The sequence below is a fragment of the Stenotrophomonas sp. YJH_SMC_122 genome, assembly GCF_059369535.1.
The window spans coordinates 394,668-451,980 of sequence record NZ_JCAFST010000001.1 but is presented as its reverse complement, the minus strand read 5'-3'; the positions used below and the strand labels follow the sequence as shown (position 1 = coordinate 451,980).

Here is a 57,313-nt window from a genome sequence, read left to right as displayed (position 1 = left end):
GCGCTGGCGCTGCGACAGTTCCAGCGCATGGCGGCGCAGGGCCGGGAGATCGTCACCGGCCTGCAGGCCGAAGATTCCGAAGATCGAACACATGGGGGAGCTCCTGTTGGGGGAATTTCACGGGTGGGAGGGTGTTCGACCGGCCATCCAGGCCCGGGCAGGCTGCGCCCGGGCACAAAAAAACCCGCATCGACCGATGCGGGTTTTCTGGTGTCCGGGCGTGTGGTGCTGTCTATCTACCCAGGGCGCAGTCCCGCATCGGCCGCGCACGATTATTCGCGCGCAGATTATTGCGGTTGTTGTTATTGACGGCGGTGGCCAGGCGGATCGACATGGCATCGACCCTACCCCGGTTTCCAGCGCGGCGCAACAGTTGCGTCGGCAACCGAGGCACCGGGGCACTGGTTGCCCTGCCCTGCCCTGCCCTGCCTGGGCCTGGCGGCCTACCAGACCCTCACCCGCCTGCCCTGCCAGCGGCGGCCGGCTTGTTCGCCAGGCCCCCAGGCGCAGCGCTTCTACATGGCCGCGCCAAGCTACTGGGAAAAGGCGATCATGCCGCCGTTACTCATTTTTCGGACCAGGGCCCGGCTGCAGTCCTGCGGAAGGTTGCCGACCGACGATCGGCATCCACCATCCTCACACCAGCAGCCGCTCCACCAGTCGCTGGTACAGCCCGGGCAGCGCTTCCAGTTCGTCCACGCGCACGTTCTCGTCCACCTGGTGGATGCTGGCGTTGACCGGCCCCACTTCGATGCACTGCGCGCCCAATGGCGCGATGAAGCGGGCATCGGACGTGCCGCCGCCGGTGCTTTCCTCCGGTGCACGGCCGATGTGCTCGGCCAGCACCGCACGCGCGGTGGCGCGCAGCGTGCCTTCCGGGGTGTAGAACGGTTCGCCGCTGCGATGCCACTTCAGCGTGTACTGCAGGGCATGCCGATCCAGCAGCGCGGTGATCTCCGCTTCCAGTTTCGGCGCATCCCAGTGCGGGTTGTAGCGGATGTTGAAATCCACTTCGAGCTCGCCGGGAATCACATTGTTGGCGCCAGTACCGGCATGGATGTTGGAGACCTGCAGGCTGGTCGGCGGGAAACTCTCGTAGCCGTCATCCCAGCGCCGTGCGCTCAGCTCGGCCAGGGCGGGCGCCGCCTGGTGGATCGGGTTGCGTGCCTTCTCCGGGTACGCCACATGGCCCTGTACGCCCTGCACCCGCAACTTGGCCGACAGGCTGCCACGACGACCCACGCGCAGCAGGTCACCGAGCGTCGCGGTCGACGACGGCTCGCCGGTGATGCACCAGTCGATGCGTTGGCCGCGCTCGGCGAACAGCCGTGCGACGTGGCGCACGCCATCGATGGCATCGCCCTCCTCGTCGCTGGTCAGCAGCACCGCCAGCGTGCCGGGGTGATCGGGATGCGCGGCAACGAACTGCTCGGCCGCCACCACGAACGCCGCCACGCTGCCCTTCATGTCGGCGGTGCCGCGACCATACAGCACGCCATCACGGATCGTCGGCGTGAACGGATCGCTGGTCCAGGCCTCGCGCGGCCCCGTCGGCACCACGTCGGTATGGCCCAGCAGCACCAGTACCGGCGCGCCTTGGCCGTGAGTCGCCCACAGGTTGTCGACCTCGCCCAGCCGCAGGTGGTCACACTGGAACCCGGCCTGGTTCAGGCGTGCCGCCAGCAGTGCCTGGCAGCCGACATCGTCCGGCGTCACCGAGGGCCGTGCGATCAGCTCGCAGGTCAGGTCGAGGACCGCGCTCACGCGTCACCCATCCCGAAGCGGGCCTTGAAGCTGTTGTCACTGAAACCCTGGCTGACCGTGCCGTCGGCGGTGACCACCAGCGGGCGCTTGATCAGCTGCGGGTACTCGCGCAGCAGCAGCTTCCATTCGGCCTCGGAATCTGCGGCCTTGCGGTTGTCCGGCAGCTGCCGCCAGGTAGTGGAGGACCTGTTGACCATCGCGGCCAGGCCACCCAGCTGCTCAGCCCACGCCAGCAGTGTTTCCGGGCTCGGCTTGTTGTCGCGGTAGTCGACGAAGGTGTACGGCACGCCGAAGCGGTCCAGCCACCTGGTCGCCTTCTTGCAGGTATCGCAGTTCTTCAAACCGTAGACAGTGGTGCTCATGGCCATCTGTGATGCTGGAAAACAGAGGCCCAGAATCTCACAACAGGCGCTCGGACACGACCCGGAACGGCACCCTTGGCAGCCGGAAGGCCAGCCCCTCGTGCAGCGCCACGTCCATCGCCTGCAGGCGCTGGCACTGCAGCTCGCCTTCCAGCTGCAGCGGCTGCAGGCTGTCGACATCCACCGGCAGCGCGATGCGGGTGCTGGCCCAGCGCCGGTCACAGGTGCGCGCAATGGCCTCATCCTGGCAGGTCAGGAAGCGCAGCAGGGCCTGACGGCCACCGATGCCCTCCCGCCACGCCTCATCCTCCCAGCCCGCAGCGGCCCGCCACTGCAGGTGCAGGGCAGGTGCACTCCCCTGCCCGCCTTCGATCAGGGTGTACCCATCGCCATCGGCGCGCACCACATGCTCGAAGCGCACGGACAGGTGGGGCTGCATGGCATCGCTGAAAGCGCGCGCGCCGGCGACGAAGGCCAGCTGGTCCATCACGTTGCGATCGAACAGCACCACCGGGGTTCCGCCCGGATCATCGTCACGGCGCAGGTACCAGCGCCAGTTGCTTTGCTGCGGCGACGGCATCAGTGCGCGCAGCGGCCCGGCCAGCGCCGGCCCAAAATGGCCGTGGCGATAGCTGAGGAGGGTGTACGGCGTGCGCCCGGCGTGCACCACGAAGTGATGGCCTGGTGGCGGCAGCGGGGCATGGCGCACATCGACCCACCAGCTCGCGTAGACCACGTCGCGCACGTCGCTGACCAGCACCGGCATCGGCCAGCGCCGCGACAGTGCCCGGCGCAACCGGGTCCAGCGCGGAGCGTGCAGCAGGCGCGGCAGCATCCGTCCGAACGCGTTGTCGGACGGATGCCGGTAGATCGCGGACTGCGCCAGGTCCTCCGGCGCACTCACCTTCAGTCGGCCAGGCCGCGCAGCAGGTCGTTGACGCTGGTCTTGCTGCGGGTCCTGGCATCAACCTGCTTGACGATCACCGCGCAGTACAGCGAGTGGGTGCCGTCCTTGCTCGGCAGCGAACCGGACACCACCACGCTGTACGGCGGGATATAGCCGTAGCTGATCTCGCCGGTGGCGCGGTTGTAGATGCGGGTGCTCTGGCTGAGGAACACGCCCATGCCGATCACGCTGTGGTGGCCGACCACCACGCCTTCCACCACTTCCGAACGCGCGCCGATGAAGCAGTGGTCCTCGATGATGGTCGGGCTGGCCTGCAGCGGCTCCAGCACGCCGCCGATGCCGGCGCCACCGGACAGGTGGCAGTGCTGGCCGATCTGCGCGCAGGAACCGACGGTGGCCCAGGTGTCGACCATGGTGCCTTCGCCGACGTAGGCGCCGATGTTGGTGAAGCTCGGCATCAGCACTACGTCCTTGCCGAAGTACGTGCCGCGGCGGGCGATCGCACCGGGCACCACGCGCACGCCGCCACGGCGGAACTTCGCTTCGTCATAGCCGGCGAAGCGCGATTCGACCTTGTCCCAGAACGGTGCCGGTCGTGCATCGACCACCGCCATGTCGTTGACGCGGAAATACAGCAGCACGGCCTTCTTCAGCCACTCGTTGACCTTCCAGCCGCCCTGGCCGTCCGGCTCGGCGACGCGGAATTCACCGCTCTCGAGACCGTCGATCACGCGGTTGACCAGCGGCCGGGTCGAGCCTTCCAGCTCATGCAGGGTCAACGTGGCGCGGCGCTCGAAGGCGCTCTCGATGCCGAACTTGAGTTCCTCCACGCCGGGTGCCGACGGCTTGCGCAGCGATTTGCGGGCGATGGTTTCGGCGCGGACGGCTTCGGCGCTCCTGGCCGGCGCCGGCTTCTTCACAGCACGCTTGACCGCAGCCGTTTTCTTCGCCGGGGCCTTCACCGCAGCGGCCTTCTTCGGCGCAGTGGCCTTCTTTGCGGCCGGTGCGGCTGCAGCAGGTTTCCGGGCCGCTGCGCTCTTGGGGGTCGCGGCGGTCTTCTTGGCGGGCTTGGTGGCCATCAGGCGGGGTCTCCGGCGTTTCGATCAGGGTCCAGGCAGGCCAGCATTGCGTCATGCAGCTGCTGCCGGGCAGGTTCAGTCAGGGGGAGGTCGTGTTCGTCACTGATCACGAAGGTGTCTTCGGCGCGCTCGCCGAACGTGGCAATGCGCGCATCATGCACGCGCAGGCCCTGGTTGCGCAGCACGAACGCCACATCGGCCAGCAGGCCGGGACGGTCGGGAGCGACCAGGGCAAAACGGGTTGCGCCCGGTTCATCGCGGAACTCGATGCGCGGGGCGAAGCGGAAGTGCCGCAGTTGCCGCGGTACCACACGGCGCGACGGCCGCAGGCGCGACAGGTCACCACTGAGTGCCTCGCGCAGCGCCGCCTCCAGGTTGGCACTGCTGCCATCGGCAAACGTGTCGGCCGGGTTCACTTCGAAGGTATCGAAGATGGTATCGGCCGGACCGTCCAGCACGCGTGCGCGGTGAATGCCATAGCCCTTGCGGTCAAGGGTCATCACGATCGCGGCGAACAGGCCGTCGCGGTCGGGCGAGTGCACGAACACTTCCAGCGCCGGGTCATCGACACTGATCCGGCGCACCTTCACCAGCGCCTGGCCCTGCTTCACCGGTACCAGCGCGGCTGCCTGCCAGGCCAGCTGCTCGGGGCGCAGACGAATGAAGCCCTCATCCGGCATCACCGCGAACTGGCGATCGATGGTGGCGTCGTCGTAACCCTGCTCGCGCACCAGTGCGCGCACGCTGTCACGTGCCTCGGCCACGCGTTCGGCGGCCGGTACCGGATGCTCCAGCCCCTCGCGCAGCGCGCGCCGGGTGGCGAAGTACAGGTCGGCCAGCAGGCGGTCCTTCCAGGCATTCCACAGCTTCGGGCTGGTGCCGGCGATGTCGGCACAGGTCAGCAGGTACAGGTAGTCCAGGCGGTCGCGGCTGCCGACCAGGGTGGCGAAGCGATGGATCACCACCGGATCGGCGATGTCTTGCTTCTGCGCGGTCACCGACATGCGCAGGTGCTGTTCGACCAGCCAGGCGACCAGCTCGGTATCGGTGCCACTGAGCGCATGCGCTTGGCAGAACGCACGCGCGTCCACCGCACCCAGCTCGGAGTGGTCACCGCCGCGGCCCTTGGCGATGTCATGGAACAGGCCGGCCAGCAGCAGCAGTTCCGGCTTGCGCAGGCGTGGCCAGACTTCGTGCGCGATCGAGAAGCGTTCGTCGGCACGGCTGCTGGCGAACTGGCCGATGTTGCGCAGGACCATCAGCGTGTGCTGGTCGACCGTATAGACATGGAACAGGTCGAACTGCATGCGCCCGCTGACCTGGGCAAACGCGGGGATCCACTGGCCAAGCACGCCCAGCCGCGCCATGCGCGAAAGCGTGTCGACCGGGCGCTGGCCACGCAGCAGGGCAAGGAAGTGCTCGCGTGCGTCGGCGTCGGCCTGGTCATAGGCCGGCAGCAGCGGCAGCGACTCGGCCAGTGCACGCGCGGTCAGCGAGTGCAGGCCGCGCACCTGCGGGTTGTTGGCCCAGCTGGAAAACAGCGCGAACACTTGGCCGATGTCGCCCTGCGGCCAGTCGGCCTCGTTGGCGGCCAGGTAGCCACGGCGCAGGGAGAAGCCCACGGTCAGCGGTTCCGGCTGGGCCTCGCCATCGAACTGTTCCTCGAAGCGCTGCAGCAGGCGGTCGCTGATCCGGCGCACCACCAGCGCGGCGCGGTAGAAGCCCTGCATCATTTTTTCGACACCGAGATTCTCGGCATCGTCTTCGAAGCCCAGGCGCGCGGCCAGGGTCTTCTGGTAATCGAAACGCAGGCGCTCTTCCGGGCGGCGCGCGACCAGGTGCAGGCCGAAGCGCAGCCGCGCCAGCACTGCACGCTCGCGCTTCAGCGCGGCCGCTTCGTCGGCACCAAGGTGGCCCAGGCCGACCAGCGCTTCCAGGTCGCGTACGCCGAAGGCGCGCAGCGCCATCCAACCCAGCGTGTTGAGATCGCGCAGGCCGCCGGGACCATCCTTGATATCCGGCTCAAGGTTGTCGGCAGTGTCGCCGAAGCGCTGGTGGCGGTTGCGCAGCTCTTCCAGCTTGGCCAGGAAGAAGGCACGCGCCGGCCACAGCTCACGGTCGTCGATGGCCTCGCGCAGCGCACGGCGCGCTGCATCATAAGCCAGGATCGGACGCGCCTCGATCAGCGCGGTCAGCACGGTCTGGTCAGCCGCCGCCTCGCGGCACTGCAATGCAGAACGCACCGCATGGCTGACCGCCAATCCGCAGTCCCACAGCAGCGCGAACAGGCGTGCCAATGCCGCTTCATGCGCCCGTTGTGCGGGCGGGTCGCCGAACACCAGCAGGTCGATGTCCGAACGCGGAAACAGTTCACCCCGGCCATAGCCACCGACCGCGAACAGCGACAGGTCGCTGTCGGCCGGCAGGCAACGTTGCCAGGCCAGGCGGATCAGATGGTCGGCCGCGCGCGCCCGCAGCGCCAGCAGGCGCTCGATGTTGTCGCCCTGGTCGAAGCGGCGATACAGGCGCGCGTCGGCCTGCTGCAGCGCCTGGCGCGCGGCAGCAGCCCAGTCCGGGTCGTTGAGCGACGCGGCCGGCGTGTCCAGCAGCGAACTCGCCGGCAGCATCGTCAGGAAACCTGCGACTCGCCCGGCGACAGGGTCAGCACGTCGACGCCGGTCTCGGTGACCGCGACCATGTGCTCCCACTGCGCCGACAGCTTGCGGTCCTTGGTCACCACGGTCCAGCCATCCGGCAGCACCTTGTTGTAGCGGGTGCCCTCGTTGATCATCGGTTCGATGGTGAAGGTCATGCCCGGCTGCAGCACCAGGCCCTGGCCCGGACGGCCGTAATGCACCACCTGCGGCTCGTCGTGGTAGACCTTGCCGATGCCATGGCCGCAGTACTCGCGCACCACGCTGAACCGCTCGCCTTCGGCATAGCTCTGGATGGCATGGCCGATGTCACCCAGGGTGGCGCCCGGGCGCACCGCGCGGATGCCGCGCCACATGGCTTCGTACGTGGTTTCCACCAGGCGGCGGGCCATCACCGACGGGGTGCCGACGAAGTACATGCGGCTGGTGTCGCCGTGCCAGCCGTCCTTGATGACGGTGACGTCGATGTTGATGATGTCGCCATCCTTGAGCACCTTCCCTTCGCTGGGGATGCCGTGGCAGATGACGTTGTTGACCGAGGTGCACACGGTCTTGGGGAAGCCGCGGTAGCCGACGTTGGCCGGAATGGCGCCCTGCACGTTCACGATGTGGTCGTGGCAGATGCGGTCCAGTTCCTCGGTGGTGACACCGGGCTTGACGTGGGGGGTGACGATGTCGAGCACTTCGCTGGCCAGGCGGCCGGCGATGCGCATCATCTCGATTTCCTGCGGGGTTTTCAGATTCACGCTCATGTCACCCATTATCGCCGATCCGGCCGCAATCTGAACGAACGCCACCCAACTGCCGATCCGGGGCATGCACGGTTCCGGCAAGGAAAGTGAAAGCGTGATGGCCTCCACTCTTGCGCCTGCCTATTTATCACGGATTACAGACACTTACGCCTCCTAAGCTGGACCCACTGTCGTCAAAGCGGCGCCGAACGTGCCGTCTTCGCCTTGTTCAACGGACCTTCGGGTCAGGGAGGTTGTCCATGCGATCCCCAGTTCGATCACCGCTGGCATGGGCCGTGGCCGGGCTCCTGCTGTCCGGCCCGGCGCTGGCCGCCGACACCACCACCTTCAACGTCACTCTGGTGGTCACCAAGGCCTGCACCATCACGGCGGCGGCCGCCACCAACGTGGACTTCGGCACCGCGGCATCAACCACCACCACGCCCACCCTGGGCCAGGGCACGGTGACCGCCCAGTGCTCGGCACTGACCCCGTACACGATCTCGCTGAATGCGGGCGCCAATGCCAGCACCGCCAATGACGTCACCACCCGGCGGATGAAGAACACCAACGCGGCGGTGACCGCCAACAACTATGTCGGCTACCAGCTCTACCAGGATGCCGCACATACCCTGGTCTGGGGCGCCACGACCGGCACCAACACCCAGGCCGGCATCGGCACCGGCCTGGCCGTGCCCTACATCGTCTACGGCCAGATCCTGAACCTGAGCACCAACAACCCGGCCGCCGGTAACTACCTGGATACGGTTACCGCCACGATCACCTATTGATGGAGCACGCCCCCATGGCCGGATCCCGCCCGTGGCGCGCCACCGGCGTGGCGCTGCTCGCCCTGTACCTGCTCGCCATCGCGGCCGCCGGCGCCACCAGCCTGCAGGTGGCCCCGACCACCCTGCAGCTGGAAGCCCGCCAGCGTGCCGGCGAATTGTGGCTGACCAACAGCGGGACCTCGCCGGTGAAGCTGCAGGTACGCGTGTTCCGCTGGGTGCAGCAGGACGGCCAGGAACAGCTGCTGCCCACCGATGCGTTGATGGCCACCCCGCCGATGCAGGAACTGGCCGCCGGACAGCAGCAGCTGGTGCGCGTCATGCGTCCGGACAAGGAACCGCCAGCGGCACAGCAACATTACCGCCTGATCGTTGACGAGGTGCCCGACCTGGCCATCCGCGCGGGTGGCATGCAGTTCGTCCTGCGCTATTCGATCCCGGTGTTCGTGCAGCCCTCGGCCGGCACGCTGGCGCCGCAGTTGCAGGCCCGGCTGGTAAAGCTGGCGGACGGCCGCAACGGCGTCGAAGTAGCCAATTCGGGCAACAGTTACGCTCAGATCGCCGATCTCGCGCTGGGCAGCGCCACGCGCCCACGCATCGTCCATCCCGGGCTGCTGGGCTACGTATTGCCCGGCCAGGTGATGCGCTGGCCGATCGAACGCACGGCGATCGACCGCGACAACGACCAGATCACGGCCAAGCTCAATGGCGAGTCGGAACAGACGCCACTGTCGCCCCCACCGGCTCGCTGAGGCGTTGATGGGCGCGCTGTTGGCTGCCCTGGCTCCCGCGGCGACCGAGGCCGCCGATGTGTCCGGCGTGGCCACGGCTGCTGATGTATCCGGCGTGTCGGCCGATGCGATCCTGCCACCCCCTACCCCACTGACCGCCAGCCAGACGCTGTACCTGGATGTGTCGCTCAACAGCACGCCGCGCGGCCTGCTGCCGTTCACCGAGAACCGGGGCCGGCTGCAGGCCAGCCCCGAAGTGCTGCGCCAGCTCGGCTTCAACGCCAGCGGCGATGCACCGGTCTATCTGGACCAGATCAGCGGTGCGGTGGTGCGCTACGACGCCCACATGCAGACCCTGGCGCTGGACGTGCCGCTGGACCAGCTGGCACTGCCGACCACGGTGCTCAGCCGGCCGCAGGCGCGTGCGCCGACCGGCAGCGCCTCGCCCGGCGTGCTGCTCAACTACGACGTCTACGGCAGCCGGGTGGACACGCTCGGCAACCTCAGCCTGAGCTCGGAGCTGCGCGTATTCGGTATCGGCAATGGCACTTTCGAGAACACCGCCATCAGCCGCCGCTACCAGCAACCCGGCGACCGCCATTGGCGCGGCGAGAGCGTGCGTCTGGACACACGCTGGAGCCTGGATTTCCCCGATAGCGCAACGACCCTGGAGATCGGCGATTTCTACAGCGGGTTCGTCGACTGGACCCGCCCCGTACGCCTGGGTGGCCTGCAGATCGGCCGCAACTATGGCCTGCAGCCCTACCGCGTGCTGACGCCCACGCCGAGCTTCCTCGGCCAGGCCGTGGTGCCCTCCACGGTCGAGCTGTATGTCGATGGCCTGCGCCAGTACAGCGGGCAGGTGCCGGTCGGTCCCTTCCAGCTCGCAGCACAGCCCGGCATCAGCGGCACCGGCAACGCGCAGGTGGTGGTGACCGACGCATTCGGCCGCATGCAGACGCTGGACTTCAGTTTCTACGGCACCCAGCAGCTGCTGGCCAAGGGCCTGTCGGACTGGTCGGTCGGCGTCGGCCACCTGCGCCGGGATTTCGGCGAGCGCTCCTTCGCCTATGACGATCGTACGGTGGCCAGCGCCAGCTGGCGCGGCGGCGTCACCGACGCGTTCACCGGCGAGGCGCATGCCGAAGGCGGCGGCGGCCTGGCCCAGGGCGGCATTGGCGGCTGGTGGCTGCTCGGCGCCGCCGGCGTGTTCAATGCCGCCTATGCGCACAGTGACTACCACGGCCTGCAGGGTGGGCAATGGGCGCTGGGCTACAGCTGGAACAACCGTCGCTTCAACGTCAATCTGCGCAGCGTGCGCAGCCACGGCGACTACCGCGACCTGGGCGCGCTGCAGGGCAACCTGCCACCAAGCATCAGCGAGCAGGCCACGCTCGGCCTGGACCTGCTGCGGCTGGGCACGCTCAGCGCCAGCTATCTGCGCCTGCGCTACCCCGACGGAGACGACAACCGCTATGCCAGCCTGTTCTGGTCGCACACCTGGAGCCAACGCTGGTCGGCCTACCTGTCGGTGAACCAGAACCTGGACCGCAGCGATGACCGCAGCATCTACCTGTCGATGACTGCCAGCCTGGGCAACAATCGCCAGGCCAGCCTCTCCAGCCAGCGCAATGGCGACAGCCAGAGCTGGGTCGCGGACGTGACCCAGCCGGTGCCCGGCGATGGCAGTGCCGGCGGCGTCGGCTGGCGCGCGCAGCTGCGCCACGGCGAGGACGGCAACGGCGGCCTGGCCGAGGTCGGCATCCTCAACGATGTCGGCCGCTATTCATTCGGCGCCTCGCGCCAGGGCGGTCTCAACTATGCCTACGCCAGTGCCAGCGGCAGCCTGGTGTGGATGGGCGGGCACGCCTTCGCCACGCGCGAGGTATCCGATGCGTTCGCGGTGATCAGCACCAATGGCGTCGCCGGCGTCCCGGTGCGGCTGGAGAACCGGCTGATCGGTGTCACCGACGATCGCGGCCTGCTGCTGGTCAGTCCGCTGCTGTCCTGGCAGCGCAACCGGGTCTCGATCGACACTCTGGACCTGCCCGAAGACATGCGTGCCGACCGCATCGAGGACTGGGTCACGCCGCGCCAGCGCGCGGGTACCCGCGTGACCTTCCAGTTGCGTTCGCGGTCGTCACTGAGCCTGACCCTGCTGGCGATGAACGGCCAGCCTCTGGAGGTGGGCAGCGAGGTGCAGCTGCCTGACGGTCGCCAGGCCACGGTCGGCTACGACGGCCTGCTCTATCTGGAAGATGTCGCCGCCGGCAGCGTGCTGTACGTCACCACCAGCCATGGCCCGTGCCGGGTGAAGGTACCGGACCTGCCCAAGGTGGTGGCGTCCGGCGCGCGACCGAAGCCGGCGCCGCAGCAGTGCATCCCGGAGGTGGCGCCATGAGGGTGCTGCTGCTCGTCCTGCTGCTGTGGGCCGGCCTGCTGGCAGCGGCGCCAGCCGGTGCCACAGCGGTCTGCACGGCGGTCGCCAATCCGACCCTGCCGTTCGGCAACATCAACAGCAATGCACCCGGCCCGAGCACGGCCAACCTCAACATCACGGTGACCTGCACCACCGCCGCGCTGAGCCTGCTGGCCACCACCGGCGTGCGCGTCTGCGTGGGCATCGGCGCAGGCAGTGGCGGCGGCAGCAGTTCCACGTTCCGCACGATGGCCACCTCCACCAGCGACACGATGAATTTCCAGCTGTACAACAACGCCAGCTTCGGCCAGGTCACTGGCCTGGTCCCGCGCGGCACGCCGCCAGCGCAGGAGCTGACCATGAGCTACAACGTACCGCTGCTGACCGGCGGCAGTGGTGCGCAGACTGTGCAGCTGTTCGGTCAGATTCCGGCCAACCAGGTCCTCGCCTCCGGCGCGTACAGCAGCACTTTCAGCGGTGCCAGCGTGGTGCTGACCTGGGCCTGGAACGAGGTGCTGGCCGGTAGCGCCACCGTCCCCGCCACCTGCAACGGCGGTGCCACCGGTACCAACAGCGCGAGTGCGGCCTTCAGTTTCACCGCTACCGCCAACGTGCTGCCGCAATGCGGCAGCTACGTCACCACCAACATGAATTTCGGCAACGTCACCGGCGGCATCCCGGCCAACATCGACCAGACCGCCACCCTGACCCTGACCTGCCTGAAGAACACCGCCTTCCAGGTCGGCCTGAACAACGGCCAGAACAATCCTGCCGCCACCACCACCCGGCGCATGGCCACCACCATCGGCAACAGCACCTACTACCTGCCCTACGAGCTGTACCGGGATCCGGCACGAAGCCAGCGCTGGGGCAACACCCTGGCGGTCGACACGGCCAGCAGCACCGGCACCGGCAGCGCGCAGCAGCTGACCATCTATGGCCGGGTGCCGCCGGTCACCGGCCAACCCCCGGCCGGCACCTACAACGACCTGGTGACGGTGACGATCACCTACTGACCAGCGTGCCGACCAACGGTCGGCACCCACCGGACGAAGGCCGTGCCGAGCGCCGGCTCGGCGCTACAGTTGCGGCGCATCCAGCCGATACCGCGCAGCAAGTCTTTCAGCACGGTGGATGGCAGGTGGTTCGCACATTCCTGATCGGGGCGATGCTGGTCGCCAGCGCGCCGGCCCGCGCCGAACCGCGCAGCAGCACGCTGCAGATCCGGCTGACCGTGGTCGAATCCTGCAGCGACGATGCCGGCGCTCCCCCTTGCGCGGCGCCACACCAGCGCAGTGACGCCCCCAAGGTGCCGCCCCAGATCCGCGACCTCGCACCTCCGGCGACAGACGACAGCGCAATGCCCTCCGTGACCCTCATCTACTGATGCGCGCGCTGCTGATCCTGCTTGGACTGCTGCTGGCGCAGCCGTCGGCGGCGCTGGAGCTGTTGCCGACCACCCTGCAGCTACCCGCCGAAGGCGGCCGCGCCGAACTGTGGCTGCGGAATCCGGGGCCCGGCCGCTGGCAGGGCCAGGTGCAGGTGCTGGCGTGGGATCAGCAGCTGGACGCCGAACGACTGCACCCCAGCGACCACATCCGGGTCAGCCCGGCGCGGCTGGACCTGGCCCCCGGCAGCACCCAGCGCGTCTGGCTGCTGCCAGGCGGTCCGGCAGCATCGGCGGGTGAACAGGCCTATCGGATCGTACTGGCGCCGGCCTTGCCGGGATTGCCGCGCTATTCGCTGCCGCTGTTCCGCGGCCCAGCGGCGCCAGCGCCGAATGCCCGGCTGCAGGGCTGCGTCGAGGCACATGGGCCTCGGGCCATGCTGCGACTCAGCAATTCCGGTACGCTGCATGGCCGTCTGCACGATCTGCGATTCATAGCGGCCGACGGCCAATCGTCGCTGCTGGTGGCCGGGCTGGCCGGCTATATCCTCGCAGGCCATGAACGCCGCTGGCCCCTGCCTGCCCGCCCCGATGATTATGTCGGCGGCCACTTCCAGGCCCGCCTGCAGGACGGCCGCGAGGTCGATCTGGCCGCATCTGACCCTGCCATTGCAGCGGACGCCCCCAGCGGGCTATAATCGACCGGATTCCTGCCGCCTGCGTGCGCGGGAGCCCGTTCACACCGGACGTCACCGGTGAATCCACACCTGCTGCCCCCATCCGTGCCGGGGTGCTCCGCAAGGAGTTCGGCCACGGAGGCAACAGGGAAGCCCAACCCCGGAACCGATCGCGCTTCCACGCGTCCCGCATACCTATCCCGCGGGCGGAATCGCTGGTTCCATATCAGGAGTATTGCAATGCCCCAGGTCACCATGCGTCAGATGCTGGAAGCCGGCGTCCACTTCGGCCACCAGACCCGCTACTGGAACCCGAAGATGGCTCCGTACATCTTCGGCGCCCGCGGCAAGATCCACATCATCAACCTGGAAAAGACCGTCCCGCTGTTCAACGATGCGATGAACTTCATCTCGTCGGTTGCCCAGAAGCGCGGCACCGTCCTGTTCCTGGGCACCAAGCGCAGCGCCCGCGAAACCATCAAGGAAGAAGCCGAGCGTTGCGGCATGCCGTTCATGAACCAGCGTTGGCTGGGCGGCACCCTGACCAACTTCCGTACCGTCAAGCAGTCGGTTGCCCGCCTGAAGGAACTGGAAGCCGGTGAAACCGACGGCACCTTCGAGAAGCTGGTCAAGCACGAAGTGCTGGGCCTGCGTCGCGAGCGCGACAAGCTGGAAGCCTCGCTGGGCGGTATCAAGGACATGAACCGTCTGCCGGACGCCATCTTCGTGATCGACATCGGCCACGAAGACATCGCGATCAAGGAAGCCAAGAAGCTGGGCATTCCGGTCATCGCCGTGGTCGACACCAACTACAACCCGGAACTGGTGGACTACGCCATCCCGGGCAACGACGACGCCATCCGCGCTGTGCAGCTGTACGCCCGCGCCGCTGCCGACGCCGTGCTGGAAGGCAAGGCGGCTGCCCCGCACGCCGCTTCGGTGCGCGAGGAAGAGTTCGCGGAAGCCGCTGCTGAAGGCGAAGAGAAGCCGGCCCGCCGCGCTCCGGCCAAGAAGGCTGCCAAGAAGGGCGACGACGCCCAGGCCTGATCCAGGCCCCGGGTGGACGCCCGGCGTCCACCCTCCCTGCACGCAGCCATCGGCGCGTGACAGGACCGTGTCACACGGGCCGGCCACCATGCCGGCCCAACCCCTTTCTTTCGTGAGGTAATCCCGTGGAAATCACTGCTTCCCTGGTCAAGGAACTGCGCGAGCGCACCGGCGCCGGCATGATGGAATGCAAGAAGGCGCTTACCGAAGCCAACGGCGACATCAACGCCGCTGCTGAAGCCATGCGCAAGTCCGGCGCTGCCAAGGCCGACAAGAAGGCTGACCGCGTGGCCGCCGAAGGCCGTCTGGGCCTGGCCCAGGACGGCGGCAAGGCCGTGCTTGTCGAAGTCAACTCGGAAACCGACTTCGTCGCCAACGATGACAACTTCAAGTCCTTCGTCAACGCCGTCGCCGCCGCTGCCCTGGCATCGGGCGCCACCGACGTCGAAGCCGTGAAGGCCGCCACGCTGGCCGACGGCCGCACCGTTGAAGAAGCCCGCGCCACCGCCGTGCAGACCCTGGGTGAGAACATCCAGATCCGCCGCATGGTCAAGGTCGACACCACCGGCAACATCGGTGCGTACGTCCACACCAACGGCAAGGTCGGCGTGCTGGTCGACCTGATCGGCGGCGACGTCGAGCTGGCCCGTGGCCTGGCGATGCACGTGGCCGCGCTGAAGCCGCCGCACAACAAGGCTGCGGACGTTCCGGCCGAGTTCGTCGAAAAGGAAAAGGAAATCGAGCTGGCCAAGATGACCGAGAAGGACAAGGCCAAGCCGGCCGACATCCTGGAAAAGATCATCAGCGGCAAGATCAACAAGATCGTCAGCGACGTGACCCTGTACGGCCAGACCTACGTGCTGGGCGACACCACCGTCGAGCAGGTGGTCAAGGCCGCTGGCGCGGACGTGGCAGGCTTCAAGCTGCTGATCGTCGGCGAAGGCATCGAGAAGGTGGTGGAAGACTACGCCGCCGAAGTTGCCAAGGCGATGCAGGTCTGATTCCAGCCTTCCGGCTGTGAAGCGACCAGAAGGAGCCGCGGGAAACCGCGGCTCTTTTTTTATGCATGGGCCCAGGGATTAACCCATGGCCCATCGGTGGGTGCGCACCGTTGGTGCGCACAACCGGCACCTTTGCGTTGCGCTCGAATCAAGCCGATACTCAGTCGCAGGGAATCCTCAGTCACCTAGCAGGAACGAAAATCGCGGACTGTGATGCATTCCTAGGTATTCTTGCCCCAATGGAATTGAACGACCCGACATGCCTCCCGAGCTGACAGCTGCCCTGGCGCTCTGCCGCAACCTGCCTTCGCCACCCGGTATTGCCCTGCGCATCATCGAACTGGCCCAGGACCCGGAAGCGGACATCGCCACCGCCGCCGACATCATCGCCATCGACATGGCGCTGAGCGCTCGCATGCTGCGCATCGCCAATTCACCGCTGTATGCCAGCCGCCGCCGCATCGAGAACCTCGGCCAGGCGCTGACCATGCTGGGCCTGAACGCCACGATCAGCCTCGCCCTCGGCTTCACCGTCACCCAGGGCCTGACCGGCGGCACCGGCGCCGACCACGACCTGCGCCAGCGCGCGTGGAAGCGCAGCATCCTCAGCGCCCTGGCTGCCAGCCAGCTGGGCCAGGCGCGCGGCCTGCGCCGGCTGGAGGAACTGATGCTGGCCGGCCTGCTGCAGGACCTGGGCGTACTGTGCCTGGCCCAGGCCGAGTCGGAGCGCTACCTGCCGCTGCTGCGCGAGGCACGCGACAACATCGACCTGGTCGCCCGCGAACGCGAGGAACTGGGCTGCAGCCATGCCGAGGTCGGCGCGTGGGTCGCCGAGCAATGGGGCCTGCCACGTTACCTGGTGGAGAGCATCAGCCACAGCGAGGACGAGGACGCAGCCGAATCGCCGTTCCAGGCCTGCGTGCAGCTGTCCGGCGCGGTGGCCGACATCTGGCTGGACAGCGACGCCGATGCCGCGCGCGAGCACGCCCTGCAGCAGGTGCACGACCGCCTGGAGCTGGACAGCGCGCGCTTCGACCAGGTGCTGGCGCGCATCAGCGAGGCCCTGCCCGACATCGCCAGCCTGTTTGATGCCGGCCTCAATTCTCCGGCGCGGGTGCGCGAGCTGATCGATCACGCGCAGGAACTGGCAACGCTGCGCAACCTGCGCGAACTGCAGGATGCCGACCAGGCGCGCCGCCGTGCCGACGAATTCGAGGCGCGCGCCAAGCGCCTGGCCGACCAGGCCCATCGTGATGCATTGACCGGCGTGCTCAACCGCCGCCAGCTGGAAGCGGTGCTGGAGCAGGAATTCCTGCGTGCCGGCCGCCAGGGCTGGCCACTGTCGGTGGCCTTCATCGACCTGGACGACTTCAAGAAGATCAACGACGCCCACGGTCACCTGACCGGCGACGAGGTGCTGCGCGCCTTCGCCGGCAAGCTGCAGGGCCAGCTGCGCAGCAGCGACACCGTGGCCCGCTTCGGCGGCGAGGAGTTTGTCGCACTGCTGCCCAACACCAGCGAAAGCGTGGCCCTGGACGTGATCCGCCGGGTGCTGGCCAACATCGTCGCCACGCCGATGGCCGAGCTGGAGGGTGGTCCGCTGTTCGTCACCTTCTCCGCCGGCGTGGCCACCCAGGGCGGCTACGAGCGCTTCGCCGATGTCCAGGACCTGCTGCGCGCCGCCGACGACGTGCTGTACCGCTCCAAGAACCTGGGCCGCAACCGGGTGATCGCCCGCTCGCCGGGGGCACTGGGCCATGACGAGCTGTCGGCCACGGCCAGCGCCGAACTGGGCTGAACGGGACACCCCGGCCGACCGGGCGAACCACCGGATTCTGCGCCGCAGTGCACAAAACACTTTGGCACAACGCCGCATGCGCGTAGAATCGCCCGCGATTTCCACGCACCCGAGGTCCTCATGTCCAAGCTCGCCTATCGCCGCATCCTTCTGAAACTGTCCGGGGAGGCGCTGATGGGAGACGAGGACTACGGCATCGACCCGAAGATCATCAATCGCCTCGCCCGTGAGGTCATCGAAGCCCAGCAGGCCGGTGCCGAAGTGGCGCTGGTGATCGGCGGTGGCAACATCTTCCGCGGCGCCGGCCTGGCCGCCGGCGGCATGGACCGCGTCACCGGCGACCAGATGGGCATGCTGGCCACGGTCATCAACGCCCTGGCCATGCAGGACGCCCTCGAGAAGCTGGGTGCCAAGGCCCGGGTGATGAGCGCGATCAAGATCAACGACGTGTGCGAGGACTACATCCGCCGCCGCGCCATCCGCCACCTGGAAAAGGGCCGTCTGGTGATCTTCGCTGCCGGCGTCGGCAGCCCGTTCTTCACCACCGACTCCGGCGCCGCCCTGCGCGCGATCGAGATCGGCGCCGACCTGCTGCTGAAGGCCACCAAGGTCGATGGCGTGTACGACAAGGACCCGAACAAGCACAGCGATGCGGTCCGCTTCGACAGCCTGAGCTACGACGAAGTGATCCGCCGCGGCCTGGAAGTGATGGACACGGCGGCCTTCGCTCTGGCCCGCGACAGCGACCTGCCGATGCGCGTGTTCGACATGGGCCAGCCGGGCGAACTGCTGAAGATCCTCAACGGCGCGAACATCGGCACCCTGGTCCAGGGCCGCGACCCGGCCTGAGCCTGAGCGCAAAGCGACAACCGGGCCGATTCAGGCCCGGCAGCGTCCCGTATTCGCCTATAATCGCCCGATTCCAGATACATCCAGGACCGGGCGATGCTCAACGACATCAAGAACAACGCGCAGACGCGCATGGCCAAGAGCATTGACGCTCTGAAGCACACCCTCACCTCCATCCGGACCGGCCGTGCCACCCCGGCCCTGCTGGACCGCGTGACGGTCAGCGCCTATGGCAACGCCAGCACCCCGCTGAACCAGGTCGCGTCGATCTCCAACGCCGACGCGCACTCGCTGCTGGTCACCCCGTTCGACAAAGGCATGATCAAGGAGATCGAAAAGGGGCTCTACAACGCCGAGTTCACTCCGAACACGCTGGGCACCGCGATCCGCATCAACATGCCGCCGCCGACCGAAGAGCGCCGCAAGGAGCTGGTCAAGCAGGTGCAGAAGGAAGGGGAAGGCGCCAAGATCGCGATCCGCAACATCCGTCAGGACGCGAACAAGGAAATCGCCAAGCTGGTCAAGGACAAGGCGATCAGCGAAGACGAGAAGAAGCGCGGCGAAGACGACATCCAGAAGCTGACCGACGCCAACATCAAGGACGTCGACAAGGTCGTTGCCGACAAGGAAAAAGAACTGCTGTCGGTCTGAAGTCGATGCCTTCAGTCCCGCCTCCGTTGCCTGCCTCCCTGCCCCGCCACATTGCCATCATCATGGATGGCAATGGGCGTTGGGCACAGCAGCGCCGTCGCCCCCGCGTGATCGGCCACCGTGCCGGCGCGCGCGCGGTCAACCGCACCATCGAGCGCTGCCTTGAACTGGGCATTCCGGCGCTGACCCTGTTCGCCTTCTCCAGCGAGAACTGGGGCCGGCCGCAGGAGGAAGTGGACGCGCTGATGAAGCTGTTCCTCGGTGCACTCGACCGCGAAGTGGACGAGCTGCACCGGCGTGGCGTGCGCGTGCGCTTCATCGGCGAACGCGAGCGCTTCGGCGCCGGGCTGGTCAGCCGCATGCAGCTGGCCGAGCAGCGCACCGCAGACAACACCACCCTGACCCTGTCGATCGCCGCCAGCTACGGTGGCCGCCAGGACATCGCCCGCGCCGCGCGCGCCCTGGCCGTCGAAGTGGCGGCCGGTCGCCTTCTGCCCGAGCAGATCGATGAATCGCTGCTGGGCAGCCAGGTGGCCCTGGCCGACCTGCCGCCGCCGGACCTGTTCATCCGCACCGGCGGCGACACCCGCATCAGCAACTTCCTGCTGTGGCAGCTCGCCTATACCGAACTGTGGTTCACCGAGGCCCTGTGGCCGGACTTCGACGCCGGGCAGCTGCAGCAGGCGCTCGACGCCTATGCCGGTCGCGAGCGTCGTTTCGGCCTGACCAGCGCCCAGATTGCCGCACTGGCCACCGAGACTTCCAGCCCATGACCAAGACCCGAGTCCTTGCCGCGCTGATCATGGCGCCGCTAGCCATTGCGGCGATCCTGCTGCTGCCCACGCAATGGCTGGCCGCCGCCGCCGCCGCCGTGCTGCTGATCGGCCTGTGGGAATGGCTGAAGCTGGCCGGTATCGAGGACACCCTGGCGCGCACCGTGCTGCTGGTGCTGAACCTGCTGCTGATGGTGCTGCTGGTCTGGGCCGATGGCAGCACCCTGGTCCTGTTCCAGATAACCACGCTGGCCGGCGTTGCCTGGTGGCTGGCCGCGCTGGTCTGGTTGCGTTTCTTCACCTTCGGTGCGCAGCCGTCGGCACCCTCGCGGATCCTGAAGATGCTGGCAGGTACCCTGGCCATCGTGCCGGCGTGGGCCGCGCTGGTGCTGATCCATGCCGGCGGCGATCCGCCGGGCCAGCAGGGACACCTGTGGCTGCTGGCTGCGCTGGCGCTGGTGTGGGCGGCCGACTCGGGCGCCTATTTCGCTGGCCGCCATTTCGGCAAGCACAAGCTGGCGCCACGGATCAGCCCCAACAAGACCTGGGAAGGCCTGTTCGGCGGCCTGCTGGCCGGTGTCGCCGTGGCCCTCGGCCTGGGCTGGCTGGCTGGCATCGATGCCGCACACCTGCCCGGCCTGTTGATCACCGCAGTGGTGGCGGTGTTCGCCTCGGTCCTGGGCGACCTGTTCGAGAGCCTGATCAAGCGCCATGCCGGCGCCAAGGACTCGGGCCACCTGATCCCGGGCCACGGTGGCGTGCTCGACCGGGTCGACGGCGTCCTCGCCGCCGTGCCGGTGTTCGCGCTGGGCAAGGAAATCTTCGGGTTCTGACCATGAATGCTGCTGCAGACCTGCGCCGGGTCGCCGTGTTCGGCGCTACCGGCTCGATCGGCGCCTCCACACTGGACGTGATCGCCCGCCACCCGCACCGCTACCAGGCCACGGTGCTCGCTGCCGGTCGCCAGGTGCAGGCGCTGCTGGCGCTGTGCCGCCAGCACAAACCCGCGCACGCGGTGATCGCCGACGCATCGCTGTTCGCCGAGCTGCGTGACGGCCTGCGCGAGGCCGGACTGGCCACCGAGGCCCATGCCGGCCAGGCCGCGCTGGACCAGCTGGCCGCCAGCGATGCCTGCGATACCGTGGTCGCGGCCATCGTCGGCGCGGCCGGCCTGTCCTCGACCCTGGCTGCCGCCGCCGCCGGCAAGCGCATCCTGCTGGCCAACAAGGAATCGCTGGTGCTGGCCGGCGAACTGCTGACCCGGACGGCCGAACGTGCCGGTGCCGAAATCATCCCGATCGACAGCGAGCACAGCGCGATCTTCCAGTGCCTGCGCTCGCGCGATGCCAGTGTCGACGGCGCCGGCGTGCGCCGGATCCTGCTGACCGCCTCCGGCGGCCCGTTCCGTGGCCGCAGCCGCGCCGAGCTGGCCCAGGTCACCCCGGCCCAGGCCGTTGCCCACCCCAAGTGGTCGATGGGGCCGAAGATCTCGGTCGATTCGGCGACGTTGATGAACAAGGGCCTGGAGGTCATCGAGGCCCACCACCTGTTCGGCGTGCCCGGCGAGCGCATCGAGGTGCTGGTGCACCCGCAGAGCCTGGTCCATTCGCTGGTCGAGTTCGTCGACGGCTCGACCCTGGCCCAGATGGGCCTGCCGGACATGCGCACCACCCTGGCCGTCGGCCTCGGCTGGCCGCAGCGCATCGAATCGGGCGTGGCCGGGCTGGACCTGCTGGCCCAGGGCCGCCTGGATTTCGAGGCCCCGGATACCGACGCCTTCCCCTGCCTGGCCTTGGCCTGGCAGGCCATGCAGGCCGGCGGCACCGCGCCGGCGGTGCTGAACGCCGCCAACGAAGAGGCGGTTTCAGCGTTTCTTCAGGGCCGGATCGGTTTCCTGACGATCCCGGCGCTGGTTGCTAACGCTCTTTCAACACTGCCGTCCCAGCCAGCCGATACACTGGAGGTCCTGTTGTCCGCCGACCAGCGGGCACGCCAGCTCACCCTGAACGCCATCGACGCCGCCTGAACGACCGCCTCGCCCAGCATGACGCCGCCGCCCCTGCCCGCCACTGTGTGCCTGCATGACTGACTTCATCGGATCGGTCTGGTGGATGATCGTCAGCCTCGGGCTGCTGGTCACCTTCCACGAATTCGGGCATTACTGGGTCGGGCGCCTGTGCGGGGTCAAGATCCTGCGTTTCTCGGTCGGCTTCGGCCGGCCGCTGTGGTCGCGCCGCGACAGGCACGGCACCGAGTTCGCCATCGCCGCCATCCCGCTGGGCGGTTACGTGAAGTTCCTCGACGAACGCGAGGTCGAAGTGCACCCGCACGAGCGCGGCCAGGCTTTCAACCACAAGACGGTCTGGCAGCGCATCGCGATCGTTGCCGCCGGCCCGATCGCCAATCTGCTGCTGTGCATCCTGCTGCTGTGGGCGATGTTCGTGATCGGCAAGCAGGATTACTCGCCCACCATCGGCCGTGTCAGCGGCATCGCTGCCAGTGCCGGGCTGGCCAGCGGCGACCGCGTGCTGCGCGTGGACGACCGCCAGGTGGTCACCCTCGGCGAGGCCAGCATGGCGCTGACCGCAGCCGCGATGGACCGCCGCGACGTGAAGCTGGAAGTGCTGGATACGGCCGACCAGGTACGCACGCGCACCCTGCCGCTGTCGCAGCTGCCGGTGGGTTTCGATGAGCGGCGGGTGCCGATCCTGGCTGGCCTGCACTGGCAATCGTGGCTGCAGCCGGCGCAAGTCGAGTCGCTGACTGCGGACTCCGTGGTGGCAGGGCAACTGCAGCCAGGCGACCTGATCGTGGCCATCGATGGCCAGCGCATCGACAGCGTCGACCAGGTGATCGGCGAGATCCAGGCCCTGGGCCGTGCCGGCGGGCCGGGAATGATCGAGGTCCTGCGTGGCGGCGAGCGCCTGGCGCTGGAAGTCACCCCGCGCCAGGGCAAGGACGGCAAGGGCAATCCGGTCTGGCAGATCGGCGTCGGCTTCCCCACCAGCTACAGCCCCGCCTATGACACCCTGCTGCGCTATGGCCCGCTGGATGCGGTGACCGTGGCGGTGCGCGAGACCGGCCGCCTGGCCGCCGACTCGCTGGGCATGATGGGCCGCATCGTGACCGGCAAGGCCTCGCTGCAGAACGTTTCCGGGCCGGTCACCATCGCCCGCGTGGCCAATGTCTCGGCCAAGCGCGGCCTCGACTGGTTCCTGCAGTTCCTTGCCCTGCTGTCGCTCAGCCTGTGCATCATCAACCTGCTGCCGATCCCGATCTTGGACGGCGGCCACCTGCTGTATTACCTTATCGAGTTGGTCAAGGGCAGCCCGCTGAGCGAGCGTGCCATCGCCGCCGGCCAATACATCGGCCTGGCGTTGCTGGCCGGGCTGATGGGGTTGGCGTTCTACAACGACATCCTCGGCCTGGTCCCGCGATGAACTTTTCCACGTTGTTGCCGTCTACAGCGTCGGCATCCCGCACCAATGAAATCGACCTTCCTACCGGACGTGACATGACGCGACTCCCCAATCGCCGCCTGCTGGCCCTCGCCCTCGCCGCCGTCACCGGCGCTCCCGCCCTGGCCCAGGCAGCCGAGCCCTTCACTGTCAGCGACATCCGCGTCGATGGCCTGCAGCGCATCAGCTCGGGCACGGTGTTCACCTACCTGCCGGTGGAACGCGGCGAGACGATCACCGACAACAAGGTCGGCGAGACGATCCGCGCCCTGTACAAGACCGGCTTCTTCGAAGACGTGCAGCTGGACCGCCAGGGCACGATCCTGGTGGTGACCGTCAAGGAACGCCCGGCGATCAACAAGCTGACCGTGACCGGCAACAAGGACATCAAGTCCGACCAGCTGCTCAAGGGCCTGTCCGACATCGGCCTGACCGAGGGCGGCACCTTCGATCGCCTGAGCCTGGACCGCGTGACCCAGGAACTGCGCCGCCAGTACAACGACCGTGGCAAGTACAACGTCGACATCACCCCGACGGTGAGCCCGCTGGACCGCAACCGCGTGGACATCGCCATCGCCATCAAGGAAGGCAAGGCCGCCAAGATCCGCCACGTCAACCTGGTCGGCACCGAAAAGTTCGAGAGCAAGGACATCCTGGAGACCTGGGAGTCCAAGGAGCACAACTGGGCGTCGTGGTACCGCCGTGACGACCAGTACTCCAAGGAAAAGCTGTCCGGCGACCTGGAAAAGCTCAATTCCTGGTACCTGGATCGCGGCTACGTCGATTTCAGCATCGATTCCACCCAGGTCTCGATCAGCCCCGACAAGCGCGACATGTTCCTGACCGCGGGCGTGACCGAGGGCGCGCAGTACAAGATCTCCGAGATCAAGGTCAGCGGCGACACCATCCTCCCGCAGGAGGACGTCGAGCGCATGGTGATCCAGAAGTCCGGCGACACGTTCTCGCGTGCCCTGCTGGAATTCAGCTCGGACACCATCACCAATTCGCTGTCCAATATCGGTTACGCGTTCGCCAAGGTGAACCCGATCCCGACCACCAACCGCGCTGAACAGACCGTCGCCATCAACATGCAGGTCGTGCCCGGCCCGCGCGTGTCGGTGCGCCGCATCCTGTTCCGTGGCAATACCCGTACCTCCGATGAGGTGATGCGCCGCGAAATGCGCCAGTTCGAGAACAGCTGGTACTCGCAGGCCGCGATCGACCGCTCCAAGATCCGCCTGCAGCGCCTCGGCTACTTCGAATCGGTGGAAGTGGAAACCCCGGCCGTCAGCGGCAGCAACGACCAGGTCGACGTCGTCTACAACGTCAAGGAAACCACCTCGGGCAGCTTCGTGTTCGGCCTGGGCTACTCGCAGTCCTACGGCATGACCACGTCGGTGCAGCTGTCGCAGAACAACTTCCTCGGCGGCGGCAACCGCGTGTCGGTCGAAGCCTCGCGCAGCAGCTACCTGCAGCGTTACGGCTTCAGCTACACCAACCCGTACTTCACCGATGACGGCGTCTCGCTGGGCTACAACCTGTCCTGGCGCGAACTGGACTACTCCGACTTCAACACCGCGCAGTACAACAGCACCAACGGTGCCGCGCAGGTGGTGTTCGGCGTGCCGCTGACCGAGACCGATACCGTCTCGCTGATGTTCGGCATCGACAGCAACCAGATCACCACCTATCCGGGCTCCACGCCCGAGTCGATCATCGACTACATCAACGCCATCGGCACCAAGACGTTCCACGCGTGGCGCACCGAACTGGGCTGGGCCCGCGATTCGCGCAACGATTACTTCATGCCGACCCGGGGTACCTACCAGCGCATCGGCCTGGAAACCACCCTGCCTGGCTCGACCGTCGAGTACTTCAAGCTGAACTACCAGATCAGCAAGTATTGGCCGATCATGCCCTCGCTGGTGATCAACACCCGTGCGGAAATTGGCTACGGCGACAGCTACGGCAAGGATTACACCCGCGACCTCTGCTACACCGCGCCGACCGAGGCCAATCCGAACCCGACGCAGACTGTCGACTGCAACCCGAGCTCCTCGGATTACGTGAAGACGGTGACCGCCTCGGGCCTGCCGTTCTACGAGAACTTCTACGCCGGCGGCACCAACTCGGTGCGCGGCTTCGAAGACAACACCCTGGGCCCACGCGAGGCAACCCGCGGCTATCCGGATGGCCAGCCGCTGGGTGGCTCGCTGAAAACCGTCGGTTCGGTCGAAGCCTACTTCCCGCGCCTGTTCGACAGCCCGTCGGCGCGTGTCTCGGCCTTCGTCGACTTCGGCAACGTCTACACCGGCGTGGACAATTTCAAGGCCAACGAGCTGCGCGTGTCGACCGGTGTGGCCCTGCTGTGGCGCGCCCCGGTCGGCCCGATCTCGATCAGCTATGCCTTCCCGCTGAAGAAGGAAGACGGCGACAAGATCGAGCGGCTGCAATTCACGTTCGGTGGTCAGTTCTGAGGAACTCTGTTCCTCAGAACTGACCCACCTCCGGTGAATTGCCCGCGCATTTCACCTATCCCCCGCGCCGCTGGCGCGCCCCCCTTAACAACGGGGGGCTCTCCACCAGACGGGGCGCGAAGCGCCGGGCATTGCCCGGCGTTTTCGTTTGGCCTGGATGCCGGAAGCGCCCGCTCTGCTTTTGATCTTTTCTGTTTTTCCGTGGCTGGCACTCGCGCCAAGCCGTCGGAGGTCGGATGGGGCGGGGCTGCGGGGGTGTGAGCCGCATGGATGCGGCGACCAAGGCTACATGGACGTACTTGCGCCGCCCCCCGCAGTCCCGCCCCGTCCGACCCAGCCCATGACACTGGCTCTGCCGGCCGCGAGGGGCCCTGCCGTTGGCTGCATATGCCCCCCGCATGACCGCAATGGCGTCACACGTTAAACTCCCGCCGTGAATACTCCCACCTACACCGCCCAGCAACTCGCCGAGCAGTTCGGCCTGCAGGTCCATGGCGACCCCGCCACCGCCATCCATGGCGTGGCCACCCTCGCCCATGCCGGTCCTGGCCAGCTGACCTTCCTTGCCAACCCGCGCTACCGCGCCCAGCTGGCCGACAGCCAGGCCTCGCTGGTGGTCCTGCGTGCCGATGACGTCGAGGCCGCCCCGGGCGCCGCGCTCGTCGCCAAGGACCCGTACACCACCTTTGCCAAGATCGCCGCGCTGTTCGACATCGCGCCGACCCGCCCGCCGGGCATTCACCCCAGCGCGGTGATCGACCCCAGCGCCCAGGTGGCCGCCAGCGCCCATATCGGCCCGTTCGTCTCTGTCGGTGCGCGCAGCGTCATCGGCGAGAACTGCATCATCGGCGCCGGCAGCGTGATCGGCGAGGACTGCAGCCTGGATTCCGGCTGTGAGCTGATCGCACGGGTCACCCTGGTCACCCGGGTCAGGCTGGGCAAGCGCGTGCGCGTGCATCCCGGTGCCGTGCTCGGCGCCGACGGCTTCGGCCTGGCGATGGACGCCGGCAAGTGGATCAAGGTGCCGCAGCTCGGCGGCGTCCGCATCGGCGATGACTGCGAGATCGGCGCCAACACCTGCGTCGACCGTGGTGCGCTGGAAGACACCGTGCTGGACGAAGACGTTCGCCTGGACAACCTGGTACAGATCGCGCACAACGTGCAGATCGGCGCGCACTCGGCCATTGCCGGCTGCACCGGCATCGCCGGCAGCGCCAAGATCGGCCGCTACTGCCTGCTCGGCGGCCACGTTGGCGTGGTCGGCCACCTCGAGATCTGCGACAAGGTCGTGATCACCGGCAAGTCGGTGGTCCGCAACTCCATCCATGAGCCGGGCGAGTATTCGTCCGGCACCCCATTGACCGACAACCGCACGTGGCGCAAGAACGCCGCGCGCTTCAAGCAGCTGGACGCATTGGCTCGCCGCGTTCTGGCTGCTGGCAAGGAGAAAGAATGAACGATTCGCTGCAGCTTCCGATCGACGTCTGCCAGATCCAGGAACTGCTTCCACATCGCTACCCGTTCCTGCTGGTGGATCGGGTGCTTGAACTCGACGTCGAGGCCAAGCGGATCCTGGCGCAGAAGAACGTCAGCATCAACGAGCCGTTCTTCCAGGGCCACTTCCCGGGCCGCCCGATCATGCCCGGCGTGCTGATCATCGAAGCGCTGGCGCAGGCCGGCGGCGTCATGACGCAGCTGACGCTCGGCCGCGACGCGCAGTCCAAGCTGTTCTACATGGTCAAGGTGGAAAACGCCCGCTTCAACAAGCAGGTCGTCCCCGGCGACGTGCTGATGCTGGACGTGCAGATGAAGCGCCTGATCCGCAACATGGGCTGGTACTACGGCGAAGCCAAGGTCAACGGCGAAGTCGTCGCGTCGGCCGAGGTCATGTGTGCCGGCGCCAAGGGCTGATCCACTGGAGGCAGCAATGACTGACAACTCACCGCGGATCCACCCCACCGCCGTCATCGACCCGGCTGCTCGCCTGGCCGACGATGTCCAGGTGGGCGCCTTCACCCTGATTGGCCCCGATGTTGAAATCGGTGCCGGCACGGTGGTGGGCCCCCATTGCAGCATCCACGGCCCGACCCGGATCGGCCGCGACAACCGCTTCGTCGGCCATGCCGCGATCGGTGGCGAGCCGCAGGACAAGAAGTTCGCCGGCGAGCGTACCGAACTGGTGATCGGCGACCGCAACGTGTTCCGCGAGTTCGTCACGCTCAACCGTGGCACCGGCGGCGGCGGCGGCATCACCACCATCGGCAACGACAACTGGATGCTGGCCTACACGCACGTGGCACACGACTGCCATGTCGGCAACTTCTGCGTGTTCTCCAACAACACCACCCTGGCTGGCCACGTGACCGTGGGCGACTACGTGATCATCAGCGGCTTCGCCGGTGCCCACCAGTTCTGCCGCATCGGCGCGCATGCCTTCCTCGGCATGGGCGCGCTGACCAATGGTGATGTACCGCCGTTCACCATGGTCGGTACCGATTCGCTGGGACGCCCGCGTGGCATCAACAGCGAAGGCCTGAAGCGACGCGGCTTCGACGCCGAGCGCATTTCGGCCATCAAGCGTGCCTACCGCACGCTGTACGTCGCGGGCCTGCCGCTGGCAGAGGCCAAGGTGCAGCTGACCGAACAGGCGCGTGACAGCGACGACGTGAAGGCGATGCTGGACTTCATCGAGCACGCCGAGAGGCCCCTGCTGCGATGAGCAGCTCGACCGGCCAGGCGCCGGCCGGCGCCGCGGTGATCCCGCTGGCCTCGATGGCCGGCAGTGTTCCCGCGCAGCGGGTGCTCAGCGAGCGCCCGTTGCGGATCGCGCTGGTGGCCGGCGAAGCCTCCGGCGACCTGCTCGGTGCGGGCCTGGTGCGTGAACTGAAGGCGCGCTTCCCGAATGCCGAGTTCGCCGGTATCGGTGGCGACGCCATGCGCAGCGCCGGCTGCCAGACCTGGCACGATGCCAGCGAGCTGGCGGTGATGGGCCTGACCGAAGTGCTGCGCCACCTGCCACGCCTGCTCAAGCTGCGCTCGGCGTTCCGCCAGCGTGCGCTGGAATGGCAGCCGGACGTATTCATCGGCATCGACGCCCCCGACTTCAACCTGGGCATCGAGCGCTGGCTGAAACAGCGTGGCGTGCGCACCGTGCATTACGTCAGCCCGTCGGTCTGGGCCTGGCGCGAAAAGCGCGCGGAGAAGATCGGCAGCAGCGCCGACCTGGTGCTGTGCCTGTTCCCGATGGAGCCGCCGATCTATGCCAGGCACGGCATCGACGCGCGCTTCGTCGGCCACCCGATGGCCGATGACATTCCGCTGCAGGGCAACCGCGAGGAAGCACGCGCCGCGCTCGGCCTGCCGGCCTCGGCCAAGGTGCTGGCGGTGTTGCCGGGCAGCCGCCTCGGCGAGATCTCGCGCCTGGGCGAACCGTTCTTCGAAGCCGCTTGGCAGGTCTCTGAACGCATTCCGGGCCTGCATGTGGTGGTGCCTGCCGCCAACCCGGCCTGCAGGCAGCTGATCGAGGAACAGCTGTCGCGCTCGGCGCTGCCGGTGGCCTACTCGCATGTGCTGGACGGCCAGGCGCGCAACGCGATGATCGCCGCCGACGTGGTGGTGCTGGCCTCCGGTACCGCGACCCTGGAAGCCATGCTGGTGAAGCGGCCGATGGTGGTCGGTTACCGTGTCAACGAACTGACCTATCGACTGGTGAAGGCGCTTGGCCTGATCAAGGTCGACCGCTTCGCCCTGCCCAACATCCTGGCCGGGCAGGACCTGGCACCGGAACTGATGCAGCACGACTGCACGCCGGACAGGCTGGCCGCGGCCATCCAGCAGTGGTTCGACCACCCGCAGCGGGCGAGCGACCTGCAGGACACTTACGTGCGCCTGCACGAACGCCTGCGACGCAACGCCTCGGCGCGTGCCGCCGATGCCGTCGGCGAGCTGCTGATGCGCGACCAGGCCCAGGCATGAGCCGCCGTCACGCCGCCGCAGCCAGCCTGACCCTGTTCGACGGCGTGGCCGTGGTCGAGCCGGAGCGTCTTGTGGCCGGCGTCGACGAGGCCGGCCGCGGCCCGCTGGCCGGGCCGGTGGCGGTGGCGGCGGTGGTGTTCGACCCGGCGCGGCCACGGATCAACGGCCTGGACGACTCCAAGCAGCTCACCGCGGCCCGCCGCGAGCAGCTGCATGACCGCATCATCGAGCGCGCCTTGGCCTGGCGCGTGGTGCTGGTGGACGTGGACACCATCGACCGCCTGAACATCTACCAGGCCACCCTGCAGGGCATGCGTGACGTCGTTGCAGCGGTCGCCCATGTGGCCGGCTTCGCCCGCATCGACGGCAATGTGGTGCCCAAGGGCCTGGTGCTGCCGGCGCAGGCGCTGGTCGGCGGCGATGGCATCGACCGCGCAATCATGGCCGCATCGATCCTGGCCAAGGTCTCGCGCGACCGCTACATGCAGGATGTGCATGCCCGCCACCCGCAATACGGCTTCGAGCAGCACAAGGGCTACGGCACTCCGGCCCACCTGGCCGCCCTGCGCGAGCACGGCCCCTGCGTGGAGCATCGGCGCAGCTTCGCACCGGTGCGTGAGTGCCTGGACCTGGCGCAGGCGGCGGCCATCGCCTGAGCCAGCTGGAGTTGTAGGGCCGAGCCCATGCTCGGCTGCTGTGGACAGCCGGGCATGGGCTCGGCTCTACAGAAGGCGGCCTCCCGCACGCCTGAATCCGGCGCCACGCCGTGCCCCTGTCAAGCCTTGTGGCAACCCCCTGCCCTCGCTACCCTGACCGGGCATTCCAGCGCTTCCCGACCCCGGCGACGAACCTCCGTCAGCACCCGGGGCCCGCGCGCTCCAACCTGGTCCGGCATGTCCAACTCCCGCTTCGTACATCTCCACGTCCACACCGAGTTCTCGCTGGCGGACTCCACCATCCGTGTGCCGGCCAAGCCGGACCAGGCGGACCCGAAGAAGGCCAAGCAGGCCAACCTGCTGTCGCGCTCGGTGGAGCTCGGCCTGCCCGCGCTGGCGGTGACCGACCTCAACAACCTGTTCGCCCTGGTCAAGTTCTACAAGGCCGCCGAAGGCGTCGGCATCAAGCCGATCGCCGGTGCCGACGTGCTGATCGCAGAGGAAGGCCAGGACCCGTGGCGGATGACCCTGCTGTGCCGCGACCGCGAGGGCTACCTGAGCCTGTCGCGGCTGCTGACCCGCGCCTGGATGGAAGGCCATCGCCCGGAAGGCGGCGTGGCCATCCACCCGGACTGGCTGAAGGCCGGCAATGCCAACCTGTTCGCGCTGGCCGGCCGGCAGAGCCTGGCCGGGCGCCTGGCACTGGACGGCAAGCACGAACTGGCCGAGCAGCAGCTGGCCGACTGGCAGCGCGTATTCGGCGATGGCCTGCACCTGGAGCTGACCCGTACCGGCCGCGAGGGCGAGGAAACCTTCAACCAGTTCGCGCTGATGGCCGCTGGCCAGCGCGGCCTGCCGGTGGTCGCCAGCAATGACGTGCGCTTCCTGTCGCCGTCGGATTTCAGCGCGCACGAAGCGCGCGTGTGCATTTCCACCGGCCGCGTGCTGGACGATCCCAAGCGTCCGCGCGAGTACAGCGACCAGCAGTACCTGAAGTCGGCCGAGGAGATGTGCGCGCTGTTCGCCGACATCCCCGATGCGATCGACAACACGCTGGCGCTGGCCGAGCGCTGCAACATCGAGATGCGGCTGGGCACCTACTTCCTGCCCAACTACCCGGTGCCCGACGACGAGACCCTGGACACCTGGATCCAGAAGATGTCGCGCGACGGCCTGGAAGAGCGCCTGGAGAAGAATCCGCTGGCGCCGGGCAAGACCCGTGAGGAGTACTTCGAGCGCCTGGAGTTCGAGCTCGACACCATCATCAAGATGGGCTTCCCCGGCTACTTCCTGATCGTGGCCGACTTCATCCAGTGGGGCAAGAACCAGGGCATCCCGATCGGTCCCGGCCGCGGCTCGGGTGCCGGCTCGCTGGTGGCGTGGGCGCTGAAGATCACCGATCTGGACCCGCTGCCGTACAACCTGCTGTTCGAGCGATTCCTGAACCCGGAACGCGTGTCGATGCCCGACTTCGACATCGACTTCTGCATGGACCGCCGCGACGAGGTGATCGACTACGTTGCGCGCAAGTACGGGCGCGAGCGCGTCAGCCAGATCATCACCTACGGCACCATGGCCGCCAAGGCGGTGGTGCGCGACTCCGGCCGCGTGCTCGGGTTCCCGTATGGCCTGGTCGACGGTGTTTCCAAGCTGATTCCCAACATCCTGGGCATCCACCTGAAGGATGCGCTGGGCAAGGGCAAGGAAGGCCCCAGCTCGGAAATGGCCTCGGCCGAACTGATCCAGCGCTATGAAACCGAGGACGATGTCCGCGACCTGATCGACCTGGCGCTGCAGCTGGAAGACCTGACCCGCAACGCCGGCAAGCACGCCGGTGGCGTGGTGATCGGGCCCGAACCGCTGAGCGAGTTCTGCCCGCTGTACGCCGAACACGACGAGAATGGCCTCGGCAAGAACCCGGTCACCCAGTTCGACAAGAACGACGTGGAAGAAGTCGGCCTGGTCAAGTTCGACTTCCTCGGCCTGCGCACGCTGACCATCATCGACTGGGCAGTGAAGGCGATCAACAAGCGCCACGAACGCGCGGGCATTCCGCCGGTCGACATTGCCGCGATCCCGCTCGACGATGCGCCCACCTACAAGGACATCTTCGCCAACGGCAACACCGGCGCGGTGTTCCAGTTCGAATCCTCGGGCATGCGCCGCCTGCTGAAGGACGCGCGCCCCGACCGTTTCGAAGACCTGATCGCGCTGGTGTCGCTGTACCGCCCCGGCCCGATGGACCTGATTCCCTCGTTCAACGCGCGCAAGCACGGCCAGGAAGAAATCATCTATCCCGATCCGCGCACCGAAGCGATCCTGAAGGACACCTACGGCATCATGGTGTACCAGGAGCAGGTGATGCAGATGGCGCAGATCGTCGGCGGCTACTCGCTGGGCGGCGCCGACCTGCTGCGCCGCGCGATGGGCAAGAAGGTGCCGGCGGAAATGGCCAAGCACCGCGAGATCTTCCGCGAAGGTGCAGCCAAGGGCGGCGTCGATGGCCCGAAGGCCGACGAAATCTTCGACCTGATGGAGAAGTTCGCCGGCTATGGCTTCAACAAGTCGCACGCCGCTGCGTATGCGTTGGTCAGCTACCAGACCGCGTGGCTGAAGCGGCATTACCCGGCCGAATTCATGGCGGCCACGCTGTCCTCGGACCTGGACAATACCGACAAGGTGGTCGGCTTCCTCGACGAGGTGCGCAACCTCGGCCTGACCGTGCTGCCGCCGAAGGTGAACCAGTCGGCCTTCATGTTCGAAGCGGTCACGCCGGACACCATCCAGTACGGCCTGGGCGCGATCAAGGGCGTCGGCCAGGGCGCCTGCGAAGCGGTGGTCGAGGAACGACTGAAGGGCGGGCCATTCAAGGATCTGCTGGACTTCTGCACCCGCGTCGGCTCGGCCAAGCTCAACCGGCGCACGCTGGAAGCGATGATCAACTGTGGCGCGCTCGATGAGCTCGGCCGCAACCGTGCCTCGCTGATGCTGCAGCTGCCGGAAGTGATCAAGGCCACCGACCAGATGGCACGCGAGCGTGCGTCCGGGCAGAATTCGCTGTTTGGCGGGCCCGATCCGAGCACCGTTTCGATCCAGCTGGACCTGCCCGAAGCCGAAGAATGGCCGCTGCTTCAGCGCCTCAACGGCGAGCGCGATACGCTGGGCTTCTATCTCAGCGGCCACCCATTCGATCCCTGGCGCGACGATGTGCGCGATCTGGTAGGCAACGACCTGGGTTCGGTGGAGAAAATCTGGAGCGCAAACAGCGGTGGCGGCGGTGGCGGCGAGAAGCGCTGGCGCCCGGAAGTGCAGACCGTGCTGGCCGGCCAGGTGGTCGGCGTGCGCCGCAAGGGCGAAAGCCAGATCTTCATCCAGCTGGAGGACGGTCGCGGCCGCGTGGAGTGCAGCGCGTTCTCCGATGCGATGGCCGAGTTCGGCCACCTGATGACCAAGGACCGCATCCTGGTGGTCAAGGGCGGCCTGCGCGAGGACGAATTCAACGGCGGCTACGCGCTGCGCATCCGCCAGTGCTGGGACTTCGACGAAGTCTGCGCCAACTACGCCACGCGGCTGTCATTGCGCCTGGACCTGCGCCAGCAGCGCCCGGTCTGGGAGCGCATCAACGCCCTGCTCGACCGCCATCGCCCGGGGCGCACGCCGCTGCGCCTGGACCTGCTGCTGAAGGGCCCGCACGGCGGTGTCGCCGGCATGCTGGATGTATCCGGGCAGAGCGCAGTACGCATCGATTCCAAGCTGATGGAGGCGCTGCGCGCCGACCCGGCCGTACGCACGCTGAAGGTGCGCTACAGCCCGCCGTGGGCCAGCTGAGGCTGGCTGCTTCGTGTTCCTGTTTTCCCGTTCCAGACATCAAGGACGATTGCCGATGAAGACCCTGCTGTTCCCGTTCGTTGCCGCACTGGCACTGGCCGCCTGCTCGCCGTCGAAGATCGAGTTCCAGATCGACAACCCGACCGACACGCCGCTGGCGCTGAGCATCGACGGCCAGGACCTGCCGGTGGCCGCGCACGGCTCGCGCCCGATCTCGCTTGCCGTTGGCGAGCATCGCCTGCATACCGACACGCTCGGTGACGTGCGCTTCATCGTCTACGTCGACGGTCGTGGCGGCCTGATCAACCCGACCCTGAGCGAATACGTGATCGCACGCGAGGTCTACGTCACCGACGAGAGCAAGCTGAAGAACTTCGGCACCGGCAAGGCCGGCATCGAGCTGGGCGGCGTCGACTTCGAGGGTCCCTTCGAGAAGCGCCATGACCTGTTCATCGACAAGACCTGGACCTACGGCGTGCGCGAACCGTTCCCGAAGGAAAAGGTGGTCGCCCACGTCGATTCCAGTGGTGGCCAGATCGTCGCCAAGGTGTTCACGGCACCGGATTTCATCGCCTACGTCGAGGAAGGCATGGGCGAGCCGGGCGCGTTCAAGCGCGAACAGCCGGCCGGCTACGTGGCCCCGGCATACAGGCTTGAACCGGCACCGGCCAGCCTGCCGGCGCTGGCGCCGGCGTTCGAGGCGCATACCGCGCCGCTGCGCGAGGTCTACGCGCAGTGGCTGAAGGCCACCACCGCCGATGAACAGAAGGCCCTGCGCAAGCAGGACTTCGCTGCGCAGATGGCCTTCACCTCGGCCACTGCCACCCTGGGCAGCGGCCTGGGCCGGGACGCCAACGAGGCCTACAACGACTTCGTTTCCCAGCGCAGCCAGTTGATGGGCCGCAGCGCCCTGGTGGTGCCCTGAGCTGACTGGCGCCGCCTGCCCGGCTGCGCTACCGTCGCCTTCCAGACGAAGGCGTACGGGTGGTTTGCACGCATTCGGCTAGAATTGCCCCCTTCTTTACACGACGGCTTCCGATGAATCCGAACTACCTCGACTTCGAGCAACCCATCGCCGACCTGGAAGCCAAGATCCAGGAACTGCGCAACGCCAGTGCCGGGCCGGCGGTCAATGTCGAGGCGGAAGTGCACGCGCTGCAGGACAAGCTGCGCATGCGCACCGCGCAGATCTTCCGCAACCTGACCTCGTGGCAGGTGCTGCAGCTGGCCCGCCACCCGTCGCGCCCGTACACCGCCGACTACATCCGCATCATCTGCGATGAGTTCCAGGAGCTGGCCGGTGACCGTGCCTTCGCCGACGACAAGGCGATCATGGGCGGCCTGGCCCGCATCAACGGCCGCGCGGTGATGGTGATCGGCCACCAGAAGGGCCGAGACACCAAGGAAAAGATCAAGCGCAACTTCGGCATGCCCAAGCCGGAGGGTTACCGCAAGGCGCTGCGGCTGATGAAGATGGCCGAGCGCTTCGGCCTGCCGGTGCTGACCCTGATCGACACCGCTGGTGCTTGGCCGGGTATCGACGCCGAATCGCGCGGCCAGTCCGAAGCGATCGCGCGCAACCTGATCGAGATGGCCGAGCTGAAGGTGCCGATCATCTGCACCGTGATCGGTGAAGGCGGCTCCGGCGGCGCGCTGGCGCTGGGCGTGGGCGACCGCACCGTAATGCTGGAATACGCGGTGTACTCGACCATCACCCCGGAAGGCTGCGCCTCGATCCTGTGGAAGGACGCGGGCAAGGCCAAGGAAGCGGCCGAACAACTGGGCCTGACCGCCCCGCGCCTGAAGAGCCTGGGCCTGGTCGACAAGGTCGTGCGCGAGCCGACCGGTGGCGCCCACCGCAACCCGACGCAGATGGCCAAGCGCCTGAAGGCCGTGCTGCTGAACGAGCTGGACGCGCTGGAGAAGCTCTCCACCGAACAGCTGCTGGAGCAGCGCTACGCGCGCCTGCGCAGTTACGGCACGTACGAAGCGGCGTGATCCGGTAGTGCCGGCCGCTGGCCGGCAACACGCAGGTGGTTGCAGAAATGAAAGAGCCGGGCATTTGCCCGGCTCTTTCGTTTCCGCCCTGGCCGCATCCACGCATGGCGTGGATCTACCGGGTGCAGATGACCCCGCCTCAGAACGGCTTGGCCAGCACCAGCCACACGATCGGGATGAACGCCAGCAGCGGGATCTCGTTGATCCACCGCAGCGCGCGCGACGACGGCAGCGCCCTGCCCTTGGCCACGCCCTTCAACAGACGGCCGATCCAGCTGAAATACACCAGCAGCACCACCACCAGGCCCAGCTTGGCGTGCAGCCAGCCAGCGCCGCCCGGCGCGACCATGGTCGGAAAATCCGGGATGATCTTGTAGCCCAGCCACAGCACCAGGCCCAGCACAAAGGCCAGGCCGAACATCGAGTGGCCGAAACGGTACAGGCGCAGGCCCATCAGCTGCAGGCGCTCGGTCACGGCCGGCTGGCCTGCGGTCTCGGCCAGGTTGACCAGGATGCGCGGCAGGTAGAACACCGTGGCCATCCACGCCACCACGAACACGATGTGGAAGGTCTTGACCCAGTAGTAGCTCTGCATGCGCTCGCTCCGGCGGCTGGCGTGGATGGGCGCCTATTGTCGCAGTAGAGCCACCCCATGGGTGGCTGCCGCGTCCAATCGCCGCATCAGGACAGCCACGCAAGGCGTGGCTCTACTGCGGGTCCGCCACACCCGGGGGCGCAACACCGTACGATAGGCGCCGTTTTCCCCGATCGCGCACCGCCCCATGGACAAGACCTACGACGCCGCCTACTTCCAACGCTGGTACCGCCGCGCCGACATCGGCGGCAGCGCCCGGCTGGCGCGCAAGGTGGCCCTGGCCGTGGCCAGCGCCGAGTACTACCTGGAACGACCGATCCGCAGTGTGCTGGACATCGGCTGCGGCGAAGGCGCCTGGCGCGCGCCGCTGCTGAAGCTGCGTCCGAAGGTCGAATACCTGGGCTTCGACAGCAGCGAGTACGCTGTGCGCCGCTACGGCCGCACCCGCAACCTGCACCTGGCCCGCTTCGGCGACTTCGCCTGGCTGCGGCCCTGCGCCCCGGTCGACCTGCTGGTGTGTTCGGACGTGATGCACTACGTGCCCGACCGCGAGCTGCGCGCCGGCCTGGCCGGCGTGGCCGAGCTGACCGGCGGCGTGGCCTTCCTGGAGACCTTCGCCGCCGAGGACGCGTTCGAGGGCGACCACGACGGCTTCCAGGCCCGCCCGGCACGCTGGTATCGGCGGACGTTGGCCCGGCACGGCCTGCAGCCCGTAGGGTCGCACTGCTGGCTCGGTCCCGCCCTGGCAGGCGATGCCGCCGCGCTGGAACGGATGTGAATCCGGATTCATTATTTTCAGCCAACTTAACCTGCGGGACACCCGGATGGGATATGCTGCGCGGCAACATATGACCATACATATTCGGTCGTCATGCTCTATCAACTGCACGAACTGACCCGCAACCTGCTCGCTCCCTGGGTGCACCAGGCCCAGGCCAACGCCAGATTCTTCGCCAACCCGGGCCACTGGTGGTCGCAGATGCCCGGCGCCGATCGCCTGGCGGCGGTCAATGAGCTGTTCCACCGCATCGGCAAGGATTACGAGAAGCCCGAGTGGGGCATCAACGAAATCGACGTCGACGGCGAGCGCGTGCCGATCGTCGTGCACGAGGAAGTGAACAAGCCGTTCTGCAAGCTGCTGCGCTTCAAGCGCCACAGCAATGAAGCCGACCAGCTGCACACCATGCTCAACCAGCCCTTCGTGCTGGTGGTGGCGCCGCTGTCCGGCCACCACGCCACGCTGCTGCGCGATACCGTGCGCACGCTGCTGCGCGACCACCGCGTGTACGTGACTGACTGGATCGACGCACGCATGGTGCCGGCCAGCGAAGGCGAGTTCGGCCTGGACGATTACATCGCCTACATCCAGGAGTTCATCCGCCATCTGGGCGTCGAACGCCTGCACGTGGTCAGCGTGTGCCAGCCGACGGTACCGGTGCTGGCCGCGGTTTCGCTGATGGCCAGCCGTGGCGAATCGACGCCCCGCACGCTGGTGATGATGGGCGGCCCGATCGATGCGCGCTGCAGCCCGACCGCAGTGAACAACCTGGCCACGCAGAACCCGCTGTCGTGGTTCGAGAACAACGTCATCCACACCGTGCCGGCCAGTTACCCCGGCGCCGGCCGCCGCGTGTATCCCGGCTTCCTGCAACACGCCGGCTTCCTGTCGATGAACCCGAGCCGCCACTTCAGCTCGCACTGGGATTTCTACACCGATCTGGTCAAGGGCGACCTGGAAGACGCCGACGCGCATCGTCGCTTCTACGACGAGTACAACGCGGTGCTGGACATGCCGGCCAAGTACTACCTCGATACCATCCGCGTGGTGTTCCAGGACTTCCTGCTGCCGCGTGGCGAGTGGGTGGTCAACGGCGAGAAGGTCGATCCGTCGGCGATCCGCGATACCGCGCTGCTGAGCATCGAAGGCGAGCTGGACGACATCGCCGGCCTCGGCCAGACCGAGGCGGCGCAGGCGCTGTGCACCGGCATTGCTGCTGACCGCCGCGAGCATTTCATCGTCGAAGGTGCGGGCCACTACGGCATCTTCAGTGGCCGTCGCTGGCGCGAGGTGGTGTATCCGAAGGTGCGCGACTTCTTCGCCGCGCATGCCGAAGCACCGGCGGCGAAGGCCACGAAGAAGAAGAGCAACGTCACCCCGTTGCGGCGCAAGGCGGGGTAACTCCCCGCCGTGGGGTCGGATCCCTTTCCAACGGAAAGGGCTCTGACCCAGCATGATGGGATCCGGGGTCAGAGCCCTGTTCTGCGAACAGGGATCCGACCCCTCGCCTGTTACAACCGCACCAGCAGGTTCTTGGCAATCAGCCCATGCAGCTTGCCGATGCCGCGTGCCAGGTGCATCGTCAGCACCAGCAGCAGTGCGCCCGCCGCAGCAACCGCGATCGCCACCAGCGGCGAGGCGGCCATCGGCAGCACGTTCACGCCATCGACGTAGACACCCGGAATGTCACCGCTGAACAGCGCGGCCACCGGCGCCCAGATCAACCCCAGTGACAGCGACAGCAGCGTCACCGCGATGGTGAAGTAGACCACGCCCAGCGGCAGCATCAGCACGAAGTACAGCAGGGTCAGCCAGGTACGGCCATCGGTGAACATGTCGCCGATGCGCTGCAGCCAGGTGCGGCTACGGTCGGTGTAGCGCGGACGGCGCGGCATGCGCTCGCCCAGCAACGCTTCCACCAGCCGCCCTTCCAGCAGCGCCAGCCCGCGCACCGAGCCGAAGAACAGCACGGTCAGCGGAATGCCGATGATCAGGATCAGCAGGCCCAGCGACAATGACAGGCCGGTCACCACCCAGGTGAAGAAGAAGATGCCGGTGGCCAGCGACAGCAGCATGTAGAACAGCGCACCGTAGGTGTGCGGATCGGCCACCACGCCGAAGAAGCGCGCCAGCAGCGAACGCGGCACCGGCACAGGCGGCGGCGAGGCCGGCTCGACGCCACTGGCTTCGGCCGCCGCACGCAGCACCGGCGCGGTATCCGCACGCGGCGTACGCAGCGCGCGGTTCACCGTTACCTCAGTCTCGCGGTAGATCTCGGCCACCTCGTCCGGCGCACCGTAGCTGCCGGCGACGTCGGCGATCACCTCGGCCTCGCTGCGGCCGGGCTGCGCCGCCAGCTCCGAGCGCAGGTATTCCTCGGCGTCGTACAGCGCGTCCTGCACCATCGCCGGATCGGCACCTTCCAGCGCCGCGCGCAGCTGCGCCAGGTACTGCGGGATGGTGGTGGGCAGGGCGCGGCCTGCCAGGCTCGGGTCGTTCATTGCGGTACCCCCTCCAACACGGAATCGACGGAATCGCGGGTGGCCTGCCAGGCCTGGCGCCACTGCGCCAGCACCTCGCGGCCACGTTCATTGATGCGGTAGTAGCGCCGCGGCGGCCCGCTGCTGGACGGCTCCACATGGCTTTCCAGCAGCCCGGCGCCCTCCAGGTTGCGCAGCACCGGGTACAGCGCGCTCTGCTTGCCGCTCAGCACGCCCTCGCCCACCCGCTCCAGCTCCTTGGCAATGAGGTAGCCGTACAGCGGCTCCCCGGCCCGGGCCAGCACCGCCAGCAGGGCCAGCGACACCGTTCCGGCGCTGAGCTCCTTCTGGAACTTCTTCAGGTGGACATCCTCCTCGGACATGACCGGCCCTCCACTACGTTGAAGTCCACAGTAGTGCGAAGTTCGGTATAGCGAATGTGTCGTTAGTCACTCTGCCGGTTGGCGCGGCTGCGCGGCTCGCGCAGAATCGAAGTCTCGTTCATGTTCCGGGGTTCCCATGCCGCACCGTCGTCGCCCTGCCCTGACCGCCCTCGCCTTCGCCTGCCTGCTGCCCGCACTGGCCAGTGCAGCCACGCCCTACCGCAGCCCGCAGCAGATCCTCGACGCCTCGGCGGCCAGCGACTGGCGCACCCCGGACCCGGCCAACCTGCTGTACATGGACCTGCCAGCCGGGCGCGTGATCATCGAGCTGGCGCCGCAGTTCGCCCCCCGCCATGTCGCCAACATCCAGACCTTCGCCCACGAGCACTTCTGGGACGGCACCAGCATCTACCGCTCGCAGGACAACTTCGTGGTGCAGTTCGGCGATGCCGACGCCGATGACGCGGCCAAGGCCAGGCCGTTCGGCAGCGCCGCGCGCAAGCTGCCGGCCGAGTTCGAACGCGCCAGCGCCGGCCTGAAGGTCAGCGTGCTGCCGGATCGCGATGGCTGGGCCGCGCAGACCGGTTTCGTCGACGGCTTCCCGGTCGGCCAGGACCCGCAAGCCGGCAAGGCCTGGCTGGCGCACTGCTACGGCATGCTCGGTGCCGGCCGCAGCAACGAGGAAGACAGCAGCATCGGCGCCGAACTGTACGTGGTGACCGGTCAGTCGCCGCGCCAGCTGGACCGCAACATCACTCTGGTCGGTCGCGTGTTGAAGGGCATGGAACTGCTCAGCGCGACCCGGCGCGGACCGGCGCCGATGGGCTTCTACACCGACCCGAAGCTGCGTACGCCGATCCTGTCGATCCGCCGTGCCAGCGACGTGCCGGCGGCCGAGCGCACGCCGATCCAGGTACTGCGTACCGACTCGAAGACCTTCGCCGATACGGTGGAGGCGCGGCGCAACCGCGTGGATGATTTCTACAAGCGCCCGGCGGGGCATATCGATCTGTGCAATATTCCGGTGCCGGTGCGCTGATGGTTTCCTGCGCGTGACGCGTGCTGAAGGTGCTTCACTGTTCATGGGCGTTACTTTTCTTTGTACGCAAAGAAAAGTAACCAAAAGAAACGTTCCGCCGGTCACGAGCCGGTGCTGCGCACCGGTACCCTGCGCTTCTCGGCCCGTCGAGGGACGGCGCGGGAACTCGCTGCGCTCAGACACCCGCGCCTCTTCGCCCTCGCCGGACCTGCGGTGCTCGGCTCGCTCAAGGCGGATCCCAGATCAAAGGCAGAAGCGGTCGCTTCGCTCGCAGGGCCCGGCCCGGCCCGGCCCGGCACTACCAAGCATCGTCGTGCAGCTGTGGCTCTTGACCTTGGGTCCGCCTTGAGCGAGCCGAGCATCGCAGGGGAATCGGGGGCGAAGAGGTGCCAATGTCTTGTAGAGCCGACTGTTAGTCGGCTGACCTCTGCACACCGTCCCCTGATTCACCGAGAAGCGCAGGGGACCGACGTGCGAAGCACGGCGGCTCGCGGCTCGGCGGCGTGTTTCTTTGGTTACTTTCTTTGCACGAGCAAAGAAAGTGACATCTCCCCGCAGGCGAGGAAATGGGCCGCCGGGCATGGCTCGGCGCTACCGCTGCGCGGGCGCGCTCAGCCCTTCTGACTCACCGCCACGCTCCCCAGAATCAACACACCCGCAATCAACATCTGCACCGTCACCGCCTCACCCAGGAACAACCACGCAAAGGCCGCACCGAACAACGGAATCAGGTAGGTCACCGTCGACGCACGCGACGGGCCGATGCGGCCGATCAGGCGGTAGAACATCAGGAACGCCAGCCCGGTACAGGCGACGCCCAGTGCGATCGCTGCGCCCCAGGCCTTCAGTGGAATCGCCGCCTGCGGCCAGTGGGTCACCGCCATCGGCAGCATCCACAGCGAGGCACACGACAGCGTTGCAGCAGCGGCCGCGGCCGACGGCAGGCCAGTCATGTGCCGCTTTACCAGGTTCACGCCCAGGCCGTACAGCAGCGAGGCCGCCGCACCGGCCAGCACTGCAGTGCCGATGCTCAGGCCCGACACCTTGGCCGTGGCCAGCACCACCACGCCGGCGAAGCCGACCAGCAGCGCCCCGGCGCGGCGCATGCCGATCTTCTCGCCGAAGAACAGGAACGCGATCAGCGCGGCGAACAGCACCGTCATCGCATTGCAGATCGCACCGATCGCCGCCGGCGCCTGCTCGGCGGCATAGGCAAACAGCACGAACGGCAGCGCCGAATTGATCAGGCCGATCGGCGCCAGCCACAGCCACCGGCGCGGCGGGAACTGCGCGCGGGCGTGCCACAGGAACGGCAGCAGCACCAGCGCGCCCAGCACCAGCCGCACCTCGACCAGCGCGAATGGGCCGAACGACGGCACCGCCACCCGCATGAACAGGAACGAGCAGCCCCAGATGGCGCCCAGCAGGGTCAATTCCAGCGGCGTGCGCCAGTCGCGCTCGACCGCCTGTGGGATCGCATTCATGCCCTGCCTCCGTCCATCGTCTGTTCCTCGCCAAGGCAGACAGGATCAGGCGCAGACGCCCGCCGCACAAGCGCGTAGTATCGCTGCCAGCCACAAATATGGTTTGAGGCTCGACATGCAGCTACGCCCTTCCCTGCTCCCCGCACTGGCGGTGTTCGCGGTCGCCGCACGGCACCAGAATTTCGCCCAGGCCGCGCAGGAGCTGCACCTGACCGCCAGCGCGGTCAGTCACCACGTGCGCCGCCTGGAAGAAGTGCTGGAAACCCGGCTGTTCCTGCGCCACGCCCGCGGCGTGCGCCTGACCGCCGAGGGCCGGCAACTGGCCGACGCCGCCAGCGCCGCCTTCACCGATGTCGCGGCGGTCGCCCATCACCTGCAACCGGATGCCGACAGCGTGCCGTTGCGGATCACCACGCTGCGCTCGCTCTCATACTGCTGGCTGCTGCCGCGACTGCCACGCTTCACCCAGGCCTATCCGCACGTCCGCATCGAGCTGCACACCGGCAGCGGGCTGGATCGCTACGACGACAACGGACCGGAAGTCGGCATCCGCTACGGGCTGGGCCAATGGCCGGGCCTGCGTGCACAGCACCTGATGGATGACTACCTGTTCCCGGTGGCCTCACCGGCGCTGGCCGGGGTCGAAGCACTGGTTGATCCGGCGCGCATCGCCGACCTGCCGCTGCTGACCGACCTGTCGCCGCAGGGCTGGCGTGACTGGTTCCGCCACGCCGGCGTGCGCCCGCCGTCGCCGCTGCCGCCGATGCACACCTTCGCCGACAGCACCGACGCGATGCGTGCAGCGGTGTATGGCATGGGCGCGGTGCTGGCGCGCACCCACATCGCCCAGCCCTACCTGCAGCGCTACGAGGTGGTGCGCCTGCCCGGCCCGGCATTGAAGGCACGCTATGCCTACCACGTGGTGCACGCAGAAGGGCAACCGCCGAGCCCGGCCGCGCGCCTGTTCATCGACTGGTTGCTGGAACAGGCGCAGGACGAACGCACGCCGATCCCGGCATTGCCGGAAAGCCTGCTCGGCCGCCCGGCCACGCTTGCCTGACTTCGCCCTCACCCGTTCTTTGCCCGATGCTGGCTAGGCTGCTTGCACCTCCACAACGTACCTACGCCATGGCCATGCTGCGACTGCGCATCACCGGAACCGAAGACGACGCCCGTGCCATCAGCGACCTGCTGCTCGGCCTGGACGGCATCGAACATGTCGAGGAAACCGACGACCTGATGCCGCACATGGACGACGACGATTCCAGTTCGGCCGGGCTGTCCGACGACATCGGCCCGGGCATCCACGAGCTGGAAGTGGAAGTCGGCAATGAAAGCACTGCGCAGAAGGTGCGCGACGCCGTGCAGGAGCTGGCGCTGGAGCTGGATGTGTTCGTCGAGTACGAGACCGACGAGGGCTGATGCCGGCTGGCTGCCGGCATCAGCCTTGACCTCAGACGTTGGGCGGCAGCGTGCGGCGGCGGCGACGCCACCACGCGCGGGCCCCCCAGGCCACGACCAGAGCCAGCACGCCCACCGGCAGCAGGGCCGCCACCGCGCGGATCAGGAACGCGATGCTGCTGCCGAGGATGCCGCCCGATTCGCTCAGCGCCTCGCCGATCTCGCTCCGGCTGCGCTGGCCAGAGGTGGTCTCGAAGTGCAGCGTCACCAGCTGGGTATCGATGCGACGACGCTGCTGCGCGGCGTCCTTGTTGGCCTGCTCAACGCCGGCCTCGATCTCCGACAGGCGCGTGGTGATCGCCATCAGGTCTTCGATCTTCAGGTCCTTGCGGTCCTGGTAGGACAGCAGGCGGGCGTGCTCCTTCTCCAGCCGCGCCTTGGTCAGCGCCGTGTCTGCCACGGCCTGTGCCAGATCCTCGGCGCGGGTGGTGCGCGACTGCAGCGTTCCGCCCTCACCGGCCATCGCGATCAGCGGCTCGGCGCCCTTCGGCGCGATGCGCACCTTGACCTCACCGCTGGGTTGCTCGCCACTGCGCTGGTCGACCTGCAATACCGCGCAGTCGCCGAACTTCGCGCTCTGGCAGGCTTGGGCGATCTGCTGGATGCGCGGCGCGATCTTTGCCGCCTCCAGCTGCACCTGCACGTCATGTTCATAGGCGAGGAACGCACCTTCTGGCGACGCGACGGCCGCTTCGGCGGCCGGGGCGCCCGCATCGGCGGCCATGTCGCCCTGCTTGGCGCAGCCCGCCAATGCCAGCAGCACCACCGGCATCGCCAGGCTGCGCGTCCAAGCGCGCGCGCCGGTCACAGTGCGGCTCCGTTGTAAGACGTGACCGAAAGACCGGCCAGATCGACCTGCGGCACGCAGCGCACGTTCACCGCCACCATCGGTGTGCCGGTACGCGGGTCGACCGCTTCGCTGTAGGGGGCGACGCCACATTCGCGGCAGTGGTGATGGTCGATGTGGGCCTTGTTGAAGTGGTAGGTGGCCACGTCAGCCGGATCGGTGGTCAGCTGGAACGCCTCGCGCGGGGCGAACCACAGCAGGCTGCCGCGACGGCGGCACATCGAACAGTTGCAGTCGATGACGTCGCTGATCGGCGCCTCGGCCTGTACGGTGAATGCGATCCTGCCGCAATGGCAGCTTCCCTGGTATTCCATGTCCTGCGCTCCTTTGGAGGGTCCTTGAATCCGCCCATGGTAATCCTATGGCACGGGGACAAAGCAGCGACGGGGCCCTATGCTCAGGGTTTGACCCCGTACAGGAATGCCGATGCGCCCGCATCTTCTTGCCCTCGCCCTGGTCGCTGCGCTGGCCGGTTGCCAGCCTGCCGACGCCCCGACCAACGCTTCCACCCCGGCCGCCAGCCAGCAGGCCGGTGATGCGGCGGTCGATGCCGCCTTCGCCGATCTGTCCAAGCGCGCCCTGGACACCTGGATGCAGCTGTCGCCGGTCAGCGCCACCCAGATCGGTGACCACCGCTACGACAGCGAACTGGACGACCTGAGCGCCGCCGGCCAGCAGAAGACCGTGGCCGCCTACAAGGCGCTGCTGGGCGAGCTGGACAAGATCGAGGTGGCCAAGCTGGGCCGCGAGAACCAGGTGGACGCGGCGATCCTGCGCAACCAGCTGCAGTCGGAAATCTGGAACGCCGAAGTGCTTCAGTCCGGCAAGTGGGACCCGCAGCTGTACAACGGCATCGCCGGCAGCGCGATCTATGGCCTGATGGCCCGCGAGTTCGCGCCGCTGCCGGAACGCCTGAAGTCGGCGACCGCGCGCATGGAAAAGCTGCCGGCGATCTTCGCCCAGGCACGCGAGAACCTGGATCCGGCCCGCGTTCCGAAGATCCATGCCGAGACGGTGGCCAAGCAGAACAAGGGCATCCTCAGCATCGTCGATACCTTCATCACCCCGCACATCGGCGAACTGCCGCAGGCCGACCAGCAGCGCCTGCAGGCGGCCATCGACGGCCTGAAGAAGGCGGTGGACGAGCAGCAGACCTGGCTGGACAAGACCCTGGTGCCGAACGCCAAGGGCGACTTCCGCATCGGTGCGGAAAAGTACGACCAGAAGCTGAAGTTCGCGCTCAGCTCCTCGCTGTCGCGCCAGGAGATCGGTGACCGTGCGCGCGCCGAACTCAAGCGTGTGCGCGAGGACATGTACGGCATCGCGCAGACCGTGCTGAAGGACAAGCCGGGTGCGCCGGAGATGCCGGCCCAGCCGACCGACGAGCAGCAGCAGAAGGCGATCGAAGCTGCGCTGGAGCTGGCCTACGCCGACAAGCCGGCACGCGACAAGGTGGTCGACGATGCCAAGGCCGCACTGGAGCAGTCCACCGCGTTCGTGCGCGAGCACGATCTGATGACCCTGCCCGACGCGCCGGTGGACATCATCCTGATGCCGGAATTCCAGCGTGGCGTGGCCGTGGCCTACTGCGATTCGCCGGGTCCGCTGGACAAGAACCTGAAGACCTTCTACGCCGTGTCGCCGATTCCGGACGACTGGAACGACAAGCAGGTCGACTCGTTCCTGCGTGAATACAACTCGCGCATGATCCACCTGCTGAGCATCCACGAAGGCACCCCGGGCCATTACCTGGAAGGCTGGCACTCGGCCAAGTTCCCCTCCACCCTGCGTGCGGTGCTGCGTTCGGGCCTGTTCGCCGAAGGCTGGGCGGTCTACACCGAGCGCATGATGCAGGAGCAGGGTTACCTCAACAACGACCCGCTGTTCCACCTGGTGCAGCTGAAGTTCTACCTGCGCACGATCTCCAACGCGATCCTCGACCAGGGCGTGCACGTGGACAACTGGGATCGCGAGAAGGCGATGCACCTGATGACCCACGACGCGTTCCAGCAGGAAAGCGAAGCGGCCGGCAAGTGGGTGCGCGCGCAGCTGACCTCGGCGCAGCTGCCGACCTACTTCGTCGGTGCGCAGGAACACTTCGACACCCGCAAGGCGGTGCAGGAGAAGCTGGGCGACAAGTTCAACCTGAAGGCGTACCACGACCAGGTACTGTCCTACGGCGCACCGCCGGTGCGTTTCGCACGCCAGCTGATGCTGGACCAGCCGATCGAGTGATCGGGGTGGTGTAAGTTGGAAACGGAACGGCCCGGGCAAACCCGGGCCGTTTCTGCAGGCCGCCCCGAAATGACGGAACGGAGAACTCAGACGACCACTGCTGAGTAGACTCGAGCGGCGAGATCATGCGCGACGCCCATATTGACCAGTGCAAAATCAGACTCGTCTTCCCCACCGGTCTTTTTGACAATCTCCTGCAACTGGTACCTGCGCTCATACGAGGCCAGCACATCGCCAACGTCACCCTTCGAACGGGCAGCACAGACGATCACCTTGCATCCTGCCTGTGCAAGTTGGTCGATCAGACCATCCACGGTTCCGGAAACATCACCGCGGTTGAAAATTCCGATCTTGCATCCATTGATCTGAACCATTGCACTGAAGTCGAGCTTGTGGCCAATAGCCTCAAACGAAATCAATCGCGTGGCAGAGTGCGCAGCCAGCAGTCGGTAAAACATGAGAAGCGTCGAGCTCTTTCCCGAGTTGCTGGCGCCACGAAGCGCGATCAGCTGTTTTTTCATTTTCCAAGTCCATTTTCAGGGTTGAAGTAATGCTGCCGGAACCTGGCAGCGAGCACACACATCATGCCGCCGAGTTGCACCGGATTCAGCGGCATTGAATGGCGGCAATCCAAGTGTCGGCACCCGCCTTGGTTCACGGGACTCTGCGGTCTTCAGACACCATCGACAGCCCTTTTGCCATCTCCGCTGAAAGCCCTCACTTTAGCTCCAAGTAGTTGCCTAAACTGCGCTTCAGTGCACCCAGTCTTCGCACACCCTTGCGGCACCAGCGTCGCCCGTACCGGCGGCTGCATTTCACTCAGTGGCACCGCGTCACGCAACTGCTCCTTGGTGGGATAGACATATACCAGCCGGTAGTGCGCCCTCCCGCTGTGCCCACGCCAGCGTTCGAACTGCAGCAGGCCACCGATCGGTGTCTTCTCGTACTGCCCCGGCAGGCTGTAGTCGCTGATTCCCAACGCCGCCAGCACGGAACCGATGTTGGAATCGTGACCGACCAGCAGGGTCACCTTCGGCGACGCCGGGTCGTCGAACAACGTATTCACTCTTGTCAGTAGCGGAGCGGCCACATCACGCGCCACCTCGGGCGTTCCGAACAGGATGTCCTGGTAGCGGTTGCGGATCTGCGCCAGCGCCTGCCATTGCGCCTCGGTGGTCAACCGGCCCCAGCCTTCGCGGGGGATGCCACTGCCCTGGTAGTGCTCCATCAACAAGGCATCGACCAGCCCGCTGGCCAGCGCCAGTGATCCGGACGCGCGTGGTTCCTTGCCCGGTTCCGTACTGAAGGTGGTATCGGCCAGCGCCAGATGGCAGTTGCCGTGCCCCTTGCATGCCGCCGACTGCGGATAGCGGGTGATCTCCTCCACCACGGACAAAGCCGGTGCCAGGTCCACTGCGGCCAGCGCTCGCCGCATTGACTCCAGCGCGCGCGTGCGGAATGCCGCGTCGTCGCGGCGGATCACCGGGTCGAACAGCGGATCCATCGTCCCCAGCGGCATGCGCTGTTCGACCGAAACATGGCAGCCCGGGAAAGCACCGGCAACGAAGAACTGCGCGGTAGCCTGGGTACGCTGCAGGCTGTTGGCATGGGCGTGGAAGTCAGCCTGCTGCGGGCAACCCGACGCCGGCAACAATTGCGCCTGGCGCAGCCACTGGCCGATGTAGCGCCCCATGTAGGCCTCCAGCACGCCGCCCTTGGTGGTCAGCTCGCCTGCGCCTACGTCCCAGCCTGGCCAGCGCTCCGGAGTGGCATTGGCCAGCGCGCCGGCGCCCACCACCGGCGCGCGCAGGTTGTGACGGCTGAGCAGGACGACCTGCTCGAGCTGGTCGTCCGCAACGGGTGCGGCCATCGCCGTCGCAGTGCTCATGCCCAGCACGAGCGCCAACAGCAGAGAGCGTAGGGGGCGGATCATGCAGGTCTCCAGAAGCACGTCGGGGTCAGAGCCCTTTCCTGCGGAAAGGAATCCGACCCCAAGGGATACTTGGCTGGAGGCGGACCCATCTCGCAGAGAGCGCTCTGCCCCCGAAAGCAATCATTGATCGGCAGCAACAAATCCCCCGGTCTGACGCGCCCACAAGCGCGCGTACAGGCCACCGGCGGCGATCAGTTCGGCATGGCTGCCGGTCTCGACGATGCGGCCCTGGTCCATCACCACCAGCCGGTCCATGCGCGCGATGGTCGACAGCCGGTGCGCGATCGCGATCACCGTCTTGCCGCCCATCAGCTCATCCAGGCTGTCCTGGATCGCCGCTTCCACTTCCGAGTCCAGCGCCGAGGTCGCTTCGTCCAGCACCAGGATCGGGGCGTCCTTCAGCAGCACGCGGGCAATGGCGATGCGCTGGCGCTGGCCGCCGGAGAGTTTCACGCCACGCTCGCCGACATGCGCGTCGTAGCCGCGACGCCCCTGCCCGTCCGCCAGCGTGTCGATGAAGGCTCCGGCACGCGCCTTGGCCACGGCAGCGCGCAACTGCTCCTCGGTTGCGTCTGGACGGCCATACAACAGGTTGTCGCGGATCGAGCGATGCAGCAGCGAGGTGTCCTGGGTGACCACGCCGATCTGCTGGCGCAGGCTTTCCTGGGTAACGTGGGCAATGTCCTGACCATCGATCAGGATGCGGCCGCTTTCCAGGTCGTACAGGCGCAGCAGCACGTTGACCAGGGTCGACTTGCCGGCGCCGGAGGGGCCGACCAGGCCGATCTTCTCGCCCGGCTTCACCACCAGGTCCAGGCCTGCGATCACGCCACCCTTCTTGCCGTAGTGGAAGTGGATGTCCTGGAAATGCACGCCGCCACGGGTCACCTGCAACGGCACTGCATCCTCGCGGTCCTGCACGGTCAGCGGCTGGGCGATGGTGGTGATGCCATCCTGCACCGTGCCGATGTCCTCGAAGATGCCGTTGATGGTCCACATGATCCAGCCGGACATGTTGTGGATGCGGATCACCAGGCCGGTCGCCAGCGTTATCGCACCGACGGTGATGTGCCCGCCATTCCACAGCCACAGCGCCAGCCCACAGGTACCGGCGATCAGGAAACCGTTGACGATGGCGATGGTCAGGTCCATGCCGGTGGTCACCCGGGTCTGCGCGCGGTGCTTGACCGCCAGTTCCTGGATCGACTCGGCCACGTAGGCCTGCTCGCGCCCGCCATGGGCGAACAGCTTCAGCGTGGGAATGTTGGTGTAGCCGTCGACGATGCGACCCATCGCCTTGGAGCGCGCTTCGGACGCAATCCAGGCCCGTTCCTTCGCGCGCGGCACGAAGTAGACCATGATCACCGCATAGGCCAGCAGCCACAGGACCAGTGGCACCATCAACCGCCAGTCCGCCTGCGCGAACAGGTACAGCGCCGTGCCGGTATAGACCACGATGTACCAGAGCGAATCGACCATCTGCACCGCTGACTCGCGCAGCGAGGTACCGGTCTGCATGACCCGGTTGGCGACGCTGCCGGCGAAGTCGTTCTGGAAGAAGCTCAGGCTCTGCCGCACCACGTAGTTGTGCATCAGCCAGCGCGAGCGGTTGCTCAGGCCGGGCACGATGGCCTGGTTGACCAGCAGGTTGTGCAGGCCCACCAGGATCGGCCGCGCGATGACCGTGATGAACAGCATCCAGCCCAGTTCATTGGCATGGCGCTTGAAGAAATCGGCACCGGGCTGCTCGGCGACCATGTCGACGATGCGGCCCAGGTAATCGAACATGGCCACTTCCACCAGCGCCAGCAGCAGGCCGGCGATCAGGGTCGCCAGCAGCACCGGCCAGACCGGGCGCAGGTAGTGCAGGTAGAACGGCAGCACCTTGCGCGGCGGCATGCGCCCGTCCACGGGCGGGAACACCGGGATCAGGGATTCAAACCAACGGAACATCGCATTCCCTCGCCATCAATAGCCGGCGGAGTATCCCACGCCGGATGTGTACGCCGGCCGACGATGCCGCGGCGCCGGTAGTGCCGGGCGCTGGCCGGCAACCTCGCGACGTTTCCAGGGATCATGAGGTTGCCGGCCAGCGGCCGGCACTACCCTCATTCTTTGACCGGGGTGAACAGCAGGTCCTGGAAATCGAAACTGAAATCGGTCAGATCGGAAATCGGCTGCATGCGCACCTCGCGCACCTTGCCATCCGGGTCCAGGCTGAAGTTCACGAACGCATCGGCGTTGAGCGAACGGTCGTCCCAGCGCACGATGAAGGTGTCATGCTGCCAGTGCTCCAGGCGCCCGCTCAGCTGCGCGGTCTTCGCAAAGCGCAGGCGCAGGCCCTTGCCCTCGGCGCTGATCTGCATGTCGCCATACCAGCGGTCACGGAAGCTGCCGGTGTAGCCGGCCAGCGCCAGCGATGGCCGGCTGCCCTTGTCGCGTGCGCTCTGGTGCTTGGCCCAGGCCTCGTCGGCCTTGTCCTGGCCCTTGGCCACGGCCTTGGCATAGGCGTCCACCCAATCGTGCTTTTCTCCGCCCAGGTAAGCGTCAAGCACGCTCAGGGTGATCGCATTGAACGCCGCGCCCACTTCCTGGTTGGTCAGCACCACCACGCCCAGCTTCTCGCCCGGCACCAGTGTCAACCGCGAGACCATGCCCGGCCAGCCACCGGTATGCCAGACCAGTTTCCGGCCACGGTAGTCGCTCAGGCTCCAGCCTTCGCCATAGCCGGCGAAGTTGGCCCGCGCCGGTGCCAGCTCCGGCACGCTCGGTGCCGGGATCGACTGCGGGGTGATCATCCGCCACATCTGCTGCTGGCTCTTCTCGCTGAACAACGGCGTGCCGTCGGCCAGCTTGCCTTCGGCCAGCTGCACCTGCATCCAGCGCGCCATGTCGTGCGCGCTGGAATAGATGCCACCGGCGCCGGCATTGTTCGACCAGGTCAGTGGTGCGACGGTGCGCAGGTCCTTGAAATCGTACTTGGCGTGGCCGACCGCCGCCTTGTCACCTGGCTTCAGGTGGTCGGCGTTGTAGCGCGTGCCGGCCATCCCCACCTTGTCGAAGATGCGCGTCTGCAGGAACTGCTGGTAGCTCATGCCGGACACGCGTTCGATCACCTGTTGGGCGACCGCGTACAGGATGTTGTCGTACGCATAGCTCTCGCGGAAGCCGCCCTTCAGCGGCACCCTGCCCAGTCGCTCCACGACTTCGGCGTTGCTGTAGGAGGTGGCCGGCCAGAACAGCAGGTCACCGGCGCCCAGGCTCAGCCCGCTGCGATGCGACAGCAGGTCGCGGATCGTCATCTGCCCGGTCACAAACGGATCGGACATGCGGAACGACGGCAGGTGGTCGATCACCCTGTCATCCATCTTCAGCTTGCCGTCCTCGGCCAGCAGGTTCAGCGAGGTGGCGGTGAACGCCTTGGTATTGGAAGCGATGGCAAACAGGGTGTCGGCCTGCACCGGCTCCGGCTTGCCCTGCTCGCGCACGCCCCAGCCACGTTCCAGCACCACCTGGCCATCCTTGACCACGGCCACGGCGATGCCGGGCACGTCGAACTGCGTGCGCACGCGCTCGACGGTCGCATCCAGGTCCTGCAGCTGCTGCGGGGTCGCCGCATTGGCCATGGTCGTGCACGCCAGCAGCACGGCTCCTCCGATCCAGGTTTTCATCCAGCACCATCTCCGAACAGGGGTAGCGGCCATGTGCAGGCCGTCACCGGGGTTTCGCAGGATGGTAACGGTCGCCGATGCACCCTGCCCCGTGCCATAGGAGGGGTGTCATGGGCGGGAACGGCCAACCAAGCAACGGCTCCACCATCATTCCGTGCCTGCGCTACCGCGACGCGCTGGCCGCCATCGACTGGCTGCAGCGGGCCTTCGGCTTCCATGCCCAGGCCGTGTATGCCGATGGCGATACGGTCTTCCATGCGCAGCTGACCTTCGGCAACGGCATGATCATGCTCGGTTCGGCCAACAACCAGAGCGCGTGGAGCGAACACGCGGTTCTGCCCGGAGAAGTCGGCGGCCGCCAGACCCAGAGTGCCTGCGTGATCGTCACCGATGTCGATGCGCACCATGCGCGGGCCAAGGCGGCTGGAGCGCGCATCGTCATCGACATTGCCGACCAGGACTACGGTGGCCGCGGCTACGCCTGTGCCGATCCTGAAGGCTACCTGTGGTGGTTCGGCAGCTACGACCCCTGGCGCGAGGACCACAGCCAGTGACCGCTGCCGGCCGGATGGCGATCCGCTGCGGTATCGGCGGCTGGGTGTTTCCCGAGTGGCGCGGCGGCATGTTCTATCCGGTGGGACTGCCGCAGCGCGAGGAACTGGCCCATGCCAGCCGCGCCCTGCGCTGCATCGAGATCAACGGCACCTTCTACCGCACGCCCACTGCGGCCCAGTGCGCGCAGTGGGCCGCGCAGACGCCGGAAGGCTTCCGTTTCTCGATGAAGGCGCCACGCTACCTGGTGCAGCGCCGCGACCTGTCCAGCACCGTGGAAGCGGCCACGCCGTTCCTGCAGGCGGCACTTGCACTCGGTGACCGGCTCGGCCCGCTGCTGTGGCAGTTCGATCCGCACCATCCGGCCGACGCCGATGCATTGGAAGCGCTGATGGCGCAGCTGCCGAAGCAGCTCGAGGGCGTGCCGTTGCAGCACGCTCTGGAAGTGCGCAACGCAAAGGCACATGGACCGGCTCTGGTCGCCGCCGCGCGCCGCCACGGCGTGGCACTGGTGATCGAGGACAGCGACGAGGCGCCATTGCATGGCGATGTCAGTGCTGGCTTCGTCTACGCGCGGATCAAGCGCAGCCAGGCCCGCTTGAACGAGGGCCTGCCTGCGTCCGTCCAGCAGCGCTGGGCTGAACGCGCACGACGCTGGTCACGCGGCGAGCCGGTGGACGACCTGCCCTGCCTGGCCGGGCCCGCCCCGGAGACCCCGCGCGAGGTCTACCTGCTGTGCATCGGTGCCGGCAAGGCCCGCAATCCGGCGGCAGCGATGGCCCTGCAGCGCCTCATCGACGGCGCCAGCGGTCCAGCCCCCACAGCAGGGTCCAGCCCACCACGAACACGCCCGCAACGCGCAGCACGTTGAGCAGGAAGGCCGCCAGGCCCAGGCGTTGCAGTTCGAGGAATGGATACGGCGCCTGTCCGGTCATTGCAGCGACCAGCATCGCCCAGCCGAGGTAGACCAGTGGTACCAGCAGCACGCCGCCCAGCGCGTGCCAGCGCAGCGCCCCATGCGGCAGCAGCCACCACCACCCGAGCAGGTACAGCGCCGGCACAGCGTAGTGCAGGCCGGCATCGACCCACCATTGCAGCCCGGTGGGCTGCCACAGCCCCTGCAACGCCAGCACGTAGATGCACGCGGTCACCCCGATGCACAACCCGATCACCGCGGCGACAGTGGTGTTCAGCACACCCGCACGGATCAGCCTGACGCATCCCAGGCACACCGCCAGGTTGCTGAGAATCGTGAAGTAACCAACGAAGCGCAGCGTCGCCATGCCGACCCCGGCAGCCGCCCCGGGGCCGCGTAGCAACAACAGGTATTGCAGCAGCAGCGAGGTGGCGGCCACCAGTGCAGTCAGGGCTGCCCATGCACGCAGGGCGGAGCGGTTGGCAGCCATTGCAGGGTTCCCTTGGGGGGTTTCCGCGAGCATGCCACAGTCATCGCCGACAGCCGCGCGATTGCCTCACAATAGGCCGATGAGCACACCCGATACCCGCAAAGCGCTGTGGCAGATCCATTTCTGTGTCCTGCTGTGGGGCATCACGGCCATCCTCGGCAAGCTGATCACCCTGCCCGCACTGCCGCTGGTGTGGTGGCGCATGCTGTTGGTGACGGCGATGCTGGCCCTGCTGCCGCGGGTCTGGCGCGGGTTGCGCACCCTGCCCCCGCGGCTGGTCGCCGGCTACGCCGGCATCGGCGCGCTGGTCGCCCTGCACTGGCTGACGTTCTACGGCGCGGTGAAGCTGGCCAATGCCTCGGTGGCTGCCACCTGCATCGCACTGGCACCGGTGTTCACCTCGATCATCGAGCCGTGGGTGGCCAAGCGGCCGTTCCAGCTGCGTGAGCTGGCGTTCGGCCTGGCGGTGCTGCCGGGTGTTGCGCTGGTGGTCGGTGGCGTGCCCGATGGCATGCGCCTGGGTGTGTTGATCGGCGCGATCTCGGCGCTGCTGGTGGCGGTGTTCGGTTCGCTCAACAAGCGCATGGTCAGCCATGCCGATCCGCTCACGGTCACCGCGCTGGAGCTGGGTGCCGGCGCGCTCACCCTGACCCTGCTGGCGCCGCTGATGCCCTACCTGCTGCCGGCGCTGGCCAGCCCGCTGTGGGTGGTCCCGAATCTGCACGACGGGATCCTGCTGCTGGTGCTGGCCGGGTTCTGCACGCTGCTGCCGTTCGCCCTGGCCCTGGTCGCGCTGCGCCACCTGAGTGCCTACACGGTGCAGCTGGTGACCAACCTGGAGCCGGTCTATGCGGTGGTACTGGCGGTGGTGCTGCTGCGCGAGCAGCACGAAGTCACCCCGTGGTTCTACTTGGGCGTGGCGATCATCGTCGGCGCGGTGTTCCTGCATCCGCTGCTGAACCGCCGCAAGCCGGTGCAGCATCCGGAAATCCTTGGCACGGCCGAAGCGCGCAACATCGCCGATTGAGTGCATCCACGCATGGCGTGGATGGCCGCATCAACGCTGCGGCCAATGCCAGGCCGGCGCATCCAGCAGGCCCTGCCCGCTCAACAGCGTGCGGCCCTGTTCCTTGTACAGATGCAGCGAATGGCACCCTGGCGCCTGTTCCAGCGCCGCGATCAGCCGGCTGGCGTGCGACACCACCCATACCTGGCTGCGCGCACTGGCTGCGATGATCAGCCGCGCCAGCGCCGGCAGCAGGTCCGGATGCAGGCTGGTCTCCGGTTCGTTGAGCACCATCAGCGGCGGTGGGCGTGGCGTGTGCAGCGCCGCCGCCAGCAGCAGGAAGCGCAGCGTGCCGTCGGAGAGCTCGGCCATCGACAATGGCCGCAGCAACCCGGGTTGGTGAAAGCGCAGCGCCAGGCGTCCATCCAGCTCCTCGAAACCGACCGTGGCGCCCGGGAACGCGTCTTCGACGCTGCGTGCCAACGCAACCGGGTCACCGATCTCGAGGATGGTCACCCAGGCCGCCGCCAGGTCCCTGCCATCGTGATGCAGCACCGGCGTGCGCGTGGTCATCGCCGGTTGCCGCGCCGGGGCATCGCCATCGCTGCGGAAATGGTCGTAGAAGCGCCAGCATCGGATGTACTCACGCAGCGTGATCGTTTCGGGCATGCGCTGCGGATCGCCGACCTGGGTGAACAGGCTGTCGAACAGCGACAACCGGTCATCCACCAGATCCCAACCGCGCGCATGGCGCTGCCGCACCATCGCCCCGCGACGATCGACCAGCAGGTTGGCGCTGCGCAGGAACGGCCCCGCCCAAATCGCCTCGGCCTTGATCTGCGGATCCAGCGCAAACGCCGAACGGCTCGGCGGCGGGTAGCCGAGATCGACGGCATAGCCCAATTCTTCGGTAGTGAAGCCCAGCTTCAGCCCCACCGACGCCTGCCGGAGCCCGCCCTGCAGCGGAATCCCGCCAGCCGCAACCCTGCGATCGATGGATTCGGGACCTGCCCACAGCGCCGAACCCAGCCCTCCTTCGCGGGCCAGCACCGCCGCGACGCCACCCTGAGCAGTCTCGGCCAGCAGGCGCAGCGCGCGGTAGAGGCTGGACTTGCCACTGCCGTTGTCACCGGTCACCACATTCAACTGCTGCAGCGGCAGTACCAGCCCATGCAGCGAGCGATAGTGGGCGATGGCCAGGGTCTGCAACATGGTCGGCGTCCGGGAAAACAGGGCGTCATGCTGCCCGCTTTTGATCGCAGGAGCTGCGACGCGATGTGAATCGGGAAGAGCATCCACGCACGGCGTGGATCTACCGGGCGGGGCGCTTCAGCCCGCCACTTCCACCCTGTTGCGGCCATTGCCCTTGGCCCGGTACAGCGCCTTGTCGGCACGTGCCAGCGTGTCGTCCACGCTTTCACCGGGCTGGTGCT

At 67.2% G+C, this 57,313-nt stretch carries 53 protein-coding genes (2 of these 53 only partly in view); 33 read left to right on the top strand and 20 right to left on the bottom strand.

The genetic code is table 11. The features are described 5' to 3' along the window. The 7 genes from asnB to map form a co-directional block, all read right to left on the bottom strand. Positions 1-93, bottom strand: partial view of an asparagine synthase B gene (gene asnB / locus AC5P66_RS02100; protein ID WP_312546797.1) — the 5' end (the start) only. The gene continues 1,599 nt to the left of window position 1, outside the view; 93 of the gene's 1,692 nt are visible here — the first part of the coding sequence; it begins with the start codon at positions 91-93; its stop codon lies off the left edge, out of view. Positions 94-636: 543 nt separating this feature from the next. Continuing rightward, positions 637-1,764 carry a succinyl-diaminopimelate desuccinylase gene (dapE, locus tag AC5P66_RS02095; protein WP_049412179.1) on the bottom strand — a complete coding sequence of 376 codons (1,128 nt, stop codon included), beginning with the start codon at positions 1,762-1,764 and terminating at the stop codon, positions 637-639. After that, positions 1,761-2,132: an arsenate reductase gene (locus tag AC5P66_RS02090; RefSeq protein ID WP_181452403.1), complete on the bottom strand. Its 372-nt coding sequence runs from the start codon at positions 2,130-2,132 to the stop codon at positions 1,761-1,763. The genes dapE and AC5P66_RS02090 overlap by 4 nt, the downstream gene beginning before the upstream one ends. A gap of 31 nt (positions 2,133-2,163) precedes the next feature. Next, the gene (locus AC5P66_RS02085) at positions 2,164-3,030 is read right to left on the bottom strand and encodes a hypothetical protein (RefSeq protein ID WP_099495063.1); all 867 of its coding nucleotides are present in this window, start codon (positions 3,028-3,030) and stop codon (positions 2,164-2,166) included. Positions 3,031-3,032: 2 nt separating this feature from the next. Then, complete coding sequence (dapD, locus tag AC5P66_RS02080) at positions 3,033-4,112, bottom strand: 2,3,4,5-tetrahydropyridine-2,6-dicarboxylate N-succinyltransferase (RefSeq protein ID WP_049412173.1); 1,080 nt, start codon at positions 4,110-4,112, stop codon at positions 3,033-3,035. Then, a complete protein-coding gene (locus AC5P66_RS02075) occupies positions 4,112-6,721 on the bottom strand; it encodes a [protein-PII] uridylyltransferase (protein WP_495216085.1) in 2,610 nt (869 codons plus the stop codon). The genes dapD and AC5P66_RS02075 overlap by 1 nt, the downstream gene beginning before the upstream one ends. Positions 6,722-6,741: 20 nt before the next feature. Continuing rightward, the gene (map, locus tag AC5P66_RS02070) at positions 6,742-7,527 is read right to left on the bottom strand and encodes a type I methionyl aminopeptidase (RefSeq protein ID WP_241896247.1); all 786 of its coding nucleotides are present in this window, start codon (positions 7,525-7,527) and stop codon (positions 6,742-6,744) included. A gap of 230 nt (positions 7,528-7,757) precedes the next feature. On the opposite strand from map, the gene AC5P66_RS02065 reads away from it, so the two are divergent. The 24 genes from AC5P66_RS02065 to AC5P66_RS01950 all read left to right on the top strand — a co-directional run bounded on the left by AC5P66_RS02065 (position 7,758) and on the right by AC5P66_RS01950 (position 36,010). Next, positions 7,758-8,288: a Csu type fimbrial protein gene (locus AC5P66_RS02065; RefSeq protein ID WP_049438435.1), complete on the top strand. Its 531-nt coding sequence runs from the start codon at positions 7,758-7,760 to the stop codon at positions 8,286-8,288. Beyond that, positions 8,288-9,037: a fimbrial biogenesis chaperone gene (locus AC5P66_RS02060; RefSeq protein WP_099495066.1), complete on the top strand. Its 750-nt coding sequence runs from the start codon at positions 8,288-8,290 to the stop codon at positions 9,035-9,037. Before AC5P66_RS02065 ends, AC5P66_RS02060 begins: the two co-directional genes overlap by 1 nt. 7 nt (positions 9,038-9,044) lie before the next feature. Beyond that, positions 9,045-11,417 carry a fimbria/pilus outer membrane usher protein gene (locus AC5P66_RS02055; protein WP_099495067.1) on the top strand — a complete coding sequence of 791 codons (2,373 nt, stop codon included), beginning with the start codon at positions 9,045-9,047 and terminating at the stop codon, positions 11,415-11,417. After that, complete coding sequence (locus AC5P66_RS02050; protein WP_099495068.1) at positions 11,414-12,451, top strand: Csu type fimbrial protein; 1,038 nt, start codon at positions 11,414-11,416, stop codon at positions 12,449-12,451. Before AC5P66_RS02055 ends, AC5P66_RS02050 begins: the two co-directional genes overlap by 4 nt. Before the next feature lie 125 nt (positions 12,452-12,576). Then, positions 12,577-12,822 (top strand): hypothetical protein, encoded by a 246-nt coding sequence (locus AC5P66_RS02045; RefSeq protein WP_428993117.1) that lies wholly within the window; start codon positions 12,577-12,579, stop codon positions 12,820-12,822. Beyond that, positions 12,822-13,520 (top strand): fimbrial biogenesis chaperone, encoded by a 699-nt coding sequence (locus AC5P66_RS02040; RefSeq protein WP_099495070.1) that lies wholly within the window; start codon positions 12,822-12,824, stop codon positions 13,518-13,520. The genes AC5P66_RS02045 and AC5P66_RS02040 overlap by 1 nt, the downstream gene beginning before the upstream one ends. Positions 13,521-13,739: 219 nt before the next feature. Beyond that, a complete protein-coding gene (rpsB, locus tag AC5P66_RS02035) occupies positions 13,740-14,546 on the top strand; it encodes a 30S ribosomal protein S2 (protein WP_005408748.1) in 807 nt (268 codons plus the stop codon). Between the two features lie 125 nt (positions 14,547-14,671). Next, complete coding sequence (tsf, locus tag AC5P66_RS02030; RefSeq protein ID WP_005415856.1) at positions 14,672-15,547, top strand: translation elongation factor Ts; 876 nt, start codon at positions 14,672-14,674, stop codon at positions 15,545-15,547. A 259-nt stretch (positions 15,548-15,806) separates the two neighbouring features. Then, positions 15,807-17,345, top strand: coding sequence for a GGDEF domain-containing protein (locus tag AC5P66_RS02025; RefSeq protein WP_049412142.1), 1,539 nt, complete (start codon positions 15,807-15,809; stop codon positions 17,343-17,345). Positions 17,346-17,465: 120 nt separating this feature from the next. Continuing rightward, the gene (pyrH, locus tag AC5P66_RS02020) at positions 17,466-18,194 is read left to right on the top strand and encodes a UMP kinase (protein WP_005415854.1); all 729 of its coding nucleotides are present in this window, start codon (positions 17,466-17,468) and stop codon (positions 18,192-18,194) included. A 96-nt stretch (positions 18,195-18,290) separates the two neighbouring features. Beyond that, on the top strand, positions 18,291-18,845 hold the full coding sequence (gene frr, locus AC5P66_RS02015; protein WP_005415853.1) for a ribosome recycling factor: 555 nt from the start codon (positions 18,291-18,293) through the stop codon (positions 18,843-18,845). Positions 18,846-18,850: 5 nt separating this feature from the next. Beyond that, positions 18,851-19,618: a polyprenyl diphosphate synthase gene (uppS, locus tag AC5P66_RS02010; protein ID WP_049412139.1), complete on the top strand. Its 768-nt coding sequence runs from the start codon at positions 18,851-18,853 to the stop codon at positions 19,616-19,618. Then, positions 19,615-20,451 carry a phosphatidate cytidylyltransferase gene (locus tag AC5P66_RS02005; RefSeq protein WP_049412136.1) on the top strand — a complete coding sequence of 279 codons (837 nt, stop codon included), beginning with the start codon at positions 19,615-19,617 and terminating at the stop codon, positions 20,449-20,451. The genes uppS and AC5P66_RS02005 overlap by 4 nt, the downstream gene beginning before the upstream one ends. A 2-nt stretch (positions 20,452-20,453) precedes the next feature. Beyond that, complete coding sequence (locus tag AC5P66_RS02000) at positions 20,454-21,644, top strand: 1-deoxy-D-xylulose-5-phosphate reductoisomerase (RefSeq protein ID WP_049438429.1); 1,191 nt, start codon at positions 20,454-20,456, stop codon at positions 21,642-21,644. A gap of 55 nt (positions 21,645-21,699) precedes the next feature. Further along, positions 21,700-23,058 carry an RIP metalloprotease RseP gene (gene rseP / locus AC5P66_RS01995; RefSeq protein ID WP_049438428.1) on the top strand — a complete coding sequence of 453 codons (1,359 nt, stop codon included), beginning with the start codon at positions 21,700-21,702 and terminating at the stop codon, positions 23,056-23,058. 74 nt (positions 23,059-23,132) lie between these two features. Continuing rightward, complete coding sequence (gene bamA / locus AC5P66_RS01990; RefSeq protein ID WP_099495073.1) at positions 23,133-25,553, top strand: outer membrane protein assembly factor BamA; 2,421 nt, start codon at positions 23,133-23,135, stop codon at positions 25,551-25,553. 433 nt (positions 25,554-25,986) lie between these two features. Beyond that, positions 25,987-27,009, top strand: a complete 1,023-nt coding sequence (gene lpxD / locus AC5P66_RS01985; RefSeq protein ID WP_495216058.1) for a UDP-3-O-(3-hydroxymyristoyl)glucosamine N-acyltransferase — start codon at positions 25,987-25,989, stop codon at positions 27,007-27,009. Beyond that, positions 27,006-27,464, top strand: a complete 459-nt coding sequence (fabZ, locus tag AC5P66_RS01980) for a 3-hydroxyacyl-ACP dehydratase FabZ (RefSeq protein ID WP_005415845.1) — start codon at positions 27,006-27,008, stop codon at positions 27,462-27,464. The genes lpxD and fabZ overlap by 4 nt, the downstream gene beginning before the upstream one ends. A gap of 16 nt (positions 27,465-27,480) precedes the next feature. Further along, on the top strand, positions 27,481-28,272 hold the full coding sequence (gene lpxA / locus AC5P66_RS01975) for an acyl-ACP--UDP-N-acetylglucosamine O-acyltransferase (protein WP_495216057.1): 792 nt from the start codon (positions 27,481-27,483) through the stop codon (positions 28,270-28,272). A gap of 53 nt (positions 28,273-28,325) precedes the next feature. Next, the gene (lpxB, locus tag AC5P66_RS01970) at positions 28,326-29,528 is read left to right on the top strand and encodes a lipid-A-disaccharide synthase (RefSeq protein WP_240458940.1); all 1,203 of its coding nucleotides are present in this window, start codon (positions 28,326-28,328) and stop codon (positions 29,526-29,528) included. Then, positions 29,525-30,184, top strand: coding sequence for a ribonuclease HII (gene rnhB, locus AC5P66_RS01965; protein ID WP_495216056.1), 660 nt, complete (start codon positions 29,525-29,527; stop codon positions 30,182-30,184). Before lpxB ends, rnhB begins: the two co-directional genes overlap by 4 nt. A gap of 237 nt (positions 30,185-30,421) precedes the next feature. Next, the gene (gene dnaE, locus AC5P66_RS01960) at positions 30,422-34,012 is read left to right on the top strand and encodes a DNA polymerase III subunit alpha (RefSeq protein ID WP_100477804.1); all 3,591 of its coding nucleotides are present in this window, start codon (positions 30,422-30,424) and stop codon (positions 34,010-34,012) included. 55 nt (positions 34,013-34,067) lie between these two features. Beyond that, complete coding sequence (locus AC5P66_RS01955; RefSeq protein WP_099495079.1) at positions 34,068-34,937, top strand: YajG family lipoprotein; 870 nt, start codon at positions 34,068-34,070, stop codon at positions 34,935-34,937. Between the two features lie 113 nt (positions 34,938-35,050). Next, positions 35,051-36,010 carry an acetyl-CoA carboxylase carboxyltransferase subunit alpha gene (locus AC5P66_RS01950; RefSeq protein WP_049416733.1) on the top strand — a complete coding sequence of 320 codons (960 nt, stop codon included), beginning with the start codon at positions 35,051-35,053 and terminating at the stop codon, positions 36,008-36,010. A 139-nt stretch (positions 36,011-36,149) separates the two neighbouring features. Here the strand turns inward: AC5P66_RS01950 and AC5P66_RS01945 are convergent, their stop codons facing one another. After that, entirely contained in the window at positions 36,150-36,605 is a 456-nt protein-coding gene (locus AC5P66_RS01945; protein ID WP_049416734.1) for a CopD family protein, read from the bottom strand. Positions 36,606-36,792: 187 nt separating this feature from the next. Here AC5P66_RS01945 and AC5P66_RS01940 point away from each other — a divergent pair, with 187 nt between their 5' ends. Beyond that, the gene (locus AC5P66_RS01940) at positions 36,793-37,383 is read left to right on the top strand and encodes a class I SAM-dependent DNA methyltransferase (protein WP_049440893.1); all 591 of its coding nucleotides are present in this window, start codon (positions 36,793-36,795) and stop codon (positions 37,381-37,383) included. 93 nt (positions 37,384-37,476) lie between these two features. Then, entirely contained in the window at positions 37,477-38,784 is a 1,308-nt protein-coding gene (locus AC5P66_RS01935; protein WP_049416738.1) for a polyhydroxyalkanoate depolymerase, read from the top strand. 110 nt (positions 38,785-38,894) lie between these two features. Here the strand turns inward: AC5P66_RS01935 and AC5P66_RS01930 are convergent, their stop codons facing one another. Beyond that, positions 38,895-39,884, bottom strand: a complete 990-nt coding sequence (locus AC5P66_RS01930) for a sensor domain-containing protein (RefSeq protein WP_099486699.1) — start codon at positions 39,882-39,884, stop codon at positions 38,895-38,897. Then, positions 39,881-40,246: a PadR family transcriptional regulator gene (locus tag AC5P66_RS01925; RefSeq protein ID WP_111096465.1), complete on the bottom strand. Its 366-nt coding sequence runs from the start codon at positions 40,244-40,246 to the stop codon at positions 39,881-39,883. The genes AC5P66_RS01930 and AC5P66_RS01925 overlap by 4 nt, the downstream gene beginning before the upstream one ends. Positions 40,247-40,382: 136 nt before the next feature. Between AC5P66_RS01925 and AC5P66_RS01920 the strand changes: the two genes are divergently transcribed. Next, complete coding sequence (locus AC5P66_RS01920) at positions 40,383-41,285, top strand: peptidylprolyl isomerase (RefSeq protein WP_111102005.1); 903 nt, start codon at positions 40,383-40,385, stop codon at positions 41,283-41,285. Between the two features lie 611 nt (positions 41,286-41,896). Here the strand turns inward: AC5P66_RS01920 and AC5P66_RS01915 are convergent. Beyond that, complete coding sequence (locus AC5P66_RS01915) at positions 41,897-42,769, bottom strand: DMT family transporter (RefSeq protein ID WP_099495081.1); 873 nt, start codon at positions 42,767-42,769, stop codon at positions 41,897-41,899. A 115-nt stretch (positions 42,770-42,884) separates the two neighbouring features. Here AC5P66_RS01915 and AC5P66_RS01910 point away from each other — a divergent pair, with 115 nt between their 5' ends. Then, the gene (locus AC5P66_RS01910; protein ID WP_099495082.1) at positions 42,885-43,829 is read left to right on the top strand and encodes a LysR substrate-binding domain-containing protein; all 945 of its coding nucleotides are present in this window, start codon (positions 42,885-42,887) and stop codon (positions 43,827-43,829) included. A 68-nt stretch (positions 43,830-43,897) separates the two neighbouring features. Next, complete coding sequence (locus tag AC5P66_RS01905; protein ID WP_005415831.1) at positions 43,898-44,191, top strand: hypothetical protein; 294 nt, start codon at positions 43,898-43,900, stop codon at positions 44,189-44,191. Between the two features lie 31 nt (positions 44,192-44,222). Here AC5P66_RS01905 and AC5P66_RS01900 read toward each other — a convergent pair whose 3' ends face one another. Then, positions 44,223-45,002 (bottom strand): DUF4349 domain-containing protein, encoded by a 780-nt coding sequence (locus AC5P66_RS01900; RefSeq protein WP_049441426.1) that lies wholly within the window; start codon positions 45,000-45,002, stop codon positions 44,223-44,225. Positions 45,003-45,034: 32 nt separating this feature from the next. Further along, positions 45,035-45,391 carry a GFA family protein gene (locus AC5P66_RS01895; RefSeq protein WP_043396511.1) on the bottom strand — a complete coding sequence of 119 codons (357 nt, stop codon included), beginning with the start codon at positions 45,389-45,391 and terminating at the stop codon, positions 45,035-45,037. A gap of 112 nt (positions 45,392-45,503) precedes the next feature. Between AC5P66_RS01895 and AC5P66_RS01890 the strand changes: the two genes are divergently transcribed. Beyond that, positions 45,504-47,312, top strand: a complete 1,809-nt coding sequence (locus tag AC5P66_RS01890; protein ID WP_099486704.1) for a DUF885 domain-containing protein — start codon at positions 45,504-45,506, stop codon at positions 47,310-47,312. Positions 47,313-47,398: 86 nt separating this feature from the next. Here the strand turns inward: AC5P66_RS01890 and AC5P66_RS01885 are convergent, their stop codons facing one another. The 4 genes from AC5P66_RS01885 to AC5P66_RS01870 form a co-directional block, all read right to left on the bottom strand. Next, positions 47,399-47,833 carry a hypothetical protein gene (locus AC5P66_RS01885; RefSeq protein WP_049441420.1) on the bottom strand — a complete coding sequence of 145 codons (435 nt, stop codon included), beginning with the start codon at positions 47,831-47,833 and terminating at the stop codon, positions 47,399-47,401. A gap of 152 nt (positions 47,834-47,985) precedes the next feature. Continuing rightward, a complete protein-coding gene (gene agp / locus AC5P66_RS01880) occupies positions 47,986-49,245 on the bottom strand; it encodes a bifunctional glucose-1-phosphatase/inositol phosphatase (RefSeq protein ID WP_099495083.1) in 1,260 nt (419 codons plus the stop codon). Between the two features lie 120 nt (positions 49,246-49,365). Beyond that, complete coding sequence (gene smrA / locus AC5P66_RS01875) at positions 49,366-51,198, bottom strand: multidrug efflux ABC transporter SmrA (RefSeq protein WP_099495084.1); 1,833 nt, start codon at positions 51,196-51,198, stop codon at positions 49,366-49,368. A 155-nt stretch (positions 51,199-51,353) separates the two neighbouring features. Further along, complete coding sequence (locus tag AC5P66_RS01870) at positions 51,354-52,916, bottom strand: serine hydrolase (RefSeq protein ID WP_049441409.1); 1,563 nt, start codon at positions 52,914-52,916, stop codon at positions 51,354-51,356. A 110-nt stretch (positions 52,917-53,026) separates the two neighbouring features. Between AC5P66_RS01870 and AC5P66_RS01865 the strand changes: the two genes are divergently transcribed. Beyond that, entirely contained in the window at positions 53,027-53,470 is a 444-nt protein-coding gene (locus AC5P66_RS01865; protein ID WP_049441408.1) for a VOC family protein, read from the top strand. After that, complete coding sequence (locus AC5P66_RS01860) at positions 53,467-54,339, top strand: DUF72 domain-containing protein (protein ID WP_099495085.1); 873 nt, start codon at positions 53,467-53,469, stop codon at positions 54,337-54,339. Before AC5P66_RS01865 ends, AC5P66_RS01860 begins: the two co-directional genes overlap by 4 nt. Here the strand turns inward: AC5P66_RS01860 and AC5P66_RS01855 are convergent. Then, positions 54,260-54,874 carry a Pr6Pr family membrane protein gene (locus AC5P66_RS01855; protein ID WP_049441404.1) on the bottom strand — a complete coding sequence of 205 codons (615 nt, stop codon included), beginning with the start codon at positions 54,872-54,874 and terminating at the stop codon, positions 54,260-54,262. The genes AC5P66_RS01860 and AC5P66_RS01855 overlap by 80 nt on opposite strands. Before the next feature lie 79 nt (positions 54,875-54,953). On the opposite strand from AC5P66_RS01855, the gene AC5P66_RS01850 reads away from it, so the two are divergent. Continuing rightward, positions 54,954-55,901 (top strand): DMT family transporter, encoded by a 948-nt coding sequence (locus AC5P66_RS01850; RefSeq protein WP_049417279.1) that lies wholly within the window; start codon positions 54,954-54,956, stop codon positions 55,899-55,901. A 30-nt stretch (positions 55,902-55,931) separates the two neighbouring features. Here the strand turns inward: AC5P66_RS01850 and AC5P66_RS01845 are convergent, their stop codons facing one another. Beyond that, the gene (locus AC5P66_RS01845) at positions 55,932-57,092 is read right to left on the bottom strand and encodes an AAA family ATPase (protein WP_099495086.1); all 1,161 of its coding nucleotides are present in this window, start codon (positions 57,090-57,092) and stop codon (positions 55,932-55,934) included. Positions 57,093-57,209: 117 nt separating this feature from the next. Continuing rightward, on the bottom strand, positions 57,210-57,313 hold the final stretch of the coding sequence (locus AC5P66_RS01840; RefSeq protein WP_099495087.1) for a sensor domain-containing diguanylate cyclase. It continues 967 nt past the right edge of the window; only the last 104 of its 1,071 coding nucleotides appear in the window; the start codon falls outside the window, past its right edge; it ends in the stop codon at positions 57,210-57,212.

Coding starts and splice junctions, on each gene's coding strand:
- AC5P66_RS02090 (WP_181452403.1), bottom strand. CDS start 2,132: ATGGCCATGAGCACCACTGTCTACGGTTTGAAGAACTGCGATACCTGC.
- AC5P66_RS02050 (WP_099495068.1), top strand. CDS start 11,414: ATGAGGGTGCTGCTGCTCGTCCTGCTGCTGTGGGCCGGCCTGCTGGCA.
- rpsB (WP_005408748.1), top strand. CDS start 13,740: ATGCCCCAGGTCACCATGCGTCAGATGCTGGAAGCCGGCGTCCACTTC.
- dapD (WP_049412173.1), bottom strand. CDS start 4,112: ATGGCCACCAAGCCCGCCAAGAAGACCGCCGCGACCCCCAAGAGCGCA.
- uppS (WP_049412139.1), top strand. CDS start 18,851: ATGCCTTCAGTCCCGCCTCCGTTGCCTGCCTCCCTGCCCCGCCACATT.
- map (WP_241896247.1), bottom strand. CDS start 7,527: ATGGGTGACATGAGCGTGAATCTGAAAACCCCGCAGGAAATCGAGATG.
- AC5P66_RS01850 (WP_049417279.1), top strand. CDS start 54,954: ATGAGCACACCCGATACCCGCAAAGCGCTGTGGCAGATCCATTTCTGT.
- rseP (WP_049438428.1), top strand. CDS start 21,700: ATGACTGACTTCATCGGATCGGTCTGGTGGATGATCGTCAGCCTCGGG.
- AC5P66_RS02000 (WP_049438429.1), top strand. CDS start 20,454: ATGAATGCTGCTGCAGACCTGCGCCGGGTCGCCGTGTTCGGCGCTACC.
- AC5P66_RS01845 (WP_099495086.1), bottom strand. CDS start 57,092: ATGTTGCAGACCCTGGCCATCGCCCACTATCGCTCGCTGCATGGGCTG.
- pyrH (WP_005415854.1), top strand. CDS start 17,466: ATGTCCAAGCTCGCCTATCGCCGCATCCTTCTGAAACTGTCCGGGGAG.
- AC5P66_RS01935 (WP_049416738.1), top strand. CDS start 37,477: ATGCTCTATCAACTGCACGAACTGACCCGCAACCTGCTCGCTCCCTGG.
- AC5P66_RS02060 (WP_099495066.1), top strand. CDS start 8,288: ATGGAGCACGCCCCCATGGCCGGATCCCGCCCGTGGCGCGCCACCGGC.
- lpxB (WP_240458940.1), top strand. CDS start 28,326: ATGGCCGGCAGTGTTCCCGCGCAGCGGGTGCTCAGCGAGCGCCCGTTG.
- AC5P66_RS01950 (WP_049416733.1), top strand. CDS start 35,051: ATGAATCCGAACTACCTCGACTTCGAGCAACCCATCGCCGACCTGGAA.
- AC5P66_RS02040 (WP_099495070.1), top strand. CDS start 12,822: ATGCGCGCGCTGCTGATCCTGCTTGGACTGCTGCTGGCGCAGCCGTCG.
- AC5P66_RS01910 (WP_099495082.1), top strand. CDS start 42,885: ATGCAGCTACGCCCTTCCCTGCTCCCCGCACTGGCGGTGTTCGCGGTC.
- AC5P66_RS02065 (WP_049438435.1), top strand. CDS start 7,758: ATGCGATCCCCAGTTCGATCACCGCTGGCATGGGCCGTGGCCGGGCTC.
- AC5P66_RS01955 (WP_099495079.1), top strand. CDS start 34,068: ATGAAGACCCTGCTGTTCCCGTTCGTTGCCGCACTGGCACTGGCCGCC.
- smrA (WP_099495084.1), bottom strand. CDS start 51,198: ATGTTCCGTTGGTTTGAATCCCTGATCCCGGTGTTCCCGCCCGTGGAC.
- AC5P66_RS01920 (WP_111102005.1), top strand. CDS start 40,383: ATGCCGCACCGTCGTCGCCCTGCCCTGACCGCCCTCGCCTTCGCCTGC.
- AC5P66_RS02025 (WP_049412142.1), top strand. CDS start 15,807: ATGCCTCCCGAGCTGACAGCTGCCCTGGCGCTCTGCCGCAACCTGCCT.
- AC5P66_RS01870 (WP_049441409.1), bottom strand. CDS start 52,916: ATGAAAACCTGGATCGGAGGAGCCGTGCTGCTGGCGTGCACGACCATG.
- rnhB (WP_495216056.1), top strand. CDS start 29,525: ATGAGCCGCCGTCACGCCGCCGCAGCCAGCCTGACCCTGTTCGACGGC.
- AC5P66_RS01855 (WP_049441404.1), bottom strand. CDS start 54,874: ATGGCTGCCAACCGCTCCGCCCTGCGTGCATGGGCAGCCCTGACTGCA.
- dnaE (WP_100477804.1), top strand. CDS start 30,422: ATGTCCAACTCCCGCTTCGTACATCTCCACGTCCACACCGAGTTCTCG.
- AC5P66_RS01930 (WP_099486699.1), bottom strand. CDS start 39,884: ATGAACGACCCGAGCCTGGCAGGCCGCGCCCTGCCCACCACCATCCCG.
- AC5P66_RS02055 (WP_099495067.1), top strand. CDS start 9,045: ATGGGCGCGCTGTTGGCTGCCCTGGCTCCCGCGGCGACCGAGGCCGCC.
- AC5P66_RS01890 (WP_099486704.1), top strand. CDS start 45,504: ATGCGCCCGCATCTTCTTGCCCTCGCCCTGGTCGCTGCGCTGGCCGGT.
- lpxA (WP_495216057.1), top strand. CDS start 27,481: ATGACTGACAACTCACCGCGGATCCACCCCACCGCCGTCATCGACCCG.
- agp (WP_099495083.1), bottom strand. CDS start 49,245: ATGATCCGCCCCCTACGCTCTCTGCTGTTGGCGCTCGTGCTGGGCATG.
- AC5P66_RS01925 (WP_111096465.1), bottom strand. CDS start 40,246: ATGTCCGAGGAGGATGTCCACCTGAAGAAGTTCCAGAAGGAGCTCAGC.
- AC5P66_RS01945 (WP_049416734.1), bottom strand. CDS start 36,605: ATGCAGAGCTACTACTGGGTCAAGACCTTCCACATCGTGTTCGTGGTG.
- AC5P66_RS01885 (WP_049441420.1), bottom strand. CDS start 47,833: ATGAAAAAACAGCTGATCGCGCTTCGTGGCGCCAGCAACTCGGGAAAG.
- bamA (WP_099495073.1), top strand. CDS start 23,133: ATGACGCGACTCCCCAATCGCCGCCTGCTGGCCCTCGCCCTCGCCGCC.
- AC5P66_RS02005 (WP_049412136.1), top strand. CDS start 19,615: ATGACCAAGACCCGAGTCCTTGCCGCGCTGATCATGGCGCCGCTAGCC.
- frr (WP_005415853.1), top strand. CDS start 18,291: ATGCTCAACGACATCAAGAACAACGCGCAGACGCGCATGGCCAAGAGC.
- AC5P66_RS01915 (WP_099495081.1), bottom strand. CDS start 42,769: ATGAATGCGATCCCACAGGCGGTCGAGCGCGACTGGCGCACGCCGCTG.
- AC5P66_RS01865 (WP_049441408.1), top strand. CDS start 53,027: ATGGGCGGGAACGGCCAACCAAGCAACGGCTCCACCATCATTCCGTGC.
- AC5P66_RS01940 (WP_049440893.1), top strand. CDS start 36,793: ATGGACAAGACCTACGACGCCGCCTACTTCCAACGCTGGTACCGCCGC.
- AC5P66_RS01905 (WP_005415831.1), top strand. CDS start 43,898: ATGGCCATGCTGCGACTGCGCATCACCGGAACCGAAGACGACGCCCGT.
- AC5P66_RS01900 (WP_049441426.1), bottom strand. CDS start 45,002: ATGCCGGTGGTGCTGCTGGCATTGGCGGGCTGCGCCAAGCAGGGCGAC.
- AC5P66_RS01895 (WP_043396511.1), bottom strand. CDS start 45,391: ATGGAATACCAGGGAAGCTGCCATTGCGGCAGGATCGCATTCACCGTA.
- fabZ (WP_005415845.1), top strand. CDS start 27,006: ATGAACGATTCGCTGCAGCTTCCGATCGACGTCTGCCAGATCCAGGAA.